Source organism: Pantoea vagans, from assembly GCF_001506165.1.
In the GTDB taxonomy this organism is placed as follows: Bacteria; Pseudomonadota; Gammaproteobacteria; order Enterobacterales; family Enterobacteriaceae; genus Pantoea; species Pantoea vagans_C.
In genome coordinates, this window is sequence record NZ_CP011427.1 from 3,103,552 (window position 1) to 3,160,055 (window position 56,504).

Consider the following 56,504-nt stretch of genomic DNA (forward strand, 5'->3'; position numbering starts at 1 on the left):
TGCTCGGCAAAATAGCGTGCGCTGGCATAACCAATTCCCTACCCGGCCGCGGTGATTAACACGCGTTTTCCGTGTAAATTCATTGCATCCTCTCTGGTATAAAGATCTAATGGTCAGGCCATTAAGGGCGAAGTTTTTAGCGTTTATGCCTAACAAAAGCGCTGGTCACTTCCTCGCTGGCGTATTACTTTTTATTGACAAACACGTAACATTGACAAGTTTGTTGAGGTTTTTTTGTGCATCGGGTCACTTAATTTATTTCACAGGTAGCAGTAGCATGCCGATAAAAAAAATGGAAAACCCAAGGCTTTACAGACAGATAGCCGACCAGCTTATTAAGCTAATTGATAACAATGAATTTCCGCCTGGCAGCCGCCTGCCCGCTGAACGTGATTTAGCTGAACAATTACAGGTGAGCCGGGCGTCAGTGCGTGAGGCACTGATTGCGCTTGAAGTGATTGGCTTAGTGGATGTGAAAGTCGGTAATGGCGTGATCGTAAAGGCGCGATCGGGTTCGCAGGAGCCGGTGATGATGCAAGCCGGACGCGACCAATGGAACGAACCGGATGATGAGCTAGGCATCAAGCTGGATTTTTCTACAGAACTGCCGCCCTTTTCATTGCTACAGGCGCGGCGGCTGATTGAACCTGAGGCGGCTGCACTGGCTGCACGCCATGCCAGCCAGCAAGAGTTGGAACAAATACGCGAGGCTTATTTGCAGAATTGCAAAGATAACCAGGTGCAATCACGCACCCACCCCGGCGATCGTCTGTTTCATATCCGCATTGCTCAGGCCAGCGGCAACCCCGCTTATGGTTTTATCATCGGCCACCTGTTGGGGCATCGCTATGGCAGCATGTTTAAAATGCTGCAGGCCCATTACACCCCAAGTGATATGCCCCACGTTTCGGAAAATGAGCACCTGACCATTTTGATTGCCCTCGAAAAACGCGATGCTAAAGCAGCACGATCGGCGATGAAGGCGCATATTGACCGCGTTATCGCTACTTTTGAACAGGCGCAGGAGTAGTGGGCGAGCAGGTGATGACAAACAAAAAAGGCGAGGCCGAAGCCTCGCCTGAACGTGTTTGACCTCAATCATAATAGGGAAGTTTACGATCGACACCGTTGATATTAACCAGCACAAAGCCTGTTGGCGTAGCAGCATTGGTGGGTGTACCAGCAGCGGAAGCCAGCGTCAGCACGCCCTTCTCGTTGGCACCAATGCCTGCCAGTCCGTTGTGCATACCGAAGCGCGCAGCGGGTTTATACGGCCCCAGCGTGGTGGTATCGGTGACCACGGACAGGTCCGACTGGAACAGTGAGCAAGAGCCGGTATCAAAGCGCGTCGGGCCGGTGTTTTTCAGGTTCAGCATGGTGTCACCACTGTTGGCTTTCAGCTTGACCCACACCACGGCATAGGTGGTGCCCACACGGTTATAACGGATATCCAGGATCGCGGGCTGCCCCATATGAAAGGCATCCGCCCATACGGTTTCCAGCCGTTGCAGGTTAATCCAGGTTTTCCCGCTACTCGCTACGTTAACTGGCGTCCCGGCGGTTCCTGTCGGCTGGGTAGCATCGGCTTTGCCAATAAACTCCATGACCCACTGCTGATTCGCGTTCGGGAAGAACAACTGCCCAAGGCGATACCAGTTATCGGTAGCGGTGTTGTTGGTGATCTTGTAGCCGCTGTAGTAACCCGCGCGTAGCGATCCGGTCAGGAAACTGCCATAGCTTTCGTCACGACGGTAGCCATACTCGAAGGTTGATAACCATTTCCCGGTGACCAGATCGTTCGACACTTTACTGCCAGACTGCACGTTGATTTGGCGCATGGTGACGCGGGCATTGTTGAGGTTGAACGGGTTCAGGCAATCCTCCACGTTCAGCGTATCAATGGTCCAGCCACCGTCCGAGAGATCGCCAGGATTGCGCGTGTGTTCAATCCACACGTTGCGCAGAATCCCCTGCGTACAACGGGGTATGTACAGCGTGGCATCACCATAACCGGTCTGGAAGTTACAGTTGCAGATCTCAATCGCGGTAGAGTGATCCCATGCGCCGTTGGGGGAATTTGACCAGCCGACATCAAATACCCGTGCATAGGTGTACATGGTGTAGATCTGATCAAATTTGGTATCCAGCGTATCCAGCACCTTAATCACCGTACCGCCGTTATTCTGCGCGCGGAAACAGTAGATATTGACCGTGGTGCCTTCGATGCAGGTATTTTCGAAGAACGGCTGCACGTTGCTGCACATATCGGAGGTAATGGTGCCTTTGTTGGTGGTGATATCGGCGGACGCCTGGCCGTTCCAGGCGATGCCGCGAATCGAGGTGCGGCGCGCCTTTACCTTAAACACCGGGCTGGTACTTTTATCGGAAATGATGGTGGTACGTGGCAACGAACCCAGTTCCACATCATCGCCTTGCAGGCCAAAGAACGCGCTGTCCGTGCCGCTGATATCGATCGGGCTGATCAAAAATTTACCGCCAGGAAAACGAATCGGCAGGTCAACAATATTCGTGCTGTAGGCCTTGGTCCATGCCAGCATACGATTGACCGCATCGGTGTCATTGACATAGCCATCCCCTTTCGCGCCAAAGTGATAGACGTTGATATCAGAGGGATTGTTAATCACGCGCTTCCAATAGAATCCGTTACCCACTGCCAGCGTACCGCCATCATCTGTGGCGGTGGTGGTGCCAATAAAACCGGTGAAGTCGCCGCCCCCACGGAAGGTTGAGTCCGCGTTATAGCGACGCAGAAAAGCCAGATCGCCGTTTTTGGTGGGCGTGGTGGTACGCAGTTCAGCATAAGAGTTAACTTCGATCATCATAGCCTCCTCGGCCTTTTCAGGTTTGCAATACAACAGCGGAATCAGCTTCAGTGCGCCTGTTGGCCGCAGTGCTGATCCCAGAGATCGTTGTGATTGTTAATGGCACGAACGGTCCGCACGTCCATACGTTGGGCGTCATTACCGTGGGTATAAATCGGGGAAAACAGGGTACAAGCGGAGTCGATAACGACGGGGGATTCAGGGCTGGTTGTATTTCGAGTGCTGCAGCTTGTCACGAGCAGCAGCGTCATCAAGATTAAAGTTGCTGGTTTCCACACGTTTGGCCTCCTCGCGCAGCTGTTGCTGCTGCTGACTGACCGCCACCGCCTGAGCGGCGGTTTTTTCCGCGCTTTCGGTTGCGGCTTTGGATTGCTGCTGCACCTTGCCAATTTTCTTGCCACCGAAGTAGCTGGCAGCCAGTGCCGCGATGACGCCCACCAACGCAGCAAGCCAGTGCCAGCTGCCCCCGAGCATTGCCGTAAGAAAAGTCATGGTTTCTCCTCCAGGGTTTTGCGCTGCTCAATCAGGTTCTTCTGCCGCACAAACTGCGCCAGCACCCCCATCGCCACCATGAAGGCGCCAATCAATCCCAGGTAGTTGTGAGGCAAAATATCTTTGATGTCCTGCGGCAGCGCGTTCCAGGCATCCAGAGCCGACGAGGGAAAAGATTGCGCCCAGGCGCTGAGCATCGAGCCTAACGATGCCAGCCACACGGACCAGGTTTTGAACAACAACCTTGCATGTTTCACAAACTCCAGCGTGGTGAAGCGCTGAAGCAGCAGCAGTACGATCACCGCCGTCAGTACGGCGATGACAAACACCATCCATTTCAGATTCATAACAGCCCCCGATAGATGTCATAGGTGCCGCTGCGCATCATTTCGGCATGACGACGGGCGCGCCCCGGCGTTTGTCGTGCCCACAGGCTGTCGAGCATGGCGTTGGCGGCACCGTTGAAATCACCTTGCGTTATTGAGGTCAGCATGCCGCGAAACAGTGCCAGTCCATCGACGCCCAGTTGGTACGCCATGCTGATCAGCACATCACAGCGCGCATCACTGCATTTGCTGATCGCCTGCTGTACCAGCACCCGCTGGTTCATCTCTTGCACTTTGTTTTCGACGATGCACTGTTTCCATACATCGCCCACCCGTCGCGGTACCTGGAAGATATAGTTGCTGAGTGACGCACCTTTCGGCCCGATGCGGATACCGCCAGCTACGGTGGGAAATCCTTGGGTATCGAGATAAGGCGCCTCACGATAGCCCTCTTCAAAATTCAAAATGGCAATAATCTGGCTCATAGCGTTTCCTCTTTGACGGGCGCAACTGTCTGAAAATCACTGCGCAAAAAATCCAAAAACATAAAGTTTGCTGATCGGTTAGCCACTACAGCGCAACGCTAACCCGGCGTGACGCTCAAGCAGGGCTAAAGAGTGAGCAACACCAAAGTGTTCCGTTTAAAACTGGGAAGGGTTAACGCACGGCATAAAGATGAACATGGGGCAAACAGCAGTTATCGAAGCTGGCGCTTTCGGGTTGAGTGCGGGTGGGGGCCATCACGGCATTGTCAGCACGCGAGTGCGTCTGGCGCTGACAGATTCGTTCGGCACTGCGCAAGGTGACGTTATCAGGTTCAAGACCTAAAGCGCTGTCGATACTGCGTTTGAGACGGCTGAGGGACTGGCGGCGTCGGTGACGGCGAGTGCGCGCGTTCCCGGTGAAGACTGACTTGCCATACTGGATAATCGCCATAACTCCTCCTGTGAATGAGTCTTTGGCGATGGGGTGACTGGCACGGCATGTCGGCATAGGCCGATGCGTCCGTTGAACCGCTGCAAGCATTCGCCATCAGCCAGCCCGGCTGCATTCGCGGCCAGGTATAATCAGAGGAGAGTGAAGTCAGAGGAGAGCTGACGACGCTACAAAGTGCGTATCCACCCCATCCCAAAATCCACTGACTTTGGGTGGTCGGTATCGCGCTTGTGCAGCGCCTCAATTGTTTAAGAGCGGGCTCATCCGGGAGCAGTGATCTCGTCTTTCCATGGTCAAATTATTAACAGGTTCTAATGCATTGGCAAATACCAACAGTTAATTTTTTATTTACCATCAGTTAAATTTATGATTTCAGCCAGAATATTTTTTTGGCTGATTTCGCGCTATTGGCTCTAACCTAAAATCTGGTAATCACGCGCCTGGCTCATGATGACACGCGCAATCACCTGCAGGGTTGCCGCTTCATCCAGCGTGAGATACCAGGTTTCATAACGCTTGTTATCCGAGATCACCGCGACCTTTTTGTGCTGCAGTTGCAGTCGTTTGAGATAGAGTTGATTGTCCAGCGTGAACAGGTAGATGCCATCACCATCAAAGCGCTGCACGCTGATGTCCACAAATAGCTGGTCACGCGGTGCGAAGGTTCCTGCCATCGAATCATTGTTCAGGGCGATCAGCCGGATGTACTCCGCAGCCTGACCGTTAAACAGCACGCGCGCTTCATCCAGACCATACTCAATCGCTTGAATGGTTTCGACCAGTTCATCACGCGCAGCGATGCCTTGGGCGCTACGCTGCCCAATATCCAGACTCTCAACACGAAATATCGGTTTTGTATCCCGTCGCGCGGGCGGGTCAATCAACGCGGAGGGTTTCTCCATGCCAAATTGCAACCACTCTACGCGCACGCCTAACAGCTGGCTAAGTGCCAGCAAATTACTGTCATCTGGAATCGATTGGGCGTTAAACCATTTCCAGACCCCCGGTGTTGAGATCCTGCATCCCCTTTGCTGCAGTGCTTGCGCAACCTGTTTGTTTCGTCCATGTCCGACAATTCCCGCGCTGTCACACGCGGCAATCAGCCTGGCAGTAAAAGCTTGTCTCGTACTCTCTTTTTTAACCATCAGTTAATAATCTGCCATCAGTAAAAGACTGAATGTTATTTTCGTTTTTGCTACCAGTTCATTTTATATTACCGCTGGTTTACTACCCAATTGCTTTTATCAATGAAGCTGGATGATCATTATCCCCTTCGGCTCGATGGAAACCAGTAATGAATGCCCGACAGCTTGTTCTGACAGGGGTTTTCAGGAATGTTCTGTGGCGCTAAGACCAGCGCTTACAGGAAAAAATGGGCGAAAAGACGCTGACGCGCCATAAATGACAGAATTAAATCAAAAAGCTCTGGAAATAACTGGATCGAAAGCCAAAAAAAAGGCACCCATCAAGGGTGCCCATTGTGATGCAGGAGCGAAAATTAGCCGCGCAACGTATCGTCGCCCCAGCCAATCCACTTATAGGTTGTCAGCGCTTCCAGCCCCATCGGACCGCGCGCATGCAGTTTTTGGGTGCTGACCGCCACTTCCGCGCCCAGGCCAAACTGACCGCCGTCGGTGAAACGGGTGCTGGCGTTAACGTAGACCGCAGAGGAATCGACCTGGTTAACAAAGCGGTTAGCATTGCCAATGCTGCGCGTCAGGATGCCGTCAGAGTGCTGTGTACCGTGCTCGCGAATATGCGCCACTGCCTCGTCAAGATCGGCGACCAGCTTGACGTTGAGGTCGTTGGACAACCACTCATCGTCGTAATCTTCCGCTTTCACGGCAACCACGCTGGCAGGGCCGCTTTGCAGCAGCGCCAATACGTTTTCATCACCGTGTAGCGGAATATTTTCCTGCGCCATACGCTGTAGGAACGCAGGAATAAAACGCTCGGCCTGATCGCGATGGATCAGTAGCGTCTCCAACGAGTTACAGGCACTTGGGCGCTGTTTCTTGGCGTTAACGATCACGTCCAGTGCCGGTTCTGTCTCCATGGTTTCATCGAGATAGAGATGGCACACGCCAATACCGCCGGTGATCACCGGGATGGTGGAGTTTTCACGGCACAGCTTGTGCAGGCCCGCGCCGCCACGTGGGATCAGCATATCGACGTAGCGATCGAGCTTAAGTAGCTGATTGACCAGCTCACGATCCGGGTTCTCAATCGCCTGCACGGCGCCAGCCGGTAAACCATGCTGGGTCAATGCGTTTTGGATCACACGCACCGTGGCTGCGTTAGTGCGGTAAGTCTCTTTGCCGCCGCGCAGAATCGCTGCGTTGCCGGTTTTCAGGCACAGGGAAGCCACATCAACAGTAACATTAGGACGCGCTTCGTAAATCACGCCAATCACGCCCAGCGGCACACGGCGGCGTTCAATACGTAGACCGCTGTCCAGCATGCCGCCATCGATCAACTGGCCAACCGGATCGGCAAGACGGCACACCTGGCGCACGTCATCCGCGATGCCTTTCAAACGCTGAGGATTCAGCGTCAGGCGATCCAGCAAGGCGGCACTCATGCCGTTTTGGCGTGCATCGGCCAGGTCCTGCTCGTTCGCCGCCAGAATGTCAGCGCTTTCCGCTTCCAGACGATCGGCAATGGTCAGCAGCACCTGATTTTTTTGTTCGGTAGAGAGTTCCGCCAGTTTGTACGACGCTGCACGCGCCGCTTTACCCATTTCTTCTAACATCATCCGCTCCTTAACTGACGATCATGTCGTCGCGGTGTACCGCAACCGGGCCGTATTCGTAACCCAGAATATCGCCAATTTCCTGGCTATGATGACCTGCAATCATGCGCATCGCATCGCTGTTGTAGCGGGTGACGCCGTGTGCAATATCGCGGCCCTGCAAGCTACGAATGCGGATCACTTCACCACGAGAGAAGTTACCCTGCACTTCACGGATGCCTTTCGGCAGCAGCGAACTGCCACGCTCCAGCACCGCTGCCAGCGCGCCATCATCAATGGTGATTTCACCGGCTGGCGGTGCACCGAAGATCCAGCGCTTGCGGTTTTCCAGCGGCGACTGCTGCGCGTGAAAACGGGTGCCCACCGGCTTGCCGTACAGCACATCGCTGATTACATCCGGGCGGCTGCCTGCGGCGATGATCACGTCAATACCTGCGCGACAGGCGACATCGGCGGCCTGCAATTTCGTGGCCATGCCACCGGTGCCCAGACCCGAAACGCTGCCTCCAGCGAGCGTACGCAGCGCGTCATCAATCTGATGCACATCGCTGATCAGCTCGGCTTCCGGATTGGTGCGAGGATCGGCGGTGAACAAGCCCTGCTGATCGGTCAGCAACAGCAGTTTATCTGCGCCACCGAGCATCGCCGCTAGTGCCGACAGGTTGTCGTTATCGCCCACTTTGATTTCAGCGGTGGCAACGGCATCGTTCTCGTTGATCACCGGAACAATATGGTTGTCGAGCAGCGCACGCAGCATGTCACGCGCGTAAAGGAAGCGTTCACGGTCTTCCATATCGGCGCGCGTCAGCAGCATCTGCCCGATATGAATGCCGTAAATGGAGAACAGCTGTTCCCACAGTTGAATCAAACGGCTCTGCCCCACCGCAGCCAGCAGCTGCTTTGAGGCGATGGTAGGCGGCAGTTCGGGGTAACCCAGGTGTTCGCGTCCAGCGGCAATCGCGCCAGAGGTGACGATAACGATACGATGACCCGCCGCGTGCAGTTGCGCACACTGACGAACCAGCTCCACCATGTGCGCCCGATTCAGCCGACGTGAACCGCCGGTGAGGACGCTGGTACCCAACTTGACCACAAGGGTCTGACTGCCACTCATGTTTTTCCTGCCATGTAAGAAAAAATTCTGCGAAGGGACGTTTTATCAGGAGTCAGCGAGGAAGCCAACAGCAGCAAGGGGAAAAGCACAAAAATCCCCTGACAATGCGGTAGACCAAAAGTTCGCAATTAACAAGAAATCAGAAAAACTGTCATAAAACTTTCATCGCTAAACGGTAAAACGTCCCGTGTTTTACAAACCCTTTCAAGGGTACAACAAATTTTACTCATTGGGATTGATAGCAAATGAAGAAGAGCACACTGGCATTAGTCGTTTCTGCGTTGGCACTGACCTCCGCTGCACACGCCGCAGAAGTTTATAACAAAGACGGTAACAAACTGGACTTCTACGGCCGCGTTAAAGCTGAGCACTACTTCAGCGATGCGGATTCCAACAACGGTGACAAATCTTACGTTCGTATCGGCTTCAAAGGTCAGACTCAGATCAACGATCTGATGACCGGCTACGGCCAGTGGGAATATCAGTACAACGTCAACAACTCTGAAGGTTCTGACGCGAACGCAGGCAACAAAACCCGTCTGGGCTTTGCGGGTCTGAAATTCGGTCAGTACGGTTCATTCGACTATGGTCGTAACTACGGCGTGCTGTACGACGTAGAAGCATGGACTGACGTATTCCCAGAGTTTGGTGGTGACGGTACTGCGCGTTCTGATAACTTCATGACGCAGCGTACTACCGGTGTGGCGACTTACCGCAACAGCAACTTCTTTGGTCTGGTTGATGGCCTGCGCTTCGCGCTGCAATACCAGGGCAAAAACGATGACAAAACCGCTAACGCCCGTGGTACTGCCACTGACGGTACTCGCCAGAACGGCGACGGTTACGGCGCATCTCTGGGTTACACCATCGGTGATACCGGTGTGAGCCTGATGACGGCAATTACCTCTTCTAACACCACTCTGGCGCAGAAAAACCGCGTTTATGGCGGCGGTGATAAAGCGGATTCATGGGGTGCAGGTCTGAAGTATGACGCCAACAGCGTTTACCTGGCCGCTATCTACACTGAAACCCGCAACATGACCCCGTTCAGCGGAACCTATCAGGGTGCTTCAATTTCTGGTGCAGCTAACAAAGCACAGAACATTGAATTGGTTGCACAGTATCAGTTCGACTTCGGCCTGCGTCCGTCTATCGGCTACGTGCAGACCAAAGGCAAAGATATGGAAAACGGTATCGGCGACGCGGATCTGGTTAAATACATCGACGTTGGCGCGACTTACTACTTCAACAAAAACATGTCTACCTTCGTTGATTACAAAATCAACCAGCTGGACGACAACAACAAACTGGGTCTGAACAACGACGACATCGTTGCTGTTGGTCTGACTTACCAGTTCTAAGTTGTTAGCGTTACCCTCAATGTGTCCATAAAAAAAGAGCCGGCTCATCACCGGCTCTTTCTTCGTTTGTGTTTCGGGCGGCCTTCAGGTCCTGCAAAATCAGGCACTCAACTTAACGGGCTCTTCTTTAAATCCTGCCGCGGGTTTGAGATCCAGTTTTTGATCTTTTAACACAGCTTTCAGGCGCTCGTGGAAGTTACGCAGCGTGCTTTCCACTTTCTCGTTGTTCTCTTTGCCCTTAATCGCCGCCACACTCCAGTCTCCGTCTTTATCAAACAGACCAAAGTGATATTCGTACGTGAAGTGATCCTCTTGCGCTTCCAGATTCATCCACCAGCCCCAGAATTCCCGACTTTCTGGTGCAGGCTTCACGTTGACACAGGCTGCCAGACAATCAAAAAAGAAGCGGGTCTCTTCACATTTTCCTTCACGGATATACGGCCCCAATTCGGTGAAGCGCTTAAGCAGGCGACTACGGGGGTGACCACTCGGTAACGTCATGCTAATTCTCCCTCAAATAACCGTAAATTGGCTCTCGTTGCCCTCATTTCGCGCGCAACGCAAACTTTCCCGGATATAAGTTGTAGCAGAGAACGCGTTTTTTGCCAGTCAGACACCCAATTGTTTTGCCAGCCAGTCACAAATTTGATTTAGCGCCTTCTCGAAACTGGAGAACACCGGCTTGGTCGGGATCGCCAACACCTTGCCCTGCGCGGAGGAGTTAGCAATCAACTGAGCCTCTTCCTCAGGGCTAAACAGATCATCCGGCCAGTAGGCGGCCAGCATCGGCGTCGGCGTGCGACGCCCTAGCAGCCCCTGCACTTTCAGCGAATAGCGATTGAGCTCAATGCGCAAATTGCTGTCAGAAGCGGAGGACATACCCAGACGACTGGCCAGCATATCCATATACATATCCGGCAACTGCTGTTGACGTTGTGTATCGACAAACACGTTGTGCACCATGGCGCCGAGCGTTGCCACTGCGCGCAGACGCGGTACTTCCAGATAGGCGAGTCGTGTGGCCACATTGGCACCAAAACGATAACCAAACAGCGCGACACGGGTGTGATCGATCCACGGGACGTTGCTTAGCTCTCGCAGCACATGTTGATGGACTTGGCTGGTGTCCTGATTCAGCGTCCATTTACTGCTGAACCCAACCGAAGGCATATCCAGTGTCAGCATGGCAATGCCGCGCGGGGCGAGGTAGTCATGGAACAGGCGATAATGGTCGCTTTGCAGTGAATCCAGGCCACCACACAGCAGCACGGTAGGATACGGCGCTTCGGCCTGAGCCGGCATATGCAGGAACCCCGTCACCGGACTGCCGCCAGCAATCTGAAAGGTGAGCGCTTTAAGCTCGCCTGGCAAACGTTTTGTGGCTTCTTCGTAGGCTCTGTTCGCCAGCACCTGCGCCTGGTCTGCCAGTTCATCGCCCTTTATATAAGGATAAGCGGCGATGCTGTAGAGGTTTGAGGCGTGAAGCCACTGCTGGCCTGCTTCGTCATGATTTTCATTCTGCATGGCAAGCTGCTGCCACAGGGCGGCCTGCTTCGACCATTCGTAATTCCAGTTGCCGCTGCGATAGCCAATCACCGTGTCCAACTGTGTATCATCCGTGTGTTCAAGATCGCAGATGGCAATACGAGCCAGCACTTCACTGATCTCTTGTGGAGTCAGGCCACGCCACGTCCACAACAGTTTGTTGAGCATACGATACCAGCAGCGCTGAGTATCGCCTTCAAGGGCACTGTGCACCTGCATCGTGTGATGATGTTGGCGATGCACCAGTGAGGAGGTTTCAGGGTGTTTAAAGCGGGGCTTAAAAAGCTCTTCGCTGAGGTTTTTATCCGACATCTTAGCCATTCTCCCGCGATAGTCGCATCAATGCCTAAGAGTGTACTGCACCCGCAAGATGGGTGCGAGGCGTAGAAAGCACAACGCCCGGCATAACCGGGCGTTGTTTGCGATGCATCAATTAGCTTTTGACGATTGGCGGAATGTACACCACGCCCATGTCCCAAGGCTGCTCGATCCAGGTGTTCTGGGGAATATCGACAATGTAGTCGTCCACCAGTGCACGACCCGCAGGTTTCGCGAAAATGGTACAGAAACGCGCTTTTGGATACATATCGCGGATGGCTTGTGCAGTACCGCCGGTATCGACCAAATCATCGATCACGATGAAGCCTTCACCATCGCCTTCCGCACGCTTCAGCACTTTCATTTCGCGCTGATGATCGTGGTCATAGCTTGAGATGCACACGGTATCGACGTAGCGAATACCCAGTTCACGTGCCAGCAGCGATGCCGGAACCAGACCACCACGGCTCACCGCGATGATACCTTTCCACTGTTCCACAGGAAGCAGGCGCTGGGCCAGTTTACGGGCATGGATCTGCAACATGTCCCAGGTGACGACGTATTTTTCGCTCATAAAAGAAATCCCGACCAACAATGTTGGTTTAAAAATAGGCAAGGGGGAAAAGGTTGCGCGAGATTATAAGGATCTGACGCGTTAAAAACCAGCATCTGTCGCATTGGATGCAGGATTTTAGCGCAGGCAAGTACGCACCCGGTGAAAAACAGTGATATTCTCAGCCACATCACGTCAGATGTGCTGACGGCGATCTTTCACTGGAACCCCGCGTGCGAGCGGTATGTCCGCCACGCTGACACAGGAGACGCGTTGTGTCTGAATTGTCGCAACTTTCCCCCCAACCGCTGTGGGATATTTTCGCTAAAATTTGCTCCATCCCGCATCCTTCTTATCATGAAGAAGCACTGGCTGAACACGTTGTTAGCTGGGCAAAAGAGCAAGGTTTTTGGGTTGAGCGCGATCAGGTCGGCAATATCCTGATTCGTAAACCCGCCACCGCCGGTATGGAAAAGCGTACCCCGGTCGCGCTACAGGCACACCTTGATATGGTGCCGCAGAAGAACAACGACACGGTGCACGACTTCACGAAAGATCCGATTCAACCTTATGTTGATGGCGAGTGGGTGAAAGCGCGTGGCACCACCTTGGGTGCCGACAACGGCATTGGTATGGCTTCAGCGCTGGCGGTACTGGCTGATAGCAGCCTGACGCACGGTCCACTGGAAGTGCTGCTGACCATGACCGAAGAGTCCGGCATGGACGGGGCTTTTGGTCTCCAGCCAAACTGGTTGCAGGCAGATATCCTGATCAACACCGATTCGGAAGAAGAGGGTGAGATCTACATGGGTTGTGCCGGGGGTATCGACTTCATCACCACCCTGCCACTGAGCCGTGAGGCCGTTCCTGCTGGCTTTGAAACCCTGAAATTAACCCTGAAGGGTTTGAAAGGCGGCCATTCCGGCGCAGACATTCATCACGGTCTGGGCAACGCCAACAAACTGTTAGCGCGCTTCTTTGCGGTTCATGCGCAAGAACTGGACGTACGTCTGATTGAATTCACCGGCGGTACGCTGCGCAATGCTATCCCGCGTGAAGCCTTTGCGACCCTGGCAATCGACAGCCACAAAGTGGATGCGCTGAAATCGGCTGCGGCCCATTTCCAGGCCACGCTACTGAATGAACTGGGTATTAAAGAGAAGAACATTGCGCTCGTTACCGAGCCATTGGCGCATCAGGCCCAGGCGCTGACCACTGACAGCCGCGATCGCTTCATTAACCTGCTGAACAGCACTCCGAACGGCGTGATCCGCAACTCTGACGTGGCTAAAGGTGTGGTGGAAACCTCACTGAACGTCGGTGTGGTGACCATGGATCAGGACAACGCCGAAATCATTTGCCTGATTCGTTCACTGATCGATACCGGCAAAGACTGGGTGGTTGAAACCCTGACCTCGTTGGGCCAGTTGGCTGGCGCGAAAACCGCACCGAAAGGCGGCTATCCGGGCTGGCAGCCTGATGCCGATTCGCCAGTGATGGCGCTGACGCGTAAAACCTATGAAGCGCTGTTTGGCAAAACGCCAAACATTCAGGTGATTCACGCCGGTCTGGAGTGTGGTCTGTTCAAGAAGCCTTATCCAAACATGGATATGGTATCGATTGGGCCGACCATCACCGGGCCGCACTCGCCTGATGAGCAAGTGCACATTGAGAGCGTGGGTCTGTACTGGAAACTGCTGACCGCGTTGCTGAATGTAGTGCCAGAAAAGGCGTAAGTTTGCGCTTTCGGGCGGCCTGAAGGCCGCCGCGACGATTCAGAACCAGGCTAAGGCCTGGTTTTTTTATGCTGATAGCCAGGGACTCCCCTACAAATTGCAGCAAACTATCTGTAGCGGCGGCATACAGGCCACCCGGAGATCACAGCACATTCCTCTACAAATCACCTTTACAACCACCCTATTTCACCACCTCTTACCTTATCGCCAGTTTTAGACGCCGTTATGTCCAGATGTCTGGATGGCTAATAAGATTTCGTGCTAGCTTATGCGCTTTCGTTTGTTGCCCCGCGTTATGGCTTCAGAAAAAATGCGACCCACTACCTCTATTAAAGGCCTGACTCAATGAGTGCGATTAACCGCCTGGAGATGCGTAATATCTCCATCGCGTTTGGCGGATTTGCCGCGTTGACCCAGGTCGATTTTCTTACTGAAGGCGGCTCGGTGCATGCGCTAACCGGCGCCAACGGCGCGGGTAAATCCACGCTGATGGCAGTATTGGCAGGTGCGCACAATCATTACACTGGCGAGATATTGCTTGATGACGTGCCGGTTTCAATTCGCTCGCCGCGTGATGCCAAAAAGCTCGGCATTCACCTCGTACAGCAGGAAGTGGATGTGGCACTGGTGCCGCAGCTCAGCGTAGCGGAAAACATCCTGCTCGATCAGTTGGCAGAACCGGGCCACGCTTACAGCTGGCGCGAGATTCGCCGCCAGGCGCGTGCGCTACTTGAACAGCTTGAAGTCAATATTGACGTTAACCGTTTGGTCGAGCGTTGCTCACTGGCGGAGAAGCAGCAAATCTTGCTGGCGCGCGCCCTCTCCCACCACTGCCGCTTCCTTATTCTGGATGAACCTACTGCGCCGCTGGATCAGCATGAGAGCGAGCGCCTGTTTAAAGTGGTGCGCCGCCTGCAAAACAACGGCATTGGCGTGGTGTTTATTTCCCACCGCATCCACGAGCTGAAAGCGATTTGCGATCGTTTAACCGTATTGCGTGATGGCCGACTGATTGAAAGCAGCCCAATGGCAGCGCTCAGCGGTGAACAGATCGTCGAGAAAATGCTGGGGCATCAGCTCACCGATGTTTACCCACCGCGCCGGGAACGCAGCCAGCAACCTGTGCTGCTGTCGGTGGAAGGTTTGCATGACGATCAGCTGCTGGCCGATATCTCACTGCATCTACGCAAAGGAGAAATTCTTGGTATTGCCGGTCTGGCGGGTGCTGGAAAAACCGAACTCTGCAAAGCGCTGTTTGGTGCCAGCAAAAGCCGGGTGGAGAAAGGCGAGCTGCACGGCAAACCGTGGCGACCACGCTCACCACATGACTCCGTGGAAAACCGCATGGCGCTGGTGCCAGAAGAGCGCCGCAAAGAGGGCATCTTTATTGACGAGCCGGTGGCGATGAACCTGAGCGTGACCGCCGATAACAGTTTCTCACGCTGGAGCCTGTTCGGCCATCGCAAGGCATGGCGTTGGGCCGAAGAGGTGATTCAGCGCCTCAACGTGCGCACCACCGGCCCCGCACAGACGCTGCGTCGCCTGTCAGGCGGTAACCAGCAGAAAGTGGCGATCGGCAAATGGTTGCGCAATAACGCTGACGTGCTGATTTTTGATGAGCCAACCAAAGGCGTGGATATCAAGGCCAAAACCGATCTGTTCACCCTGATTGATGGCTTAGCGCGCGAAGGCAAAGGCATCATTTATGCTTCGGGCGAGTTTTCCGAACTGGTTGGGCTATGTGACCGTATTTGTGTGCTCTGGGATGGGCGCATTGTGGCAGAGATGGAGGGCAGTCAGGCCACAGAAGAGACGCTATTGCTTTATTCCACCGGAGGAACCCCTGCGTGAGCAGCAAAGAACTATCCCTGAACCCGCAGCTTTCTCTGCGTCATAAATTATTCGATTTTCTCTACAAGTGGGGCATGTTGCTCACGGTGGTGCTGCTGATCGCCGGCTTTGGCCTTGCGTCAGACAGCTTCCTTGAGCCCACCAACATCATCAACATCCTGCGTTCAATTGCCATCGTCACGGTTATCGCGATTGGCGTCTCGATTTCGTTGACCATTGGCGGCTTCGACTTGTCCGTTGGATCCACGGCGTCACTGGCGAATGCGCTGGTGATTTCCCTGTTTGTCTGGCACGGCTTTGGCACCACGGAAGCGATTATCATCACGCTGCTGTTGTGTACCCTGGTGGGGCTGTTCAACAGCTTCCTGATCGTGATTCTGCGCATTCCCGACATGCTGGCCACACTGGCCACGCTGTTTGTGATTCAAGGCGTGGCGATGACCTACAGCTTTGGTGGCTCGATTACCGAAAATATGGTGATGCCGAGCGGTGACATGGCTGAAGGCACTATCCCAGCGGCATTTGGTTTGCTCGGTCAGGTGCCGACCATCGTGATCATTATGCTGGTGGTGACGCTGGTTGCGCAGTTGGCGCTTTCGCTGACCAAACACGGACGCCGCATGTACGCGCTGGGCGGCAATCCTGAAGCGGCACGCCTGTCAGGGATTCGCACCACACGCTATCGCGTGCTGGCCTATGTGATTTCGTCTTTGCTGGCGGGTGTCGGCGGCATTTTGCTGGCATCGCGTATTGGTTCCTCACAGGTGAATGCAGGAAGCGGCTACCTGATGGATGCCGTTGCCGCGGCATGGATCGGCTTCTCGCTGGCCGGTTCCGGCAAACCTAACGCGCTGGGTACCTTGGTCGGCGCGGTGATCCTTGGCGTGTTGCAGAACGGGCTGGTGATGCTGTCCGTGCCTTACTACGCCATGGACATTATCAAAGGGCTGGTGCTGGCTCTGGCCCTGGCCATTACCTACATTCAGCGCCGCTAAGGCGCATTTACTGAGAAAGAGATCATAATGAAAAAAATCACCCTTTCGCTGCTGGCGCTAAGCCTGCTGAACGCCAGCGTCGCCTTTGCTGACACCGTTGCACCTGTGCCTGCCGTGATCGCCAATCATGAAGGCCCGGTACGCATCGCTATCATCCGTAACCTGGGTTCTGACGATAACACCACGCAGTTTGTGGCCGGAGCCATTCAGCAAGGTCGCCAGTTGGGCTTTAAAGTCAGCACCTTCCTGAGCAACGGTGATGACGCGCGTTTCCAGGATTTTGTTGCCCAGGCGATCAGCCAGAAGTATGACGGCATTATTCTGTCGCACGGTAAAGAGCCCTACTCCACCGCGTTGGTAAAACGCATCGTCGATGCCGGTATTAAACTGTCAGTGTTTGATACTCCGGTTGATACGCCAGTAAACGGCGTCACCGTCACGGCGCAAGATGATGCTTCACTGGCACAGGCGTCTCTGGGTCAGTTGATCAGTGATTTCCATGGCAAAGCCAACATCATCAAACTGTGGGTTGCGGGCTTCCCGCCGCAGGAACGCCGCCAGGTGGTGTATGAGAAACTGCTGAAAGAGAATCCAGGTATTCATCAGCTGGAATCCATTGGCGCTGTTTCTACCGATGTGCAGGGTGATACTGCCAACAAGGTTGGCGCGATTCTGGCGAAATACCCGAAAGGCAAGATAGATGCGATTTGGGCATCCTGGGATGCTTTCAGCCAGGGCGCGTATAAAGCGCTGCAGGAGAATGGTCGTACGGAGATCAAGATTTACAGTATCGATGTCTCTAACCAGGACCTGCAGTTGATGCACGAGAAGAACAGCCCATGGGTGCAGACGGTGGCTGTCGATCCGAAAACCATCGGCGCAGTGAACATGCGTTTGGTCGCGAATAAGATTGCGGGCGAGGCCACACCGACCAGCTACGAATTTAAAGCCTCTTCCATTTCTCAGCAGTTGCTGAGCAGCCAGCAAGGTGCGGTCAACGTGGCATCGTTGAACAAGATCATACCAGGCTGGGGTGAGAACAACGATTTCGTCGCGCCATGGTTTGCCACGCTGGAAGCGAAATACGGTAAGAAATAGCGGCCTTCCCCCCCTCACCCCAGCCCTCTCCCGCAAACGGGAGAGGGTGCAGTCAGAGCGGTCTGGCAAAGTGAATACATTCCTCACCATCTCTTGATCGGTACCCTCTCCCATTTTGGGAGAGGGTTAGGGTGAGGGTGAGGGAAAACATCAGCACGATTACCACCCCAGCACTAACTGCCGTTCCAGCTGGGGATCCACCAGCGTCACATGCAATCCCACCAGCCGTACACCACGCCCTGCGCGCCGCTCATCCCACGCCTGGCGAGCGACGGCGATCATGTCATCCTTGTTTAACACCTGCCAGACGTGCTCTTGCGTGGTCTGCTGGAAATCATTGAACTTAAGCTTCACACCCTGTCGCGCGATCTGCTTATCGGGACGAATGTTGGTTAGCCGACGATCCAACTCCTCATAGAGGAAATCGATAATCGCCAGACACTGCTCCCAGCTGTGAATGTCTTCCATCAACGTCCGTTCGACCCCCAGTGATTTGCGCTCACGCTCCACCACCACATCGCGGTCATCAATGCCGTTGCTGCGTTCCCACAACACACGCCCGAACTTGCCAAAGCGTTTCAGCAGCAGCGCCAGATCGCTGCGCTGTACATCCGCGCAGGTGTGCAATCCCATCTCTTCCAGCTTTTTGGTGGCCACTTTGCCAACGCCGGGAATTTTGCTCAGCGGCAGCGTCAGTAAAAAGTCAGGCATGACCTGCGGCGTAATCACATATTGCCCATTGGGCTTATTCAGATCCGAGGCGATCTTGGCGAGGAATTTAATCGGTGCGATACCCGCCGAGGCGGTTAAGCCGGTTTCACGCAGGATATCAGCACGGATCGCCTGCGCCATGAGCGTAGCTGAACCCTGGCAATGCCCGCTGTCGGTGACATCCAGATAGGCTTCATCCAGTGAGAGCGGTTCAACCAGTGCGGTATAGCGCGAGAAGATATCGCGGATCTGGCGTGACGCCTCTTTATAAGCATCAAAACGCCCAGGCAAGAGCCTGAGATGCGGACACAGCTTCAGCGCCGTTGCGGTTGGCATTGCGCTGCGCACGCCGTATTTACGCGCTGGATAGTTGGCGGTGCTGATCACCCCGCGCTGCACGCGGCTGCCGCCGATGGCGATGGGAATATCACGTAATGAGGGATCGTCGCGCATTTCCACCGCTGCGAAAAAGCAGTCCATATCAACATGAATGATTTTACGCATACGCCCTCCGAATACTGGATAAGTATACAGCAGCGAAAAATATCGGCAATAAATGTTGTGCGACGAATTAAAGTTTACAAAATTCTGGTCGTAATCCCTTTAGGAATGCACCATTTTCACCGACACTGACTTGATTAAACGTCAGACAATGTTAATGTTGCGCTGCGGTAGCGGATATTTCCGATAATGCAATACCAAGACGCTCAGCGTCATCGTCTCTCTTCACTTCAAGGTATACACAGAATGGGCAGAATCGCATTGTTGCTTGCGATGATTCTTATGCCAGTCCTTAGCTGGGCAATTTCGCCAGAGCCAACCCAACCGTCGGCTCCGGTGAGCAAAGAGTTAAAGAAACAGTTACTTGGCACCCCCGTTTTTATTCAGATTTTCAAGGAAGAGCGTACGCTGGAACTGTACGGCAAAATCGGTAATGAATATCGTCTGCTGGACAGCTATCGCATTTGTAATTTCTCTGGCGGTTTAGGGCCTAAACGTCGTCAGGGCGATTTTAAGAGTCCGGAAGGGTTTTATAACGTTAAGCTCAACCAGCTAAAACCGGACAGCCGTTTTTACCGCGCAATTAACACCGGATTCCCGAATCAATATGATCGCGATAAAGGTTATGACGGTAACTATTTGATGATCCATGGTGATTGCGTATCGATTGGCTGCTACGCCATGACCAATGCATCGATGGATGAGATCTTCACTTACGTTAACGCCGCGCTGCGTAACGGTCAGCAGGACGTGCAGATTAATATCTTCCCGTTCCATATGACCGACAGCAACATGCAGCGTCATCGTTACTCGACGTACATCAACTTCTGGCGTGAACTGCAGCCGGGCTATGCGTACTTTGAAAAGTACCATGTGCCGCCGACGGTGAATGTGACCACCACCGGGCAATATGCGGTCAACAGCACGCCGGTGATTTCAACACCGGATGCTGCCTCGAAGTCATTCCTGGCGCTCACCCAGGCAAAATAATGCCCACTCGCCTGGCACTATCCGGTGCCAGGTTTCATTCCCCGTCAGCGGCTGTGTCGCAATTACTGTCACCACATCTTTTGGCGTGGTTTGCTGCAAAAAATCAATCTCTACATCCTGATCGAGCAAGGTGGCTTTGCCAAACGGCGCACGGCGCGTAATCCAATACAGGTTGGTTGAGCAGAACGCCATCAGGTAACGCCCGTCAGACAGCAGCATGTTAAACACGCCCTTCTGCCGCAGTTCGCCTGCCAGCTCAGCAATATAGCGAAACACCGCTGGCCAGTTGCCCGGCGTACGCGGATAGCGCTCAGCCAGTTTATGCAGGATCCAGCAAAATGCCTTCTCGCTGTCCGTTTCACCCACGGGTCGAAAATGGCCGGTTTCCAGTTGGCGATAGCCTTTTAGCTGCCCATTGTGCGCGTAAGTCCAGTTGCGGCCCCACAGCTCACGGGTAAAGGGATGCGTATTTTCCAGCGACACTTCACCACGGTTCGCCTGGCGGATATGTGCCACAACCGAATGCGATTTGATCGGGTATTCCTGCACTAAGCGGGCAATCGGTGAGTTAAAGCTGGGTTGTGGATCTTTGAAGGTGCGGCAGCCTTTCCCTTCATAAAAGGTAATGCCCCAGCCATCTTTGTGCGGCCCGGTTCCACCGCCACGCTGCACCAGACCGGTAAAACTGAAACAGATGTCCGTAGGGACATTGGCGCTCATCCCGAGCAATTCGCACATAGCAACCGCCTTAAGTCAGAACCTCCCACGCGGGTGGGAGGGACACGTCATTACTTAACCATCTCTTTTTCGACCAGCAGCATCAAGATATGAATCACTTTAATGTGAATCTCCTGAATGCGGTCGGCATAGCCAAAGTGCGGTACACGAATTTCGATATCCGCCGTGCCAGCCATTTTGCCGCCATCTTTACCGGTCAGGGTAATCACTTTCATGCCTTTAGCACGTGCCGCTTCCACCGCTTTGATGATGTTTGCGGAGTTACCGGAGGTCGACAGACCGAGCAGTACATCGCCTTCACGGCCCACAGCTTCGATATAGCGTGAAAAGACGTAGTCATAGCCGAAATCATTACTCACGCAGGAGAGATGGCTGACATCAGAGATGGCAATTGCCGGGTAGCCAGGACGATTTTCACGGTAGCGCCCGGTCAGCTCTTCAGCGAAGTGCATCGCATCACAGTGTGAGCCACCGTTGCCGCAGGAGAGCACTTTGCCACCGGCCTTGAAGCTATCAGCCAGCAGCACCGCGGCGCGCTGAATTGCGTGAATGTTCGCTTCATCACTCAGAAACTTGTTGAGCGTATCGGCTGCTTCATTAAGTTCCGAGCGAATAATGTCCTGATACATAGGGATGTCCTTTAGAGGAAAGATTGACCCTGCAAGTTTAACGGAATGGGGCAAAGCCGCAAAGCGCCCGCATCGAGTAAAAACACCTTGTGAGCTAACCGTTTCGCGTGTTCTTGACGGCAAGCGGTGATTTTGTGAGTTCCGTTGTAATTGCGATGTAAACAGATTGCTAAATCTCGTCCGCTGCTCTAAACCTTAATGCATAACAGGTCAGACCTCTTACAACTTACGGAGCAGTTCATTATGTTGCTTGCCTCGATTGTCGCAACGCTGATTTTGATTAGCGCCCTCTTCTACCATCAAGTGTCGCTGCGCATCAGCAGCGTGGTTCTTCTGCTGTGGACGGCAGGACTCGCCGCTGCAGGCCTCTGGACGCCTTGGCTGCTTCTGCCTTTGGCGATTATCCTGCTGCCTTTCAATTTGCCAGCCATGCGCCGCAGCATGTTCTCAAAACCGGCGCTGCACAGCTTCCAGAAAGTGATGCCGCCGATGTCTCGTACGGAAAAAGAGGCCATCGATGCCGGTACCACATGGTGGGAAGGCGACCTGTTCCGCGGCAAACCAGACTGGCAGAAACTGCATAACTATCCTCAACCGCGTTTAACGGAAGAGGAACAAGCCTTTATTGATGGGCCGGTTGAAGAAGCCTGTCGCATGGCCAACGATTACCAGATCACCCACGAGTTGGCTGATTTGCCACCCGAGCTGTGGGCCTATCTGAAACAGCATCGTTTCTTCGCCATGATCATCAAGAAAGAGTATGGCGGCCTCGAATTTTCGGCGTATGCACAAGCGCGCGTCCTGCAAAAGCTGGCGGGCGTATCGGGCATTCTGGCGATTACCGTTGGTGTACCAAATTCACTCGGCCCAGGCGAATTGCTGCAACATTACGGCACTGATGAGCAGAAAGATCACTATCTGCCGCGTTTGGCGCGTGGTGATGAAATTCCTTGCTTCGCGTTAACCAGCCCGGAAGCGGGTTCGGATGCTGGTGCCATTCCCGATACCGGTGTGGTGTGCATGGGTGACTGGCAGGGTCAGCAGGTGCTGGGTATGCGCCTGACCTGGAACAAGCGTTATATCACTCTGGCACCGATTGCGACCGTGCTGGGCTTAGCCTTTAAACTGTCCGATCCCGATCACTTACTGGGCGATGTCGAAGAGTTAGGCATTACCTGTGCATTAATTCCGACTCAAACTCCCGGCGTGGAAATTGGTCAACGCCACTTCCCGCTCAACGTGCCGTTCCAGAATGGTCCAACGCGCGGCAAAGATATTTTCGTACCGATCGATTTCATCATCGGTGGTCCAGCCATGGCCGGTCAGGGCTGGCGCATGCTGGTTGAGTGCTTGTCTGTGGGTCGTGGCATCACCTTGCCATCCAACTCGACCGGCAGCCTGAAAAGCATTGCGTTGGCAACCGGGGCTTATGCGCACATTCGCCGCCAGTTCAAAGTTTCCATCGGCAAGATGGAAGGGATCGAAGAGCCACTGGCGCGCATTGCGGGCAACGCCTACGTGATGGATGCCGCTGCAACCTTGATCACCAGCGGCATTATGCTCGGTGAAAAACCGGCGGTGCTGTCCGCCATCGTGAAGTATCACTGCACCCATCGTGGTCAGCGCGCGATTATTGATGCGATGGATATCGCAGGCGGTAAAGGCATCATGCTCGGTGAGAACAACTTCCTGGCACGTGCTTACCAGGGCGCGCCGATTGCTATCACAGTGGAAGGGGCCAATATCCTGACCCGTAGCATGATCATCTTTGGTCAGGGGGCGATTCGCTGCCATCCTTGGGTGTTGGAAGAGATGAACGCGGCCGCCAAAAATGATCTGGTTGCTTTTGACCGCGCACTCTTCAGCCATATCGGCCATGTCGGTAGTAACAAAGTACGCAGCCTGTGGCTTGGCTTAACCGGCGGCCGCACCAGCGCTGCGCCAACCCGTGATGTGACGCGTCGCTACTACCAGCAACTCAACCGCCTCAGCGCCAACCTCGCGCTGCTGTCAGATGTTTCAATGGCGGTGTTAGGCGGCAGCCTGAAACGCCGTGAGCGTATCTCTGCGCGCTTAGGCGATGTGCTGAGTCAGATGTATCTGGCGTCCGCCACGCTGAAACGCTATGACGACGAAGGCCGCAACGAAGCGGATCTGCCGCTGGTGCATTGGGGCGTCCAGGATGCGCTGCATCAGGCGGAAGTGGCGATGGAGGATCTGCTGCGTAACTTCCCGAATCGCTGGGTCGCGGGCGCACTGCGCATGGTGATCTTCGCCGGAGGTAAACACTGCCCGGCGCCGTCAGACAAGCTGGACCATAAACTGGCGAAACTGCTGCAACTGCCATCCGCTACGCGCACCCGTCTGGGACGCGGTATGTATTTGACGCCAAGCGAGCATAACCCGGCAGGCCAACTGGAGCAGGCGCTGCAGGATGTCATGGCAGCAGAAGTGATTCATGAACGTCTCTGCCAGCAGCAGAAAAAACATCTGTCCTTTACCCGACTGGATGCACTGGCGCAGCGTGCGCTGAAAGAGGGCTGGATTGATGAGAGCGAGGCGAAAGTGTTAACCCGAGCCGAAGCCAGTCGTCTGAAAGCGATTAATGTGGATGATTTTGCACCTGAAGCGTTGGCGGCCCCGAAGCCACAAACATCCGCCAAAACACACGAGAATGAAGCCGCGTAAGCCTAACCGGCGGCCCTCGGGCCGCCCTCAATTTTATCCTGCCTGACGAATCCGCGCGATCAACGCATCAACATCCGCAATATGGTCTGCTGCCAAAATCAAAGTACGACCCAGCGTAATGCAGCTACGAATACATTCCGTGCGCATCGTGTCATCAGCAATCTGTTTGAAATCAGCCACGTGTGACATCCCGACCGTGCGGCGAATCAGCTCCGTGCCGCAATAGCCGATGGTGTCACTCCACACTTTGCGCAGGAAGGCTTCAGCATAGCCCGGATAGGCCAACGCAACGTCAGTGGTGTTCGCCTGTGCCAGTTCCAGGAAGCGGCGAGAGAATTGGCTCCACACTTCATGCACATCACTTAAGCGACGCTCACGCCCTTCCGCGGCTTCACGCGGTGCCAGCAAGCCCGGCAGGCAGCAGTAGTTAATCAGCAGATTGCCGATGGCGCTGCCAACATCAAAACCGATCGGGCCGAAATAGCCAAACTCAGCGTCAATCACCTTCAGGCTGCCGTCTGCCACAAAGATCGATCCGCTGTGCACATCGCCGTGTAATAAGGCTTCGGCATCCGCGAAGAAACGATGCTTCAGACCGGCAACGGCAATTTTCAGCGCATCGTCAGTGCGTAGGCTGACCACCAGCGACTCCAGCGCAGCGGGGTATTTATTGCGTTCGTGATCGATGAAGGGATCGTTGAAGAACAGGTCTTCGGTGATTTCGCACATTTCCGGGTTAATGAAGCGCGCCACCTCGGCTTTTTTCTTGTGCGGATGCAGGAAGAAATCAGACGTATGGAACAGCGTCTGCGCCAGATACTCTCCCAGCTGATGACCGGCTTGAGGATAGTAAGCCCCTTTCACCAGTTCGCCGCGCCAGATGCGATGGCTGGAGAGGTCTTCCATCACCATCACTGCCAGTTCGGCATCGTAATGGGTGACGTTGACGGTGTGCGCTGGGCAGTGTTTATAGTGCTCAACCAGCGTCTGCGCCTCCAGACGCGCGCGATCCAGCGTTAGCGGCCAGGACTCACCAACGCAGCGTACGTAGGGCAATGCCTGCTTAACCACCACACGGCTCTGACCTTGATTATCAAAAATTTTAAAGACCAGGTTGAGATTGCCATCGCCGATCTCCTCTGCGCTGACCAGCGCTGACGGATCGTCCACACCGCCAAATTTTTTAGCATATTCCACCGCATCAGCAGCGGTGAAGGTACGGTATTGCGACATTGCCTGTTCCTCGACATTCGATAGTAATAAGCCGTTTGGACGTCTATACATCCGTCACGCATGTTGGCACAATAGCCGCTATTAACGCAACAGGGATTTCACACCATGCAAACACTTCGTACCACCAGCCTTGAGGTCCGCGATAACCAACTGTGGATCCTCGATCAACAGGCGCTGCCACAACAACAGAACTGGCTGCCTGCGCACACCGTTGCCCAGTTGGTCGACCATATCCATGCGCTGCGCGTACGCGGTGCGCCGTTAATCGGTCTGTCTGCCAGCCTGCTGCTGGCGCTGCTGGGTGAACAAGGCGTGGCACGCGCAGAGTTAGCCGAAGCGCTTGAAGTGCTCAGGGCAGCACGCCCAACGGCGGTGAACCTGATGAACAATCTGGATCGCATGAAGAACGCGCTGTCGGAGAGCGATCACGTGACGGCGCTGAGTACCGAGGCGCTGCGTCTGGTGGCGGAAGATAAGCAACTGTGTGACAACATTGCCCGCGCGGGTACTGCCTTGGTTAAGCCTGGCAGCCAACTGCTGACGCACTGCAACACCGGCGGCCTCGCCACGGCGGGCGTCGGTACTGCGTTGGGGGTGATCGCCCATGCGCATCAGCAAGGCTTGGTGAGCAATGTCTGGGTGGATGAAACCCGTCCTCTGTTACAAGGCGGCCGCTTAACCGCATGGGAGCTGGGCGAACTGAATATCCCCTATCAACTGATCACCGATTCAATGGCGGCCAGCCTGATGGCGCGCGGCGTGGTCGATGCGATTTGGGTCGGTGCCGATCGCATCGCGGCTAACGGCGATGTGGCCAACAAGATCGGCACCTACAGCCTGGCCGTGCTGGCGCACTATCACGGTATTCCCTTCTATGTTGCAGCACCGCACACCACGCTGGATCGCCTTTGCCCGAACGGCGAAGCGATTCCAATTGAGCAGCGCGCCGCCAGTGAAGTCACCGGCGTGTCAGGCAGTTTTGGTAGCGTCCAGTGGGCACCAGAGAATGCCGCCGTGTATAACCCGGCATTTGATGTCACGCCTGCGGCGTTGATTAGCGGTTGGGTGTTGGATACTGGCGTGGTGACGCCTGCGCAGGTAAAGGAGGGGATTTTTCAGCCGTAATCTTTGCCGTTGAGGACAAGGTCGCCATAAATGGCGACCTTACAATGGCCTGTAGGGTGCGCATTCATGCGCACCGATAATTACGCCAGGCGCGGATAGGCGTCAGCAATCTTGTCGCCGGTGAAGTTGGCGATCCAACCTTCCTGGTTATCAAAAATACGGATTGCCGTGAAGTGCGGCTCAGAACCCATATCGAACCAGTGCGCGGTTCCCTCTGGCACCGAGATCAGGTCATTCTTCTCACACAAAATCTGATACACCTCATTGCCAATGTGCAGGCAGAACAGGCCAGATCCTTCAACGAAGAAACGCACTTCATCTTCGCTGTGGGTGTGTTCATTGAGGAACTTCTCGCGCAGTACCTGTTTGTTGGGATTGTCCGCACGCATGCTCAGCACATCCCAGCTCTGATAGCCCTTCTCAGCCACCAGACGATCAATCGCATGTTGATACGCTTTGATCACCGTTTCCGCGTCAGGATCGTTACCCAGATCGCGATCCGCTTCCCAGCGTTCAAATCTAACGTTTTTGGCATTCAGTCGCTCGCGAATGGCTTCAGCATCGGTGCTGTGCCACACCGGCTGGCTGGCTTCGGTATCGCTAAAAATGGTCAGTGCACTCATGTTAAATCGACTCCGGTTTAATCTGGGAAAAATCATTCACCTGATGATGACGGCTGGCGTTATCCGCCTCGCCACGAATTAACTGCAATGTGTGCCAACCCGCCTCTGCTGCCGCATCGAGTTCCTGATGAATATCCGACAGGAACAACAAGGAAGAGGGGGCAAGGCCAATCTGTTCGGCAATATTGCGATACGATTGCACTTCACGTTTGGCACCGACAGCCGTATCAAAATAGCCGCTAAACAACGAGGTTAAATCACCTTCGTCGCTGTAGCCAAATAACAGTTTCTGCGCGGGGACCGATCCCGAGGAATAAACGTACAAAGCAATCCCCTGCTGCTGCCAGCGCTCAAATGCGGGCAGCACATCCGGATAGAGATGACCGGTGAACTGACCTTCAACATAGCCTGCGCGCCAGATCATGCCCTGTAGCGCTTTCAGGCCGGGGGATTTGCGGTCCTGATCGATGTAACCCAGCAGCGTAGTGATCACCTCTTCCAGCGTCGCCTGTGGCGCGTCGGACTCGGTGCGTACCGCATTCAGTGCCGCAATCACCTGTTCATCCGCCTGATTCTCGCGGACAAATGTTGCCAGATGCTGGCGCGCATAGGGGAACAGAACGTTGTGCACAAACTGAATATCGCTGGTGGTGCCTTCAATATCCGTAACAATCGCGCGAATCATTTGGCCTCCAGCAGGCGACGGTGTAGTTCACATTCGAACAGAAATTCCAGACCTTCCAGATGACGACGCGCTTCATTGACGTCTTTCCCCCAGCAGGTTAAACCATGGCCACGCAAAAGAAATCCGTATTGCAGCGGCGTATCCGCGGCAAAGGCTTCAATGCGCTGTGCCAACGCATCGATATCCTGGTCATTATCAAACAAGGGAATCGAGACGGTATTGAGGTGTGTGTCTTGACCGGCGAGGGTTTTCTGCATCTCGTAGCCACTCAGCAACAGCGCACTGCCCTTCTCGACCCGTGACAGCACGGTGGAATTAACGGTGTGCGTATGCAGCACGGCCCCCGCTTGCGGGAACAGACGATAGATTAAAGTGTGCAGCCCGGTCTCTGCTGAAGGTTTACGTCCCGAAGGCACAAGATTGCTGGCAATTTCTACCTGAATAAAGTCTTCACGCGTCAGGTTACCTTTGTCTTTGCCTGATGCGCTCAATAAGCAGTATTCCGCATCCTGGCGTACCGACATATTACCGCCGGTGGCAGGCGCCCAGCCTTTGGCGCCAATCCAGTGGCAGGCGGCCACTAAATGTTCCAGTGGGAGAAAATCCGTCATAGCGATGTACAGGCTCCGCAGGTTAGATTTAGACGTCTAAGCGTCTCGATTGCCAAATATTACCATCCTGTTTATAGTGGCAGCAACACAGGGTTTCTCCGCATCGACATTCGCGCTTAAGGCCACTAAATAATGACGCAGCTCAACCTGATCCCCGAGAGCAAATTACCGGCGCTCGGCACCACGATTTTTACCCAAATGAGCGCCCTTGCCGCGCAGCACAACGCCATCAATCTGTCACAAGGTTTCCCGGACTTTGATGGCCCACACTATTTGCAGGAGCGCCTGGCCTATCATGTCAGCCAGGGCGCAAACCAATATGCACCGATGACCGGTGCGTTACCACTGCGCGAAGCGATTGCCGATAAAACCGTTGAGCTTTACGGCCATAAACCCGATGTTAACAGCGATATCACCGTCACTGCCGGTGCAACGGAAGCGCTGTATGCCGCGATTACGGCGTTGGTGCGTCCGGGCGATGAAGTGATCTGTTTTGATCCCAGCTATGACAGCTACGCGCCTGCGGTGCAATTGGCTGGCGGCGTATTAAAACGTATTGCATTGCAGCCGCCAGGGTTTCGCGTTGACTGGCCTGCCTTCCGCAGCCTGTTAAGCGCTAAAACCCGCTTGGTGATCCTGAACACGCCACACAATCCTTCTGCCACGGTGTGGCGTAAGAGTGATTATGCCGAGCTGTGGCAGGCCATCGCCGAGCAGGAAATCTATGTGCTGAGCGATGAAGTTTACGAACATATCTGCTTCGATGAAGAGGGCCATGCCAGCGTATTAGCCCATGCTGAACTGCGTCAGCGCGCCATTGCCGTCTCCTCTTTCGGCAAAACCTTCCACATGACCGGCTGGAAAGTGGGCTACTGTATCGCGCCTGCGGCTATCAGCGCGGAAATCCGTAAAGTGCATCAGTATCTGACGTTTTCGGTCAACACCCCGGCACAGTTAGCAATTGCCGACATGCTGCGTCAGGAGCCGGAACACTATCGCGATTTACCGACGTTTTATCGTGCACGCCGCGATTGTCTGGTGGATGCCTTGTCCTCCAGCCGCTTCAAAGTGCTGCCGTGCGAGGGCACCTACTTTGTATTGCTGGACTACAGCGCGATTTCCGATCTGGATGACGTCAGTTTCTGCCAGTGGCTGACTAAAGAAGTCGGCGTGGCAGCCATCCCGCTGTCGGTATTCTGTGCCGATGCTTTCCCGCACAAGCTGATTCGCCTGTGTTTTGCTAAACAAGAAGCGACGCTTATCGCCGCTGCGGAGCGTTTATGTCAGCTTTAAAAATTACCGTTCTGCAGGAAACCCTGAGCTGGATGGATGGCACGGCTAACTTGCGCCATTTTGACGGCGTGCTGAAAGGCATTGAAGGCCGCGATCTGATTCTGCTGCCGGAAATGTTCACCACCGGCTTTGCTATGGAAGCCGCTGAAAGTTCGCTGCCACAAGAGCAAGTGGTCGAGTGGCTGCACAATCATGCCAAAGCCAGCAATGCGCTTGTCGGCGGGAGTGCAGCCATTCAAACGGAAAAAGGGGCAGTTAACCGTTTCCTGTTGGTGGAACCGAATGGCACGCTGCATCAATACGATAAGCGCCATCTGTTCCGCATGGCGAATGAGCATCAGCACTATGTACCGGGTGAGACGCGTGAAGTGTTTACCTGGCGCGGCTGGCGTATTCTGCCGCAGATTTGCTACGACCTGCGTTTCCCGGTGTTCTCACGCAATCACAACGATTACGATCTGGCACTCTATGTCGCCAACTGGCCTGCACCGCGTGCCCTGCACTGGCAGTCTCTACTGTTAGCCCGTGCCATTGAAAATCAGGCTTACGTGGCCGGTTGTAACCGCGTTGGTAGCGACGGCAACAGCCATCAATACAGTGGCGATAGCCGGATTATTTCGCCATTGGGTGAGATTCTGGCCGCAGGCGAACCTTTCGCCCGCACCCGCCTGGACGCTGAGTTGTCACTGGATGATCTGCAAGCCTACCGCGAACGCTTCCCGGCGTGGCGCGATGCCGATGCATATACGTTGAAGTAATAAAAAACCCCGGCTAGCCGGGGTTTTTTATTTGTCGAAACAGCATTACAAATCGAAGCGGTCCAGGTTCATCACTTTGGTCCAGGCGCCGACGAAGTCATTCACAAACTTCTGTTTGGCATCGCTGCTGGCGTACACTTCGGCTAGCGCACGCAGGATGGCGTTGGAACCGAATACCAGGTCTGCACGTGTTGCGCTGTACTTCACTTCACCACTGGCACGATCGCGGCCTTCAAACAGCTCGCTGCTTTCATCCGTGGCGCGCCACGCGGTGCGCATATCCAGCAAATTAACGAAGAAGTCATTGCTCAATACGCCGACACGATCGGTGAACACGCCATGCTGGCTGCCATCAAAGTTGGTACCCAGCACGCGTAAACCACCGATCAGCACCGTTAATTCCGGTGCACTCAGCGTCAGTTGCTGTGCTTTATCCAACAGCAGGGTTTCGGTAGAAGAACCACCAGCGATACGACGATAGTTGCGGAAACCATCGGCCATTGGCTGCAGCACATCAAACGACTCGACATCGGTTTGATCCTGACGCGCATCCACACGCCCCGCCGTGAACGGTACCTGCACCGCCACGCCAGCGGCGGCAGCCGCCATTTCAATGCCGACACTTCCCGCCAGCACAATCACATCTGCCAGTGAGGCTTTGCCAGACGTTTGCTGAATGTTTTGCAGCGTTGGCAGCACATCGTTGATCACGCTGGCATTGACCGCCCAGCTGTTTTGTGGTGCCAGTGCCAGACGTGCACCGTTAGCACCACCGCGCTTATCACCGCCACGGAAGGTTGAGGCTGAAGCCCAGGCCACAGAGACTAACTGGCTGGCGCTTAAGCCGGATGCGGCAATTTTTGCTTTCAGATCGGTGATATCGTCCGCTGTTGGCTGATGCGTGGCCGCCGGTAACGGATCCTGCCACAGCAGATCTTCCTTCGGCACTTCTGGACCGATGTAACGCGCTTTTGGCCCCATATCACGGTGGGTCAGTTTGAACCAGGCGCGGGCAAAGGCTTCATTGAACGATTGTGGGTCGTTAAGGAAACCGCGTGAAATTTTCTCAAATTCAGGATCAAAGCGCAGCGTGAGGTCGGTCACCAACATGGTGGGTTTGCGCTTCTTCTCCGGATCAAAGGGATCGGGGATAATCGCTTCAGCATTCACCGCTTCAAACTGGATCGCACCCGCCGGGCTGTGAGTCTGTACCCATTCGTATTTGAACAGGTTCTCGAAGAAGTAGTTGCTCCACTGGGTTGGCGTCTGCGTCCAGACCACTTCAAGACCAGAAGTGATGGCGTCAGCACCGGCACCACTGCCGTAACTGCTGTTCCAGCCTAAGCCCTGCGCTTCCAGCGGTGATGCTTCAGGATCGGCACCGACGTGGCTGGCAGCCGCCGCACCGTGCGTTTTCCCCAAGGTATGACCACCGGCAATCAGCGCGACGATCTCTTCATCGTTCATGCCCATATTACCGAAAGTGGCACGAATCGCCGGTGCCGCTGACTTTGGATCGCCGCTGGCTTCAGGTCCTTCCGGGTTAACGTAGATCAGGCCCATTTCGGTAGCACCGACCGGTGCGTTCGCCAGGCTCTCTGGATGACGATGCGCCAGCCACTCTGTCTCATTACCCCAATCCACATCCAGATCCGGTTCCCATACATCTTCACGACCTGCACCGAAACCAAAGGTGCGGAAGCCCGCATTTTCCAGCGAGACGTTACCCGCCAGGATGTAAAGGTCGGCCCAAGAGATTTTCTGGCCATACTTTTGCTTCACCGGCCACAGCAGGCGACGCGCTTTATCGAGGCTGACGTTATCCGGCCATGAGTTAAGCGGTGCAAAGCGCTGCTGACCACGGCCCGAACCGCCGCGACCATCTACGGTACGGTAGGTACCGGCACTGTGCCACGCCATGCGAATGAACAGCCCAATATAGCTGCCCCAGTCGGCTGGCCACCAGGATTGAGAGTCGGTGAGGATGGCACGAATGTCGGCTTTCAGCGCTGAATAGTCCAGCTTGCTGAACTCGTCGCGATAGTTGAAGTTTTCATTTAGGGGATTGGAACGGTTGGAGTGTTGATTCAGCAGATCGACACGCAACATATTTGGCCACCAGTCACGGTTGGATGTCCCGTTTCCTGCGCCGCGTGCCAGTACGCTTTTTTCTTCGGATGCCCCATGATGGAAGGGACATTTACCTGAGGCTGCTACATTATCGTTATCATTTGACATGCTCATTTTCGGCTCCGTTAGCTTCTCGTTGTGCAATTAAGATAACCGCACATAATGATAGCTTAAACTTGGAATAACCGAAGATTTTGATAGTTTTAGTCTTTCAAAAGAAGAGTGTGAAGTGCCACACATAACATCGGCTTGTTGATGGCGAGGTGCGCATAAAGGTGCTCCCTACAGTCCCGCACCAGCGGTCGCCATTTTTGGCGACCGCTGGTGATACAGAGACCGATCAACTCCCGCGATACGTCGACCACGACCACGGCGAAATCAGGAACGGCAGATGAAAATGGCTACCCGCTGTACTAATCACGAAATCAATTTGCGCGCTGACATACAGGGCATCGCGGCCATCCGCGGCAAAGTAGTCACCAATTTCGGCGGTGAGTCGGTAATGGCCCGGTGCCAAGGGTTCTGGCGTGAGATCTTTCAGGCGACCATCACTGTCGGTTTCCCCTTCCGCTAGCGGCAACCAGCCTTCTGGACTGTTCTGCTCCAGTGAAATGGCCACACCAATCGCGGGTTTGCCCAACGCGGTATCCAGAATGTGCGTAGTAATTGTGCTCATACGATGCTCTCCTTTAAGCGTAACAGGGTGATTTCCCGCAACTGCGTCAGCGCTTCTTGCTGCTCGGTTTCATCATCATTGTTGAGCCTGCGCTGCAACTCCGCCAGCATCTCTTCGCCACTGCGTCCTTTGGCACGGATCAAAAACACTCGACCAAAACGCTGCTCATAGGATTGATTGCCCGCCAGCATGGCAAATTGTAATGCGCCATTAGCCTGCTGCATCGCTGACTGCTCATTGCGCGACAACGACGCCTCTTTACCCGCACCTTGCGCTTTTTCACCAATGCGTGGATGAGCATTCAGCGCTTGCTCCAGTTCTGCACGTTGCCAATTCTGCGCCAGGCGATCGGCGGCGCTGTGCAGCGCGGCCAGATCGTCAAAAGGACGTGCAGCAACCACCGCCCGTTGCCAGCTGGGAATCGCCACGCAGTGCGCGATGGCTGCCAGCGCATCGGCGTCAGCGGCCTGATTAAAACTTGCCAGATCCATGCCATCACTCCCTCAACTACGCGCCAGATCGCACACCGCTTGCAGATACGCCTGCACACCATAGGCCACGTCAACCGTTTGTACGGACTCCGCCGGATGATGGCTGATGCCGCGATGATTACGCACAAATAACATCCCAACCGGCCAGCGTTCTGCAATCGCTATCGCATCGTGACCGGCACCGCTCGGCAACGACACACTGCGGCCCTGTACGGTTTCGACGGCGTGGCTCAAGGCCTGCTGTAAGCGCGCATCACAGGTGGTGGCAGCAATGCGATAAAACTCGTTCGAGGTAAACGTCAGGCCACGGCGCAAGGCAATCGCTTGTGCCTGGGTTAACAGCATCGACTGCAAACGCTCCAGCGGCTCATCCACTGGACCACGGACATCCAGCGACAGCTGAACCTCGCCAGGGATAACGTTCACGGCGCCCGGTAAACAGTTTAAGGTGCCGACGGTGGCGACCAGCTGTGGATCTTGCTCACGTGTGGTCTGCTCAACAAACACCATCCATTCCGCCGCAGCGGCCAGCGCATCTTTACGATGTGCCATCGGCACGGTGCCTGCGTGACCCGCTTCACCGATAAAGCTGCAGTTCAGGCGGCGTGCGCCGTTGATGGCGGTGACCACACCCAGCGCCAGATCTTCCTGCTCAAGACAAGGCCCTTGTTCGATATGCAGTTCAAGGTAAGCAGCAATATCGTTCACGTCACGTGCCGCCTGCATAATCTTTGCCGCATCCAGCCCAACATCCTGCATCGCTTCTGCAACCGTAATGCCGTTTCCATCTGGGTGCGTCACCCAGCTTTCTGGCCAGGTGCCGGTAATACCGCGACTGCCCAGCAGCGTGATACCAAAACGCGTGCCCTCTTCATCGCCGAAGCCGACGATCTCAATCGCCAGCGGCAGCCGCTGTTGATGGTCGTGTAACCACTGTACCGTTTCGATGGCACTCAGCACGCCCAGCATGCCGTCATAACGCCCCGCGTTGCGTACGGTGTCGAGATGGGAGCCCAGCAATAGCGCTTTCGCCCCCGGTTCTGCCGCTTCATATCGGCCGCAGATGTTGCCGACCGCATCCTGCCAGGTGGTCATGCCAGCCGCCTGCATCCACTCTGCAACACGGGCGTTGGCGCGAACCTGCTCAGGGGACAAATAGACGCGCGTCAGGCCCTCTTCACTTTCGCTGATCTCAGCCAGTGCATCGCAGCGCGTCATGACACGAGCGGCGGCGGCTTGCGCCTCGCTGGCGGTCATCAGGCTGTTGCTCATGCGTGGCTCCCATAATGAGCCCACGCGGCCTGCAATGCTGCGCCCTGAGTGGAACGGAAACCAACGTGATTGAGCACGGCTTCCAGCGCGCTCAGCGTTTGCATCACGCAATCTTTACGCGCGTTGTAACCCATGGTGCCGATACGCCACACTTTGCCGTGCAGAGGACCAAATGAGGTACCGATCTCAATGCCGAAATCTTCCAGCACCAGCTTGCGCACCTGATCGCCATTCACACCCTGCGGGATCACCACGCCGAGCACATTATTCATCTTGTGTTTCAGATCGCCAAAAGTCTCAAGACCCATGCCCTGAATGCCTTTCAGCAACGCCTCACCGTGCAGTTTATGACGCGCGATACCGTTATCCAGACCTTCCTGCATCATCAGACGTGCGCATTCACGTGCACCGAACAGGGCAGTGGTGGCTTCAGTGTGGTGGTTGAGACGTTCTGGTCCCCAGTAATCCATGATCATGCCGAGATCGAAATAGTTGGAGTAGATCATCTCGTCGTCGCCATCCTGATGATCCGCCGTACGAATGCCTTCTTCGACACACTTACGTTTGCGGATCACCGCTTCCATTTGCGGGCTGAGGGTGATCGGCGAGGTGCCAGAGGGGCCACCCAGGCATTTCTGCATACCTGCGGAAACCGCATCCAGTCCCCACGCATCGGTCTCCAGTGCGTTGCCGCCCAGTGACGCGGTAGCATCGGTATAGAACAGCACACCATATTTCTGGCAGATCGCACCCAGTTGCTCCAGCGGTTGCAGCATGGTGGTGGAGGTATCGCCTTGCACTGTCAACAGCAGACGCGGCTGTACCTTTTTGATCGCATCTTCGATCTGATCCGGCGTGAAGACTTCGCCCCACGGTACCTCAATGGTGTGCACTTCAGCACGGCAACGGCGGGCAATCTCACACAGCAGATGACCAAAGCGGCCAAATACCGGCACCAGCACTTTGTCACCCGGTCGGATGGCGGAGAGCAAAATCGCTTCAATGCCTGCGCGTGACGTGCCATTAATCAGCATGGTCCAGCGGTTTTCGGTACGGAATACGCCACGGTAGAGCGCCATCACTTCATTCATGTAGTGCGTCATCGCCGGATCGTACTGCCCCAGCAACTGGCTCGACATGGCGCGCAGCACGCGCGGATCGGCATTAATCGGGCCAGGCCCCATCAACAGGCGCTGCGGCGGATTGATTTGCGAAAACTGACTGATATCCATGGTGTATTCCTTATTGAAAACTTAGAGGCGCACGGTCGAAATAAACTGCTTCAGCTCAGCGGTTTGCGGGTTAGCGAACAACGTTTTGCTGTCGCCCTGCTCCCAAACGCGCCCCTGATGCATAAAGACCACGCGATCGCCCACATCACGGGCGAAGTTCATTTCGTGGGTAACGAGGATCAGCGTCATGCCTTCGGCAGCGAGTTGCTCCAGCACTTTCAGCACTTCCCCCACCAGCTCGGGATCGAGCGCCGAGGTGATTTCGTCACACAATAAAACTTTCGGCTGCATCGCCAGCGCACGGGCGATCGCCACGCGCTGCTGTTGGCCGCCCGATAAATTGGCCGGGTAATAATTCAGACGCTCGCCGAGGCCGACTTTTTCCAGCATCTGTGCCGCCAGTTCACGGCATTCGGCCTCACTCTTTTTCAACACGCGACGCGGGGCAAGCATCACGTTTTCCAGTGCGGTCATGTGCGGGAACAGGTTAAAGTTCTGGAACACCATCCCTACCGAGCGGCTAATTTCGCGCGCTTGTGATTCACGGTCAGTGATGGTCATCCCGCCGAGTTTGATGCTGCCTTCCTGATAGCCTTCCAGCCCGTTCATGCAGCGCAGCAAGGTGCTTTTGCCTGACCCGCTGCGGCCGATGATCGAGATCACTTCACCGTGATCGACGTCGAGATCGACGCCTTTCAACACATGGTTGTCGCCGTAGTACTTCTGTACCTGATTAATGGTGATGAGCGGCATTGAATTTTTTCTCCAGGTACTGGCTGTAACGCGACAGCGGATAACACATCAGGAAGTAACCCAGCGCCACCAGGCCAAACACCTTGAAGGGCTGATACGTCACATTGTTCAAAATGGTGCCGGCTTTGGTCAGCTCAACGAAGCCGATGATCGACGCCAGTGCGGTGCCTTTAATCACCTGCACCGCAAACCCCACGGTGGGCGCGATGGCGATACGAATCGCTTGCGGCGCCACAACGCGGTACAACGTCTGTCCAAAATTCAGGCCGAGGCAGCGTGAAGCTTCCCACTGGCCTTTCGGCAAGGCACGAATACTGCCGTGCCAGATATCCACCAAAAATGCGCTGGTGTAGAGGGTTAACGCCAGTGAGGCTGCGGTCCAGGGTGCCACGTCAATGCCGAACAAGCCCACGCCAAAGAAGGCAAGAAACAGCTGCATTAACAGCGGGGTGCCCTGAAACAGCTCGGTGTAGCAGCGAATCACGCGCGTCAGCCAGTGGCGCTTCAACAGGCGTAAAAACAGCAGCGGTAAGGTCACCAGCGTGCCGCCAAAGAAGGCCACCAGCGACAGTAAAATCGTCCAGCGCGCCGCCAGCAGCAGGTTGCGCAGGATGTCCCAGTCGGTAAACGTTGTCATGCGGGCTGCGCTCCAAACCATTTACGTCCCAGCGCCAGCAGCAGCTGTCGCATGGCAATCGACAACGCCAGATAGATCAACGTGGTCACCAGATAGACTTCAAAACTCAAAAAGGTACGCGACTGAATCAGGTTGGCGGCGAAGGTCAACTCTTCATAAGACACCTGAGACACCACCGAAGAGCCGAGCATCACAATGATGCACTGGCTCACCAACGCTGGATAAATACGCTGCAGCGAGGGCGGCAACACCACGCGAATAAAGGTCTGGGTACGACTTAAACCCAATACCCGGCCCGCTTCCCACTGCCCGCGCGGCGTCACCTGAATTCCGGCACGAATAATTTCGGTGCTGTAGGCGCCGAGGTTAATCAACATCGCCAGCAAAGCAGCTTCGCCCGCCGTCAGTTTCAGACCAAGATTGGGCAAACCAAAGACGATAAAGAACAGCTGCACCACGAATGGCGTGTTACGAATCAGCTCGACATAGACGCTCCAGATACGGCTTGCCCAACTCGGTTTGCCACTGCGCAACGCCGCACCGAGAATGCCCAGGCTAACGCCGCCTACCGTGGCTAATACTGTTATCTGAATCGTGACCCACAGCCCGGCCAGCAACTCTGGCCAGTGCGGCCAGAGATCTGCAAAATTGAGTTGCCCAATCATCGTGTTATGCGCCGAGGTTGGCTGGCAGTGGTGCTTTCAGCCACTCTTCCGACAGCTTGTTCAGGGTGCCGTCTTTGATCCCCTGCTCAATCAACGCATTCACTTTGTCTTTCAGCGCCGGCTCGTCCTTCTTCAGGCCGATAAAGCACGGTGAATCTTTCAGCATGAACTGTGGCACTGGCGCTTTTTCCGCGTTCTGGCGGGCAATCGCAGCAACCACCAGGTTGCCAGTGGCAACATATTGCACCTGTCCAGACAGGTAAGCCGAGAGCGTGGTGTTGTTATCTTCATAACGTTTCACCTGCGCATCTTTCGGAGCAATATCGCTTAACACCATGTCTTCTACCGCACCGCGGGTGACGCCGATGGATTTGCCGCTCAATGCTGCGGCATCCTTCAGTGGCTCACCTTTCGGACCGAATACGCCGAGGAAGAACGGTGCGTAAGCACGGCTGAAATCGATCACTTTCTCGCGCTCGGCGTTTTTACCCATGCTCGAAATCACCAGATCGACTTTATCGGTTTGCAGATAAGGCACACGGTTGGCACTGGATACGGGAACCAGCTGCAACTTCAGTTTCATCTGCTTCGCGAGGTATTTGGCCATATCGATGTCGTAGCCTTGTGGCTGCAAATCGGTACCCACTGAACCAAACGGCGGGAAGTCCTGAGGCACCGCAACGCGGATCACGCCACGCTTTTGGATATCCTGCAGCTGATCCGCCATGGCGCTGCCAACCTGAGCCATCAACAATGCTGCGCCTGCCACTGCCAGTAAAACTTTCTTCATTATGCACCCCGGTGAGTTTTCGTGAAACAAAAGATTCTTGATAAATCGATTTGCAACTAATGTGCCAACCGAACGCAAGAGGAGTAAATGTCCGAAAAATCGAATAACCGCTGAGTTTTGGGTAAAAAAAACGGGCTTATAGCCCGCAAACTTTTACGATCAAAAAAGGTGCAAGGCACCAATATGGTGCCCCTTATCGGTGTTCTAATTCATCAAGGTGTTGATAAAGGTCGGCTATCTGATGGATACGCTGGCGACCCTGAGACAACATTTCATGCAGTAACGCATTGGCCAGCAGATTGATCAGACTCATCGCTGAGGCATAACTATCAAAGGCGGAGACACTATCCAGTGGCGCGCATAATTGCCAGGACGCCAGCGTGATGATGCCCTGCGCCTGCGGCTCACACAGCGCCAGCACGGGAATATTGCTCTGCTGCAGTTGCTGCATCAGCGGGCGAATAATGCGTGGTCGCCGGCGAAACGCCATCACCACCACCATGTCCTCTGGGGTGATATCCACCAGCTCTTCGCCCAGCGTCTGACCAGGCTGCGGCAACACGTGCACCTGCGGGCGCGCCTGCATCAGCTGCTGACGCAGGTGCAAGGCCACCGGATAGGCGTTACGCATACCGATGATAAACACCCGTTTTGCCGCCCCCAGCGCCTGAATCACCTCGCCAAATTGCTGGGGATCGATGCTGTTGACCCACTGCGTCAGGTTAGCCATCTCCTGCTTATAGTGACGTGACAACAGCGTGTTACCTTGCACCGCATCACGGTTATCGGTCAGTGGCATGCCGCTTTGGCGCAACACGCGTAACTCGTCGCGCATGTCCTTGTATTTCTCATAGCCCAAACGTTTGAACAGGCGGCTGACTGTGGCCTTAGATACCCCGCTAAGCCTTGCCAGCTCTGCGCTGTTGTAGCTAATCAGGTCATCAAAATGGTCAAACACAAAATCAGCAATGCGCTGCTCTTGCGGCGACAGTTGCGGATAGTGACTGCGAAGGCGTTCATCAAGCTGTTTCATCATTGGTCCTGTAACTTTCGTTTCACCACAAGCTAGCATAAATCGATCCAGATTAGGTGTTCGTCTAAAACTGGAACAGCTCTTGCTTGAATCTTTTCACCAACGGGCTAAGTCGGCTGGTGCGCATAAATGCGTACTCTACAAAAAAGACTGTGCAACCGTAGGGTCGCCATTAATGGCGATCGCTAACAATGCGCGCGCAAATACGCACCCTACAAAGCAATATTTGAGAAGAGTTGATTATGATACAGAGCAACATGGCCCCGCTTGGAATGGCCGTCACCCCACATCATCTCGCCAGTGAAAGCGCTCTCGCGGTGCTGCGCGAAGGCGGGAGCGCCATTGAAGCGATGGTCGCTGCCGCTGCGACTATCGCGGTGGTTTATCCGCACATGAACGGCTTAGGCGGCGATGGCTTTTGGCTGGTCGTTCCGCCAAATGGCGACCCGATTGCCATTGATGCCAGTGGTGCAGCTGGTGCGCTGGCGCATCTCGACTTCTATCATGGTGAAAGTCACATCCCACATCGTGGCCCGAAAGCGGCGTTAACCGTCGCGGGCACGGTGAGTGGCTGGCAGGAAGCGTTAACGCTGGCGGCTGAACTGGGTGCTACTCCACTGCCGCTTTCGCGTTTACTGCGCGACGCTATCCGTTATGCCGCCGACGGTATTCCCGTCACCACCTCACAAGCTGCCGCCACCGCTGCCAAGCAACATGAGTTGCTGCACCAGCCTGGTTTTGCTGCCACCTTCTTACCCGACGGCACCGTGCCCGCGGCAGGCAGTCGCTTCACCCAGCCTGCGCTGGCCAATACGCTCAGCCTCCTCAGTGAGCAGGGTTTAGAGAGTTTCTATCGCGGCGAACTGGCACATCATCTGGCGCGTGAAATGACCGCGCTTGGTATGCCCATCACGCTGGAAGATTTGCAAAAGCAGCAGGCGCGTCGCTGTACGCCACTGCATCTGGCACACAGCGAGGGTGATGTCTGGAATATGACGCCGCCCACGCAAGGACTGGTATCGCTGGCGATCCTGGGCATCACCGATCGCCTGAATATGGCAGAGGCGGATGAAGCCCAAACTGTGCATCGCATCGTTGAAGCCACCAAAAAAGCCTTTGCGCTGCGTGACAAACACATCACCGATCCCCGCCACATCGACTTCAATGTGCAGGATCTGCTGGATGCTGAACACCTCGCCTCACTGGCGGCACAGGTTGATGATCAACAAGCGGCACCCTGGGGCACCGGAAAAGGGCCTGGCGATACCGTGTGGATGGGCGTGATGGACAGCAGCGGTCTGGCGGTCTCCTTTATCCAGAGTATCTACCATGAATTTGGCAGCGGCGTGGTGCTACCCGGCACCGGCATCACCTGGCAGAACCGCGGTGCCGCATTCAGCCTGCAGCCAGGCCACATGCTGGCGCTGGCACCCGGCAAACAACCGTTCCACACCCTCAATCCCGCAGCCGCTCGTCTCAAAGATGGCCGCACCATGGTGTACGGATCGATGGGCGGCGATGGGCAGCCACAGACGCAGGCCGCCATCTTTACCCGTCATGTGATCCAGGGCCAGCCATTGCAGCAGGCCGTGAGTGCGCCGCGCTGGTTGCTGGGACGTACCTGGGGCCAGTCCTCTGACTCACTCAAACTGGAATCGCGCATCGCACCTGAAACGGTAGAGCAACTGCGTCAGCTCGGTCACGAAGTGGAGTTATTGCCCGACTTCAGCGAAGTGGTCGGCCATGCAGGGGCGATAGTCAGACACAATAACGGCATGCTGGAAGGTGCGTTCGATCCACGCAGCAACGGCAGCGCCGCCGGTTTCTAAGGAGATAACGATGAGTACACAACCGGACTGGGCCACCTATATCGCCCAAATGGAACAGATCCTGGCACTGGAGTTAGATGACGCACGCCGTGCCGAACTGCTCATCCAGTTTAACCGTATCGCGGCCATGGCCGAGCCATTGATGGCCTTCCCGCTTGATGATCGACTGGAAGTGGCAGGAGTATTCCATCCATGAAACTGGCCTCGCTATCGATCAAAGCCTTAAACCAGGCCCTGAATCAGGGTGAGATCTCCGCCCGTGAGGTGGCTGAACAAACGCTGAATGCCATTGAGCAGCATAATCCGGCGATCAACGCCTGGACCGAAGTCACCGGGCAGCGCATGCTGCGTGAAGCCGAACAGGTTGATGGGCAACGCCAACGCGGTGAAGTGTTACCGGCTCTGGCTGGCATTCCTTATGCGGTGAAAAACCTGTTTGATGTTGCCGGGCACAGCACCCTGGCCGGTGCCAGCCTGTTCAGTGAGCGCGCAGCGGCACGCGAAGATGCCTGGGCCGTCAGCAAGTTGCGTCAGTCTGGCGCCCTGCTCTCCGGCATGCTCAACATGGATGCCTACGCATACGGTTTTACCACTGAAAATACCCACTACGGTGCCACCCATAATCCCCGCGATCTGACTCGGATCGCTGGCGGATCTTCAGGTGGTTCTGCTGCAGCGGTGGCGGCGGGCTTAGTGCACTTCTCGCTGGGCACCGATACCAACGGTTCGATCCGTGTGCCTGCCTCGCTGTGTGGTATCTATGGCCTGAAGCCGACCTTTGGTCGTTTGTCACGAAGCGGCAGCCATCCGTTTGTTGCCAGTCTCGATCATATCGGTCCCTTTGCCCGCTCAGTCGAGGATCTGACACTGGTGTATGACGCGCTGCAAGGTCGTGACCCTGCTGATGCCTTCCAGTCTGAACAGCCTTTGGCTCCGGCCAGTGATGGTTTAAGCAAAGGCGCTGAAGGCATACGCAGTGCGGTGCTGGGCGGTTTCTTCTCTACCTGGTGCAGCGATGAAGCACGTGCTGCCGTCACGGCGGTGGCGCAAGCGCTCAATGCCAGTGAAGAGGTGACCATGCCGAATGCGGAAATCGCCCGCTCAGCGGCCTTTATCATGACCGGTGTGGAAGGCGGAAATCACTATCTGCCGGCGCTGCGGAGGATGCCAGAGCAATTTGAACCTAACTCGCGCGAGCGCCTGCTGGCAGGTGCCATGTTGCCTTCCGCCTGGTATGTGCAGGCTCAGCGTTTCCGTCGCCACTTCCAGCAGCAAGTCTTACCGCTGTTTGAGCAGTTTGATGTGCTGATCGCACCTGCCACGCCCTGCACGGCCACCACTATCGGACAAGAAACCATCCATATAAACGGTCACGATTTGCCAACGCGCGCCAGCATGGGCATGTTAACCCAGCCAATTTCATTCCTCGGTCTGCCGGTGTGTACCGTTCCGTTGCAAACCGCCAGTGGATTGCCGATTGGCCTGCAGCTGATTGCGGCTCCGTTTAAAGAACACCTGGCGCTGCGCGCAGCCTGGGCACTCCAGCAGCAGGGGCTGACCCTGCCACAAACCACCTTAATGGACGCTTAACCATGAAAGCTGAACATATTGACCGTCCGGCCGTGCTCGCCGAAGTGACCGCCGCGTTTTACCGCTACGAAGAGGCGCTGGTGAGTAACAATGTTGAGGTGCTGGATGAGTTGTTCTGGCACGATGAGCGTACCGTACGCTTAGGTGCCGGTGAGAATCTTTATGGTATTGATGAGATTCGTGCGTTTCGCGCCGCACGCCCCTCTAAAGGTTTGGATCGCACCTTGCGTAACACCGTGATCACCACCTTTGGCGATGACTACGCGGTGTGCAGTACCGAATTCACCCGCGAGGGCGTGGAGAAGATTGGCCGCCAGCAGCAGACGTGGATCCGCATGCCTTATGGCTGGCGTATTGTGGCTGCGCAGGTGAGTTTGATGAGTTGATTGCAGGGTCAGCATGAATGCTGACCTGAAAGTCCTGGTGCGCGTTAGTGCGCACCCTACAAACCTATCTGATTACACGTTCGGGGCAGGATGCGTTTTCATCCAGTGCTCCGCAATCTGCTGGCGCGTACACACCCACACATTTTCATGCTGCTGGATGTGGTCGAGGAAGCGTTGCAGGGCACGGAATTTGCCCGGACGCCCCAACAAACGACAGTGCATGCCAATCGACATCATTTTCGGCGAAGTGTCACCCTCTTCATACAGCACATCAAAAGTGTCGCGCAGATAGACAAAGAATTGCTCCGCGGTATTGAAACCCTGCGGCGAGGCAAAGCGCATGTCATTACATTCCAGCGTGTAGGGAATGATCAGGTGCGGTTTGACGGTGCCATCCTGGCAGGTCACTTGCGTCCAGAACGGTAAATCGTCACCGTAGTAGTCGCTGTCATAACTAAAGCCGCCCTGCTCCACCACCAGACGGCGAGTGTTTGGACTGTCGCGCCCGGTATACCAGCCCGTAGGCGCTTTACCGAACAGATCGCGCAACACATCCACCGCCTGCTGCATGTGCTGGCGCTCAGTTTTGGCATCCATCCCCTGATAATGAATCCAGCGCCAGCCATGACTGACCACATCGTACTCGGCGGTTTTGATCGCCTCGACGATCTCGGGATGACGCGCCAGCGCCATCGCAACGCCAAATACCGTTAACGGCAGACCACGCTTTTGAAACTCATTATGAATGCGCCAGAAACCGGCACGTGAACCGTACTCGTACAGTGAATCCATTGACATGTGGCGATCGGCATAGCTGGCTGCACCGATAATGTCCGAAAGGAACTGCTCCGAACCGGCATCGCCGTGCAGCACGTTATTTTCCGCACCCTCTTCGTAATTGAGGACAAACTGCACCGCCACCTTTGCCTTACCTGGCCATTGTGCATGCGGGGGGTGACCCGCATAACCAATCAGGTCACGCGGATAGTTTTTGTTGAAGCTGTACTCTTTCTTTTCAGATACATCACTCATTCTGCAAATTCCTTAGTCAGTCCTCAACCAGCCCTTAGTTTAGGTGCTGAAATGCACCGCTGAGCGGTTTTTCAATCGGGTAATCCAAATCACCGTGTTTGCTGGTGCCGAAGCCCAGTGCCACCAGCGACTCCACCATTTTTACCGCGGCACTGACGCCATCAATGACCGGCATACCTAACTCTTTAGTGAGTTCCTGAGCCAGTGACGCCATGCCCCCGCAGCCCAATACAATCGCGCCACTGCCGTCTTCGCGTTTCGCCTGAATACAGCGCTGGCGTACCTTCTCTTGCGCCACACCGCTGCCATCTTCCAGGGCCAGTACCGGTAAATCGATCGCGTGTAATGCTGCACAGTGATGGGTAAAACCATACTGCTGTAATAAATGACGCGCGATCACCAAAGTGCGTGGCAGCGTGGTGACAATGGAAAAACGCGTTGCCACCAGGGTAGCGGTATGCATTGCGGCTTCCGCAATCCCGATCACCGGACCGCTGGCAAGTTCACGCGCCGCCAGCAATCCCGGATCGCCAAAACAAGCAATCACATGGCCGCTCACACCCTGTGCTTTTCCGAGCCTGACCTGTTCCAGTACGCCCACCGCGGCAATCGCTTCATCAAAGTGGCCTTCAATGGACGGTACGCCTTGGCTTGGACACACCGCCAAAATTTCCGTGCCCGGTGCGGCCACCGCACGCGCCGCGGCGCCGATGGTTTCTGTCATTGCCTGGCTGGTATTGGGGTTGATCACCTGAATCACTGTCATGATGCGGCTCCTTTGTGACCGGAAAATAACCGGGTGAAATCAGGCAGCGTTTCGCCACTGCGTTCAAAGTGCAGGCTGGAAACAATGTGTTCAAAATGATGCTGTAAGGCCTCAGTAAGCGCCTGCAGATCTTTCTTTCGCAACAATTCCACCAGTCGATCGTGGTGATCGCAGCGACAACCTCGCTGCCAGGGCGCACCATAGGCGGCAATCACCAATGAAGAACGCTGCGTCAGGCGCGTCACCATGTCAGTGAGTACCTGATTGCCGGAAATCGCCTGCAGCTGAATATGAAAAGCGGCAGATAAACGAATGGCAGCAGCACCATCGTGCTGTTCATGCGCCTGCTGCTCTTCCTCAATCAAGCTGTTGAGCGCAGCAAGGTGCGGAGGCTGCACATGCGCCAGTACCGCCGGTAAATTTGCACACTCCAGCAAACTGCGCGTAGCGAAGATGTCGCGCGCCTCCTCCACACCAGGCGTGGCGACCTGTGCACCACGCCTGGGCGAAAGCGTGATCATTTGCACCGCCGCGAGGCGTTGTAACACTTTACGGATACCGGTGCGGCTCACACCAAATACTTCAGAAAGTGCCTCTTCTGGCAATTTACTGCCCGGCGGCAGTTGATGTTCCACAATGGCGTTCAGCAACGCCTGATAGATGGGTTCGTCGCGATCATTCAGATCGGCAGCCGTTTTCTGGCCTGTTTCGCTCTTCATTACCTGCTCCGGCAAGTGACTGTGCATAGCACATCGTATACGTGAAATTAATTTTTTGTATACAAGAAATCAATTCTGGCCTGGATCCTGCAATACCGTTTCACGCAGTGATTATTCTTCCCATGTTGTTAGAGGAGCAGGTTTCATGCCAAATCAGTCTGAAGTGACCTCTGGGGTCAACGCCCATTACAGTCCACGTCTGTGCAATGAGGATCTGGCGCCCACCCGCGACCAGAACTGGTCGTGGTACAACATCTTTTCTTTCTGGATGTCCGATGTGCATAGCATGGGCGGTTACGTGGTGGCTGCCAGCTTCTTTACTCTGGGCCTGGCCAGTTGGCAGGTGCTGTTGTGCCTGCTGGTCGGCATTTGTATTGTGCAGTTGTGCGCGAATCTGGTGGCAAAACCCAGCCAGATGGCAGGTGTGCCTTACGCGGTGATTTCGCGTCAGGCGTTTGGTGTGTTTGGAGCCAATATCCCGGCGGTGATTCGCGGCTTGATCGCCTTCGCCTGGTACGGGATTCAGACCTATCTGGCGGCCAATGCGCTGATGCTGGTGCTGCTGAAGTTCTTCCCTTCCCTGAGCGGCATGACGCAAAGCAGCTGGCTCGGTTTGTCACAACTCGGCTGGTGCTGTTTCGGTGTGATGTGGTTCCTGCAGGCTATGGTGTTCTGGCATGGCATGAGCGCGATTAAACGCTTTATTGATGTGGCGGGTCCGGCCGTGTACGTGGTGATGGTGGCATTAGCCGGTTGGATTGTATACAAAACCGGTTTTGACGGTATCTCCTTCACGTTGGCCAGCAAGCAACTGAGTACCGGTGAGCAAACCTGGCAGATGATCACCGCCACCGCGCTGGTGGTCTCGTACTTCTCGGGTCCGTTGCTCAACTTTGGTGACTTCTCCCGCTACGGTAAAAGCATGGGCGAGATCCGCCGGGGTAACCGCTGGGGCCTGCCGTTCAACTTCCTGCTGTTCTCGATTGTGACGGTGGTGATCGTCTCGGGTACGCAGTCCCTGTTTGGCCGCATGATTACCGATCCGATTGAGACGGTAAGTATGGTCGGTAACGATGTTGCGGTGGCGATTGGTTTGCTGACGATGATTATTGCGACCATCGGCATCAATATCGTGGCGAACTTTGTGTCACCGGCATTTGACTTCTCGAACTGTTCACCACAGAAGATTAGCTTCCGCACCGGTGGCATGATTGCTGCGGTGGGCTCTGTGCTGTTGACCCCGTGGAACCTGTTCCAGTCACCTGAATTGATTCACTACACGCTGGATGTACTGGGCTCATTCATCGGCCCATTGTTTGGCATCCTGATTGCGGATTTTTACCTGATTAAACGCAGCAAGGTGTATGTAGATGATCTGTTCGATGACACGCCTAAAGGTCGTTACTGGTATCGCGGTGGCTTTAACCCGAAAGCGATTGCAGCTTTGTTGCCGTCAGTGGGTATCTGTCTGGTGATCAGCTTTATCCCTTCGCTGCATGCAGTGGCGAATTTTAGCTGGTTTATCGGCGTGGCACTGGGTGCGGGCTGTTATCGTTATCTGGCGCGTGCCGATCGTGAAGTCTCAGTGGCGGCCTATCGTCAGGAAGTGGCGGTGCAGAAAGATTGATAAGGTGGTCGCCATGAATGGCGACCCTACGTCCCCAAGAGACGTCAGGTGTTTCGAACGGGTTGAGAAAAGCAAAAAGCCGATGCATTTCTGCATCGGCTTCTTTAATGATTGGCGGAACGGACGGGGCTCGAACCCGCGACCCCCTGCGTGACAGGCAGGTATTCTAACCAACTGAACTACCGCTCCGCGCTTTGTTCCCCGTCGAGAACGAGGCGGATATTAATGGTCGCCTCATCACCCGTCAACGATTTTTCTGCCAGAAAAGTTCGTTTGTTGTTTTTTTCATCTTAACGCCGCTTTTCCACGCAAAATCATCTGCTTCAGGCACGCCACAGGCAGCTTCCGCCCTTTTTCAGTACTAAGTCGAGGCGACTCTCGTGTGCGACAATTTCTTCATCGCTCGCACTCACCACACGTAAGCCCGAACTGGGGCGCGCAATCCGTTGAATATTGTCACCTGAGCTTTGACTGCTTTGCTCCCCTTCGACGGAAAATGCCAGCGACGTTTGCCCACCGGTCATCATCAGGAACACTTCAGCCAAAATCTCGGCATCGAGTAATGCGCCGTGCAGCGTACGCTTGCTGTTGTCGATTTCGTAGCGATTACACAACGCATCAAGACTGTTACGCTTGCCCGGGTACATCTTACGTGCCATCGCCAGACTATCGGTGACCTGACAGAAGGTATCCGTTTTACCGATACCCCGGTTCAGCATGCCAAATTCGTAATCCATAAAGCCGATATCGAACGAGGCGTTGTGGATCACCAGTTCCGCCCCCTGGATATACGCCAGGAACTCATCGGCAATGTCGGCGAACATCGGTTTATCCGCGAGAAATTCATCCGCAATACCATGTACACCAAACGCTTCCGGATCCACCAGCCGATCGGGCTTGAGATACATGTGGAAGTTGTTACCGGTCAGGCGGCGGTTGATCACTTCAACAGCACCGATTTCGATGATGCGATGCCCCTCATAGTGCACACCGATCATGTTCATGCCGGTGGTTTCAGTATCGAGGACGATCTGGCGGTTATTTGCAGTGCTCATAGGACTCGTTTTATGTCAGACTTGGCGTTTTGTCAGAAGGAAGTCTACCAGAGATGCGCAAACAGGTAGAAATATTCACCGATGGATCCTGCCTCGGCAATCCGGGCCCTGGCGGCTTCGGCGCGATTTTACGCTATGGTGCCCATGAAAAAGAGTTCAGCACCGGCTATCGCCTCACCACCAACAACCGTATGGAAATGATGGCAGCGATTGTGGCTCTGGAAGCGCTGACGCAATCCTGTGAAGTGGTGCTCAGCACCGATAGTCAGTATGTGCGTCAGGGCATCACCAGTTGGATCCATAACTGGAAAAAACGTGGCTGGAAAACTGCCGATAAAAAACCGGTTAAAAATGTCGATCTCTGGAAGCGGCTGGATTTGGCACTCAGTAACCATGAAATCAAATGGGAGTGGGTCAAAGGCCACGCGGGCCATCCTGAAAACGAACGCTGTGACGAATTAGCCCGCAAAGCAGCCGGTAACCCAACGCTGGATGACATCGGCTATCAGGTTGAATCCTGATCCTTCACTTCACGAAACTGGCGCGTGGCGTTGACCGTTTGTCGCAGTTGCGCTTTGTTCAGGCTTTTCTTCATTTTGGTGGGCGTTAACGGGAAAGTCCTTTTACGCGCCACCACAATATTCAAACAGCCGAGCGCTGGCAGGTGCGCACTGATCACCTTACCCCCCTGATGATGCCATGGCACCACCTGAAAACGGGTGCGATACACCACTTCGTAGTTGAGTAAGCTCAGCCAGTCGAGCAGCCGCGTCTGGCTGAACATGCGTCCGCTCCAGGGCGCGCGCGAATGCAGGCCGGGTATGGCTTTGCTGACGCCCAGCAGACTGAACGGGTTGAAGCCGCTGATAATCATCCAACCATCATCAATCAACACGCGATCCACCTCACGCAAGACACGGTGGGGATCCTGGCTCCAGGCTAGCGTATGCGCCATTAAACAGGCATCAATCGATTTCGCTTCAAAGGGTAACTGTGTGGTATTAGCAATAACCTGCAGGTCATCGCCCTCAATGCCCACATTCACCTGATGTGATATGGCACACTGGCTGGTATTGATTTCGGCGCTGAGGCTGCCAAGCTTAAGCATATGAAAGCCATACACCTTTCCAAGATATGGCTGTAATTGCTGGCTGAGCGCATCGCGGAAGTAGTCTCCCCAAGGCATATCGCGCCAGGAGCGTGGTGCAGTCAGAACTTGGCGTGTTTTAGCTGGCTTCATGCTCTACCATCATCCTTTTTCTACGACCTGAGAGGTGTTTATGAATCTTACCAGTATTCCCGCATTGCAGGATAACTACATCTGGACACTGACGGACGATGACAAAAATTGTCTGATTGTCGATCCTGGCGAGGCCCAACCGGTACTGGACAAACTCAGGGTAAACCACTGGAATCCGGTGGCCGTTTTGCTCACCCACCACCATCACGACCATGTTGGCGGTGTCGCAGATTTATTGCAGCACTATCCCGATTTGGCGGTTTTCGGGCCAGAAGAAACCGCAGATAAAGAGGCAAAACAGATTGTCGCCGAAGGTGATGAATTTACGCTGCTGGGGCTAAATTTCCGTGTCATCGCAACACCCGGACACACTTTAGGACATATCTCATATTTCAGTTCACCTTATCTTTTTTGTGGTGACACGATGTTTTCAGGCGGCTGCGGGCGACTCTTTGAAGGCAGCGCTGAGCAAATGTTTGAGTCATTTCAGAAGCTTAATCAGCTCCCCGCTGATACCCTGGTTTGCTGTGCACATGAGTACACTTTATCCAATATGAAGTTTGCTGCGGCTATTCTGCCTCATGACCCGAAAATTTTGGCAAGGTATCAGCAAATTAAGGACTTACGTGCAGAAAATCGCATTACTTTACCCACAAAACTGGCACTTGAGCGGGAAATAAATTTATTTTTGCGCACGCAAGATGCTGATTTGCAAAAGGCTTTAGGGACTAATGTGACATCCGCTCCCTTATGGCAAACATTTGCCGATCTACGCGAGAAGAAAGACCGTTTTTGATATTTCTGGTTGTGTTGTGTGGACCCCTAACGTATAGTTGCTCGTCTTTTAAGCGAACTATTGACACACACATGAAGGCTAAAGCGATATTACTCGCCTCGGTCTTGCTGGTAGGATGTCAGGCATCAAGGAATGACGCCAATATCCCCGTACAGCATGCACAGAGCCTGTCTTCAGCTGGTCAAGGTGAAAATGGAAAGTACGGAGATCGATTGTTGTCGCCGCGATGGCAGGATGATGGAACAAGCCTCGCAGAAGATACTGATCTCTGGAATCACATTAGTGACGAGTTGAAGATGGGGATTCCGGAAAACCCCCGGATCCGCGAACAAAAAACAAAGTTTTTAAGAAATAAGAGCTATCTCCACGATGTAACATTACGGGCAGAGCCGTACATGTACTGGATTGTCGAGCAGATACAGAAACGTAAAATGCCGATGGAACTGGTACTGCTACCCATAGTGGAGAGCGCTTTTGACCCACATGCAACATCTTCTGCGAATGCCGCTGGCATCTGGCAGATTGTTGCACAAACGGGCAAAAACTATGGTTTGAAACAGAACCAATGGTACGACGGACGCCGCGATGTGGTGGCCTCGACCAAGGTTGCGCTGGATATGATGCAGCGTCTGAACGGCATGTTTGACGGTGACTGGTTGTTAACAGTTGCTGCTTATAACAGCGGTGAAGGACGTGTGCTGAAAGCGATTAAACAGAATAAGGCGCGCGGCAAGCCGACTGACTTCTGGCACTTATCGCTCCCCCGCGAGACCACGGTCTACGTACCTAAGATGTTGGCCTTGAGTGATATCCTCAAGAACAACAAGCGTTACGGTATCAAATTGCCGACCCCGAACGAGAGCCGAGCATTGGCGCGCGTGGAAGTGGGACAGCAAATTGAACTGACGCAGGCCGCCGATATGGCCGGATTGTCGCTCAGCAAGTTGAAGAGCTTCAACGCCGGATATAAAAACGGCACCACTGCGCCAAATGGACCGCACTACATTATGGTGCCGAAGTCCAACGTTGCTCAGCTTCGCAATTCACTGGCATCCGGTGATATTGCTTCCGTGCAGCCTACCGAGATGGCGAAAGTCAGCGCGGCAGGAAACAGCTATACGGTACGTAAAGGCGACACCTTGTCGGCAATTGCTAACAAGCTCGGCGTAAGCGTCAGTGCACTGAAACAGCAGAACAATCTGCGCAGCGCTTCAGTTCGTATCGGTCAGACTCTGACCGTAGGCGGCAAAGCAACGCAGTTGGCAGATAACGGCAACAGCATCACCTACCGTGTACGTAAGGGTGATTCTTTTGCCAGTATTGCAAAACGTCATGGCGTGAATACCCAAGACGTGATGCGCTGGAACAGTGACGCTAAAGACATTCAGCCGGGCGACAAGCTCACGCTGTTTGTTAAGAATAGCGCAACACCTGATACTTAATGCGCCGAAAAGGCTGACTTTTGTCAGCCTTTTTCATTTTCTGCGTCAGGATTATCCCATCAAACTTGTTCTTCACCGCCAGGTGCGGCATCAGCGCCCGATATGATGAGTGGAGTTAAATTCCACAAGAAGCGGATTGTGGTCCGAGGCCCGTGTCACCAGTACCGAGGCTTCACTGACTTTCATATCTCGGTAGAAGACAAAGTCTAACGGACGGCCAAACGCTTTACGGCGGTGGTCGTCCGTGAAGTTCACTTCATGCAATGTCATCTCTTCAGCGAAGCGATAAAGCGCATTCATACGCTGGCGGCTCCACGCGTTGAAATCACCAGCCATGATGACCGGCCCACGATGATGCTGGATCTGTTCGCCGATGGGTCCGAGCTGTTTGCTGTAAACATCCACGCCAAGGCTAAAATTCACCGCATGAATGTTCACCACCATCAGCATTTCCCCGGTCGGTAATGGATATGCGGTGACTAACGCCGATTTTGCCAAACGCAGTAAAGGTTCGCGCTCTCGCAGTGGACAGCAATACACAGGGTGCGCAGAAGCCAGCGTCATGACGCCAGAAGGATGTTGAGGTAAGACGAAGGCGGGGACCTGATCGGCCGCCAGATAGTTACTGGTGGCGAATTTGACCAACTCAGGCGTCGTCTGCGCTTCTTGCAGTAAGACCAGGTGTGCATCTTTACCAAAACCTTGCAGCACTGACATCCAGTCTGCCCGCTGCTGCTTAAAGATGTTCCACACTAAAACTCGCAACGCCGGATCCGCAGGTAATGGCGCACCGGGCGGCAGTGCCTGCCCCAGATGCAACATCGCCCCTGGCGGAAATATCCGCTCAGCAGGCTGACCCGCCACGTAACGCATTGCATAAGTTTTCTTTCGCACTTTCCCGCCTGGCTGATTGACGACTACGACTTCACCTGACAGTTATAGGGACTTTGACGCGGGGTTTCAATTGGTGTTGTTGATTGTCGCTATGCGTTTCACAGCATGGAGAGACCACAACCCGCCAGATAGCGGGTTGTGGTGCGTGTTATTGCGTTGCTAATTCCATCCGAGGTTTATCGAGTTGACCACTCAGTCGAACCAGTAGGAGCGCTGCAAACACGATGACCGCGCCAACCCAGGGCGTCTGTGCCAAACCATAATGCTCAACGATATGACCTCCCACTAAAGACCCCAGCGCGATACCGATGTTAAAGGCCGCGATATTCAGCCCTGAAGCCACATCCACCGCGCCAGGTGCATAGTGCTCCGCCTTTTGCACCACATACACTTGCAGACCTGGCACGTTGGCAAAGGCAAAAATTCCCATCACCAAAACCGTCGCCAGCGCCAGATAGTGCATGCTCGCCGTGAACTGGAACACCAGTAGCAACGCCGCAAGTGCAGTAAAAATCAGCGTCAAGGCATGTACTGCCCCACGGCGATCGGCCAGTTTACCGCCCCAGATATTGCCGATAGCCACTGAAATCCCATACCCCAACAAAATCATACTTACCGCTGAAGGAGAGAATCCAGCCAATGACTGCATCATGGGTGCCAGGAAAGTAAAAGCGGTAAACACACCGCCATAGCCCAGTGCCGTAATCGCGTAAATCAACAGCAGGCGAGGGTTCAGCATCACGCGTGCTTGTTGCGACAATGTGGTTACCGGAGGCTGGGCAATGTTACGCGGTATGAGCACCATGCTGCTGACCAAGGCGATCACGCCCAGTAGCGAAACCGCGAGGAAGCTTTCACGCCAGCCAAAATGCTGTCCAATTAACGTGCCTAATGGCACACCTGTCACCAGCGCCACGGTAAGACCACCAAACATAATCGCGATGGCGCTGGCCGCTTTCTCTTTGCTGACCAGGCTGGTCGCAATCGTCGAGCCTACAGAGAAGAAGACACCGTGGGCTAAACCCGTTAACAACCGAGCAATGATCAACGTCTCATAGTTTGGTGCCAGCCATGCGACCAGATTGCCTATCGTAAAGAGCGCCATCAGGCCCATCAGTAGTTGTTTACGCGGCAGTTTACCCGTTAAGGCCGTTAGCACCGGTGCCCCCACTGCCACACCGAGTGCATAGATAGAGACCAGCATTCCCGCTGAGGGCAGCGTAATGCTAAGTTGTTCAGCAATCGTCGGAATCAGTCCGACGATGACAAATTCAGTGGTTCCGATAGCGAAGGCGCTGATGGTCAGCGCCCAGAGTGCAAGTGGCATGATTGACTCCCAATAATGTTTTGATGGGCGCCATTATCGACTCGTGCTTTAATGACAAAAAGGTGCAAAGTAACAATAGACTTTTGCTGTGGAGAGCATAATGAAGGCATCGTCGGATGAACTTAAGGTGTTTATTGCCGTTGTCGAAAGTGGCAGTTTCAGCCGTGCTGCAGAGCAATTACAGATGGCGAATTCGGCAGTCAGTCGTACGGTAAAAAAGCTGGAGAGTAAACTGGGGGTTGCCTTGCTGACGCGCACAACACGTCAGCTGGCACTCACGCATGAAGGAGAACATTACTTCCGACGCGTACAAAAACTGATGCAGGAGATGTCGACAGCAGAAAATGAGTTAGTGGAACGCCAGCTGGCACCGCAAGGCGTCTTACGCATTGATGCTGCTACGCCGGTCATCCTGCATTTGATCCTTCCGATGATTAAGCCGTTTCGCGAACGCTATCCAGACGTCACGCTATCGCTTATCTCCTCGGAGAGTTTTATCAATCTGATTGAGCGCAAAGTGGACGTGGCGATCCGCGCCGGTAATCTGACAGATTCAACGTTACGCGCGCGCTTGCTGTTTATCAGCTATCGCAAACTGGTCGCTACCCCGGCTTACTTAGCAAAATACGGGATCCCCCACTCCACCGCCGATCTGGCTCATCATGAATGTCTCGGGTTTGTCGAACCATTACGTTTGAACCGTTGGCCACTCTCAGACAACGGCCGTGATCTTTATGATATTGAGCCGGGAATGTCATCGAACAGCGGTGAAACAATCAAACAACTGTGTCTGGATGATCAGGGTATCGCTTGCCTGTCGGATTATATGGTAGACAGTGAAATTGCTGACGGGACATTTATAGAAGTGTTAGCGGAACGGCGAGTGCCAGTCGAGATGCCTTTTAATGCGGTCTACTACAGCGACCTGGGCGTCAGTCAGCGCGTGCGTGCATTTATCGACTTTCTTAGCGAGTGGGTCAAGCAACAGCCCTGGCGAATCCAGGGCTGAATGTTGAGGGAATCAATCCCAGTCTGGAGCCAGTCCCTCTGGGCTAACCAAACGCTGCTGGCGATCCAGTGCCGAAATGCGCGCCATATCATCAGCATCCAGAGACAAGTCAGACGATTTCATATTGCTGGCCAAATTTTCTCGCTTTGTTGAAGAAGGAATGACCGCATAGCCTGATTGCATCGCCCAGGCGAGCACAATCTGTGCCGATGTAGCCTGATGCTTATTGGCAATGTCCTGGATAGTGGCATCCTTCAACGCTTCCCCGTATGCCAGCGTCATATAAGACGTGATATGCAATCCTTGCTGCTTCGCGAACGCAACCACTTCTCTGTTCTGTAAGAATGGATGCAGTTCAATCTGGTTGGTAGCGATGTTCTCAATACCTACCGTTGCAATGGCTTCTTTCATCAGCGCAATCGGGAAGTTTGAAATGCCAATCTGGCGTGTCAAACCCGCTTCTTTAGCCGCCATCAATGCCTGCATGCTCTCTTTGACCGAGACTGCAGCGCCAGGCGAAGGCCAGTGAATCAGCGTAAGATCAACATAATCGGTTTGTAGATTAGCCAGGCTCTGCTGAAGACTGGGTATGAGTTTGTCTGCTGACA

Annotated in this window: 56 protein-coding genes, 1 tRNA gene and 1 pseudogene (2 of these 58 only partly in view); 20 read left to right on the top strand and 38 right to left on the bottom strand. The window is 54.5% G+C overall.

The features are described from left to right. Window positions 1-35: the 5' portion of an SDR family oxidoreductase gene (locus LK04_RS14520; RefSeq protein ID WP_231568874.1), read on the bottom strand. It extends 658 nt beyond the left edge of the window; 35 of the gene's 693 nt are visible here — the first part of the coding sequence; its start codon is at window positions 33-35; its stop codon lies off the left edge, out of view. A 242-nt stretch (window positions 36-277) separates the two neighbouring features. Between LK04_RS14520 and LK04_RS14525 the strand changes: the two genes are divergently transcribed. After that, entirely contained in the window at window positions 278-1,030 is a 753-nt protein-coding gene (locus tag LK04_RS14525) for a FadR/GntR family transcriptional regulator (protein WP_039333125.1), read from the top strand. Window positions 1,031-1,094: 64 nt separating this feature from the next. Here the strand turns inward: LK04_RS14525 and LK04_RS14530 are convergent, their stop codons facing one another. The 8 genes from LK04_RS14530 to proB all read right to left on the bottom strand — a co-directional run bounded on the left by LK04_RS14530 (window position 1,095) and on the right by proB (window position 8,463). Next, the gene (locus tag LK04_RS14530) at window positions 1,095-2,840 is read right to left on the bottom strand and encodes an amylovoran biosynthesis protein AmsF (protein ID WP_039333128.1); all 1,746 of its coding nucleotides are present in this window, start codon (window positions 2,838-2,840) and stop codon (window positions 1,095-1,097) included. Between the two features lie 201 nt (window positions 2,841-3,041). Continuing rightward, window positions 3,042-3,335, bottom strand: coding sequence for a hypothetical protein (locus LK04_RS14535; protein WP_039333130.1), 294 nt, complete (start codon window positions 3,333-3,335; stop codon window positions 3,042-3,044). Next, window positions 3,332-3,682: a hypothetical protein gene (locus LK04_RS14540; RefSeq protein ID WP_039333132.1), complete on the bottom strand. Its 351-nt coding sequence runs from the start codon at window positions 3,680-3,682 to the stop codon at window positions 3,332-3,334. The genes LK04_RS14535 and LK04_RS14540 overlap by 4 nt, the downstream gene beginning before the upstream one ends. Next, entirely contained in the window at window positions 3,679-4,146 is a 468-nt protein-coding gene (locus LK04_RS14545; protein WP_039333135.1) for a glycoside hydrolase family protein, read from the bottom strand. The genes LK04_RS14540 and LK04_RS14545 overlap by 4 nt, the downstream gene beginning before the upstream one ends. A gap of 172 nt (window positions 4,147-4,318) precedes the next feature. Further along, window positions 4,319-4,597, bottom strand: coding sequence for a hypothetical protein (locus tag LK04_RS14550; RefSeq protein WP_039333138.1), 279 nt, complete (start codon window positions 4,595-4,597; stop codon window positions 4,319-4,321). Between the two features lie 413 nt (window positions 4,598-5,010). Continuing rightward, entirely contained in the window at window positions 5,011-5,742 is a 732-nt protein-coding gene (locus LK04_RS14555) for a S24 family peptidase (protein WP_039333142.1), read from the bottom strand. A 353-nt stretch (window positions 5,743-6,095) separates the two neighbouring features. Beyond that, entirely contained in the window at window positions 6,096-7,349 is a 1,254-nt protein-coding gene (proA, locus tag LK04_RS14560; protein WP_039333145.1) for a glutamate-5-semialdehyde dehydrogenase, read from the bottom strand. 10 nt (window positions 7,350-7,359) lie between these two features. Then, on the bottom strand, window positions 7,360-8,463 hold the full coding sequence (gene proB / locus LK04_RS14565) for a glutamate 5-kinase (protein ID WP_039333147.1): 1,104 nt from the start codon (window positions 8,461-8,463) through the stop codon (window positions 7,360-7,362). A gap of 245 nt (window positions 8,464-8,708) precedes the next feature. Between proB and ompC the strand changes: the two genes are divergently transcribed. Then, window positions 8,709-9,824, top strand: a complete 1,116-nt coding sequence (gene ompC, locus LK04_RS14570) for a porin OmpC (RefSeq protein WP_039333149.1) — start codon at window positions 8,709-8,711, stop codon at window positions 9,822-9,824. 99 nt (window positions 9,825-9,923) lie between these two features. On the opposite strand, the gene crl is transcribed toward ompC, so the two are convergent. The 3 genes from crl to gpt all read right to left on the bottom strand — a co-directional run bounded on the left by crl (window position 9,924) and on the right by gpt (window position 12,261). After that, window positions 9,924-10,325 carry a sigma factor-binding protein Crl gene (gene crl / locus LK04_RS14575; protein ID WP_039333151.1) on the bottom strand — a complete coding sequence of 134 codons (402 nt, stop codon included), beginning with the start codon at window positions 10,323-10,325 and terminating at the stop codon, window positions 9,924-9,926. A gap of 108 nt (window positions 10,326-10,433) precedes the next feature. Then, the gene (frsA, locus tag LK04_RS14580) at window positions 10,434-11,681 is read right to left on the bottom strand and encodes an esterase FrsA (RefSeq protein WP_039333153.1); all 1,248 of its coding nucleotides are present in this window, start codon (window positions 11,679-11,681) and stop codon (window positions 10,434-10,436) included. A 121-nt stretch (window positions 11,682-11,802) separates the two neighbouring features. Further along, complete coding sequence (gpt, locus tag LK04_RS14585) at window positions 11,803-12,261, bottom strand: xanthine phosphoribosyltransferase (protein WP_007887137.1); 459 nt, start codon at window positions 12,259-12,261, stop codon at window positions 11,803-11,805. Window positions 12,262-12,515: 254 nt separating this feature from the next. Here gpt and pepD point away from each other — a divergent pair, with 254 nt between their 5' ends. The 4 genes from pepD (at window position 12,516) to LK04_RS14605 (ending at window position 17,920) form a co-directional block, all read left to right on the top strand. Continuing rightward, a complete protein-coding gene (gene pepD / locus LK04_RS14590; RefSeq protein WP_039333156.1) occupies window positions 12,516-13,976 on the top strand; it encodes a beta-Ala-His dipeptidase in 1,461 nt (486 codons plus the stop codon). A gap of 345 nt (window positions 13,977-14,321) precedes the next feature. Further along, a complete protein-coding gene (locus LK04_RS14595) occupies window positions 14,322-15,827 on the top strand; it encodes a sugar ABC transporter ATP-binding protein (protein ID WP_039333158.1) in 1,506 nt (501 codons plus the stop codon). After that, window positions 15,824-16,822 (top strand): ABC transporter permease, encoded by a 999-nt coding sequence (locus LK04_RS14600; RefSeq protein WP_039333160.1) that lies wholly within the window; start codon window positions 15,824-15,826, stop codon window positions 16,820-16,822. Before LK04_RS14595 ends, LK04_RS14600 begins: the two co-directional genes overlap by 4 nt. A 27-nt stretch (window positions 16,823-16,849) precedes the next feature. Further along, on the top strand, window positions 16,850-17,920 hold the full coding sequence (locus tag LK04_RS14605) for a sugar ABC transporter substrate-binding protein (RefSeq protein ID WP_039333162.1): 1,071 nt from the start codon (window positions 16,850-16,852) through the stop codon (window positions 17,918-17,920). Window positions 17,921-18,079: 159 nt separating this feature from the next. Here LK04_RS14605 and dinB read toward each other — a convergent pair whose 3' ends face one another. After that, window positions 18,080-19,135, bottom strand: a complete 1,056-nt coding sequence (gene dinB, locus LK04_RS14610) for a DNA polymerase IV (RefSeq protein ID WP_039333164.1) — start codon at window positions 19,133-19,135, stop codon at window positions 18,080-18,082. A gap of 243 nt (window positions 19,136-19,378) precedes the next feature. Between dinB and dpaA the strand changes: the two genes are divergently transcribed. Further along, window positions 19,379-20,122, top strand: coding sequence for a peptidoglycan meso-diaminopimelic acid protein amidase (gene dpaA / locus LK04_RS14615; protein WP_039333166.1), 744 nt, complete (start codon window positions 19,379-19,381; stop codon window positions 20,120-20,122). Here the strand turns inward: dpaA and LK04_RS14620 are convergent. Both LK04_RS14620 and lpcA read right to left on the bottom strand, forming a co-directional pair. Beyond that, the gene (locus tag LK04_RS14620; RefSeq protein WP_039333168.1) at window positions 20,093-20,860 is read right to left on the bottom strand and encodes a class II glutamine amidotransferase; all 768 of its coding nucleotides are present in this window, start codon (window positions 20,858-20,860) and stop codon (window positions 20,093-20,095) included. The two genes, dpaA and LK04_RS14620, sit on opposite strands and share 30 nt — an antisense overlap. Before the next feature lie 50 nt (window positions 20,861-20,910). Then, window positions 20,911-21,489: a D-sedoheptulose 7-phosphate isomerase gene (lpcA, locus tag LK04_RS14625; RefSeq protein WP_039333170.1), complete on the bottom strand. Its 579-nt coding sequence runs from the start codon at window positions 21,487-21,489 to the stop codon at window positions 20,911-20,913. 243 nt (window positions 21,490-21,732) lie between these two features. Between lpcA and fadE the strand changes: the two genes are divergently transcribed. Beyond that, window positions 21,733-24,177 carry an acyl-CoA dehydrogenase FadE gene (fadE, locus tag LK04_RS14630; protein WP_039333171.1) on the top strand — a complete coding sequence of 815 codons (2,445 nt, stop codon included), beginning with the start codon at window positions 21,733-21,735 and terminating at the stop codon, window positions 24,175-24,177. 33 nt (window positions 24,178-24,210) lie between these two features. On the opposite strand, the gene mtnK is transcribed toward fadE, so the two are convergent. Further along, on the bottom strand, window positions 24,211-25,410 hold the full coding sequence (mtnK, locus tag LK04_RS14635; RefSeq protein WP_039333173.1) for an S-methyl-5-thioribose kinase: 1,200 nt from the start codon (window positions 25,408-25,410) through the stop codon (window positions 24,211-24,213). A gap of 105 nt (window positions 25,411-25,515) precedes the next feature. Here mtnK and mtnA point away from each other — a divergent pair, with 105 nt between their 5' ends. Then, complete coding sequence (gene mtnA, locus LK04_RS14640; RefSeq protein ID WP_039333175.1) at window positions 25,516-26,535, top strand: S-methyl-5-thioribose-1-phosphate isomerase; 1,020 nt, start codon at window positions 25,516-25,518, stop codon at window positions 26,533-26,535. An 80-nt stretch (window positions 26,536-26,615) separates the two neighbouring features. Here mtnA and LK04_RS14645 read toward each other — a convergent pair whose 3' ends face one another. Genes LK04_RS14645 through LK04_RS14655 form a run of 3 tightly spaced genes read right to left on the bottom strand, consistent with a single transcriptional unit; the run spans window position 26,616 to window position 28,454 of the window. Continuing rightward, window positions 26,616-27,158, bottom strand: a complete 543-nt coding sequence (locus LK04_RS14645; RefSeq protein ID WP_039333177.1) for a 1,2-dihydroxy-3-keto-5-methylthiopentene dioxygenase — start codon at window positions 27,156-27,158, stop codon at window positions 26,616-26,618. Window position 27,159: 1 nt separating this feature from the next. Then, a complete protein-coding gene (gene mtnC, locus LK04_RS14650; protein WP_039333180.1) occupies window positions 27,160-27,843 on the bottom strand; it encodes an acireductone synthase in 684 nt (227 codons plus the stop codon). After that, entirely contained in the window at window positions 27,840-28,454 is a 615-nt protein-coding gene (locus LK04_RS14655; RefSeq protein ID WP_039333182.1) for a methylthioribulose 1-phosphate dehydratase, read from the bottom strand. The genes mtnC and LK04_RS14655 overlap by 4 nt, the downstream gene beginning before the upstream one ends. Before the next feature lie 132 nt (window positions 28,455-28,586). Here LK04_RS14655 and LK04_RS14660 point away from each other — a divergent pair, with 132 nt between their 5' ends. Further along, window positions 28,587-29,747, top strand: a complete 1,161-nt coding sequence (locus LK04_RS14660) for a pyridoxal phosphate-dependent aminotransferase (protein ID WP_039333184.1) — start codon at window positions 28,587-28,589, stop codon at window positions 29,745-29,747. Further along, window positions 29,735-30,505: an amidohydrolase gene (locus LK04_RS14665; protein ID WP_039333186.1), complete on the top strand. Its 771-nt coding sequence runs from the start codon at window positions 29,735-29,737 to the stop codon at window positions 30,503-30,505. Before LK04_RS14660 ends, LK04_RS14665 begins: the two co-directional genes overlap by 13 nt. Before the next feature lie 45 nt (window positions 30,506-30,550). Here LK04_RS14665 and katG read toward each other — a convergent pair whose 3' ends face one another. From katG to hpxU, 10 genes are all read right to left on the bottom strand, one after another. Then, the gene (gene katG, locus LK04_RS14670; RefSeq protein ID WP_039333188.1) at window positions 30,551-32,749 is read right to left on the bottom strand and encodes a catalase/peroxidase HPI; all 2,199 of its coding nucleotides are present in this window, start codon (window positions 32,747-32,749) and stop codon (window positions 30,551-30,553) included. A 226-nt stretch (window positions 32,750-32,975) separates the two neighbouring features. Then, window positions 32,976-33,311: a hydroxyisourate hydrolase gene (uraH, locus tag LK04_RS14675; RefSeq protein WP_039333190.1), complete on the bottom strand. Its 336-nt coding sequence runs from the start codon at window positions 33,309-33,311 to the stop codon at window positions 32,976-32,978. After that, on the bottom strand, window positions 33,308-33,802 hold the full coding sequence (gene uraD / locus LK04_RS14680; protein WP_039333193.1) for a 2-oxo-4-hydroxy-4-carboxy-5-ureidoimidazoline decarboxylase: 495 nt from the start codon (window positions 33,800-33,802) through the stop codon (window positions 33,308-33,310). The genes uraH and uraD overlap by 4 nt, the downstream gene beginning before the upstream one ends. Window positions 33,803-33,814: 12 nt before the next feature. After that, on the bottom strand, window positions 33,815-35,074 hold the full coding sequence (gene hpxK, locus LK04_RS14685) for an allantoate amidohydrolase (protein WP_039333196.1): 1,260 nt from the start codon (window positions 35,072-35,074) through the stop codon (window positions 33,815-33,817). Continuing rightward, window positions 35,071-36,306 (bottom strand): pyridoxal-phosphate-dependent aminotransferase family protein, encoded by a 1,236-nt coding sequence (locus tag LK04_RS14690; RefSeq protein ID WP_039333199.1) that lies wholly within the window; start codon window positions 36,304-36,306, stop codon window positions 35,071-35,073. The genes hpxK and LK04_RS14690 overlap by 4 nt, the downstream gene beginning before the upstream one ends. 21 nt (window positions 36,307-36,327) lie before the next feature. Further along, window positions 36,328-37,059: an amino acid ABC transporter ATP-binding protein gene (locus LK04_RS14695; RefSeq protein ID WP_039333202.1), complete on the bottom strand. Its 732-nt coding sequence runs from the start codon at window positions 37,057-37,059 to the stop codon at window positions 36,328-36,330. Next, complete coding sequence (locus tag LK04_RS14700; RefSeq protein ID WP_039333203.1) at window positions 37,040-37,696, bottom strand: amino acid ABC transporter permease; 657 nt, start codon at window positions 37,694-37,696, stop codon at window positions 37,040-37,042. The genes LK04_RS14695 and LK04_RS14700 overlap by 20 nt, the downstream gene beginning before the upstream one ends. Further along, window positions 37,693-38,361, bottom strand: a complete 669-nt coding sequence (locus tag LK04_RS14705) for an amino acid ABC transporter permease (RefSeq protein WP_039333204.1) — start codon at window positions 38,359-38,361, stop codon at window positions 37,693-37,695. Before LK04_RS14705 ends, LK04_RS14700 begins: the two co-directional genes overlap by 4 nt. A gap of 4 nt (window positions 38,362-38,365) precedes the next feature. Then, window positions 38,366-39,151, bottom strand: coding sequence for a transporter substrate-binding domain-containing protein (locus LK04_RS14710; protein ID WP_039333205.1), 786 nt, complete (start codon window positions 39,149-39,151; stop codon window positions 38,366-38,368). Between the two features lie 193 nt (window positions 39,152-39,344). Next, window positions 39,345-40,184, bottom strand: coding sequence for a MurR/RpiR family transcriptional regulator HpxU (hpxU, locus tag LK04_RS14715; protein WP_039333206.1), 840 nt, complete (start codon window positions 40,182-40,184; stop codon window positions 39,345-39,347). 242 nt (window positions 40,185-40,426) lie between these two features. Between hpxU and LK04_RS14720 the strand changes: the two genes are divergently transcribed. The 4 genes from LK04_RS14720 to hpxZ are packed head-to-tail and all read left to right on the top strand — an operon-like array spanning window position 40,427 to window position 43,989. After that, entirely contained in the window at window positions 40,427-42,013 is a 1,587-nt protein-coding gene (locus LK04_RS14720; RefSeq protein WP_039333208.1) for a gamma-glutamyltransferase family protein, read from the top strand. Between the two features lie 10 nt (window positions 42,014-42,023). After that, complete coding sequence (gene hpxX, locus LK04_RS14725; protein ID WP_039333209.1) at window positions 42,024-42,209, top strand: oxalurate catabolism protein HpxX; 186 nt, start codon at window positions 42,024-42,026, stop codon at window positions 42,207-42,209. After that, on the top strand, window positions 42,206-43,603 hold the full coding sequence (locus tag LK04_RS14730) for an AtzE family amidohydrolase (protein WP_058972919.1): 1,398 nt from the start codon (window positions 42,206-42,208) through the stop codon (window positions 43,601-43,603). The genes hpxX and LK04_RS14730 overlap by 4 nt, the downstream gene beginning before the upstream one ends. Window positions 43,604-43,605: 2 nt before the next feature. Continuing rightward, window positions 43,606-43,989, top strand: a complete 384-nt coding sequence (gene hpxZ, locus LK04_RS14735) for an oxalurate catabolism protein HpxZ (RefSeq protein WP_039337061.1) — start codon at window positions 43,606-43,608, stop codon at window positions 43,987-43,989. 72 nt (window positions 43,990-44,061) lie between these two features. On the opposite strand, the gene puuE is transcribed toward hpxZ, so the two are convergent. Genes puuE through LK04_RS14750 form a run of 3 tightly spaced genes read right to left on the bottom strand, consistent with a single transcriptional unit; the run spans window position 44,062 to window position 46,506 of the window. Then, the gene (puuE, locus tag LK04_RS14740) at window positions 44,062-45,021 is read right to left on the bottom strand and encodes an allantoinase PuuE (RefSeq protein ID WP_039337059.1); all 960 of its coding nucleotides are present in this window, start codon (window positions 45,019-45,021) and stop codon (window positions 44,062-44,064) included. A 34-nt stretch (window positions 45,022-45,055) separates the two neighbouring features. Further along, complete coding sequence (gene hpxA / locus LK04_RS14745; RefSeq protein WP_039337057.1) at window positions 45,056-45,787, bottom strand: allantoin racemase; 732 nt, start codon at window positions 45,785-45,787, stop codon at window positions 45,056-45,058. Then, a complete protein-coding gene (locus tag LK04_RS14750) occupies window positions 45,784-46,506 on the bottom strand; it encodes a GntR family transcriptional regulator (protein WP_039337055.1) in 723 nt (240 codons plus the stop codon). Before LK04_RS14750 ends, hpxA begins: the two co-directional genes overlap by 4 nt. A gap of 145 nt (window positions 46,507-46,651) precedes the next feature. Between LK04_RS14750 and LK04_RS14755 the strand changes: the two genes are divergently transcribed. After that, a complete protein-coding gene (locus LK04_RS14755; RefSeq protein WP_039337054.1) occupies window positions 46,652-48,133 on the top strand; it encodes an NCS1 family nucleobase:cation symporter-1 in 1,482 nt (493 codons plus the stop codon). Window positions 48,134-48,245: 112 nt separating this feature from the next. Here LK04_RS14755 and LK04_RS14760 read toward each other — a convergent pair. Both LK04_RS14760 and dnaQ read right to left on the bottom strand, forming a co-directional pair. Then, window positions 48,246-48,322: transfer RNA gene (locus LK04_RS14760), tRNA-Asp, on the bottom strand. A gap of 134 nt (window positions 48,323-48,456) precedes the next feature. Then, a complete protein-coding gene (gene dnaQ / locus LK04_RS14765) occupies window positions 48,457-49,188 on the bottom strand; it encodes a DNA polymerase III subunit epsilon (protein ID WP_039337052.1) in 732 nt (243 codons plus the stop codon). Between dnaQ and rnhA the strand changes: the two are divergent. Then, window positions 49,142-49,709, top strand: a pseudogene (gene rnhA, locus LK04_RS14770) (ribonuclease HI). The gene dnaQ and the pseudogene rnhA overlap by 47 nt on opposite strands. Here the strand turns inward: rnhA and LK04_RS14775 are convergent. Further along, window positions 49,694-50,428: a class I SAM-dependent methyltransferase gene (locus LK04_RS14775; RefSeq protein WP_039337049.1), complete on the bottom strand. Its 735-nt coding sequence runs from the start codon at window positions 50,426-50,428 to the stop codon at window positions 49,694-49,696. The pseudogene rnhA and the gene LK04_RS14775 overlap by 16 nt on opposite strands. A gap of 40 nt (window positions 50,429-50,468) precedes the next feature. On the opposite strand from LK04_RS14775, the gene gloB reads away from it, so the two are divergent. Together gloB and mltD are read left to right on the top strand one after the other, a co-directional pair. Continuing rightward, window positions 50,469-51,224, top strand: coding sequence for a hydroxyacylglutathione hydrolase (gene gloB, locus LK04_RS14780; protein WP_039337047.1), 756 nt, complete (start codon window positions 50,469-50,471; stop codon window positions 51,222-51,224). Between the two features lie 71 nt (window positions 51,225-51,295). Continuing rightward, the gene (gene mltD / locus LK04_RS14785; RefSeq protein ID WP_039337045.1) at window positions 51,296-52,666 is read left to right on the top strand and encodes a murein transglycosylase D; all 1,371 of its coding nucleotides are present in this window, start codon (window positions 51,296-51,298) and stop codon (window positions 52,664-52,666) included. Between the two features lie 90 nt (window positions 52,667-52,756). Here mltD and LK04_RS14790 read toward each other — a convergent pair whose 3' ends face one another. Further along, a complete protein-coding gene (locus tag LK04_RS14790) occupies window positions 52,757-53,560 on the bottom strand; it encodes an endonuclease/exonuclease/phosphatase family protein (RefSeq protein ID WP_039337043.1) in 804 nt (267 codons plus the stop codon). Between the two features lie 148 nt (window positions 53,561-53,708). Next, window positions 53,709-54,887, bottom strand: coding sequence for an MFS transporter (locus LK04_RS14795; protein ID WP_039337041.1), 1,179 nt, complete (start codon window positions 54,885-54,887; stop codon window positions 53,709-53,711). Between the two features lie 100 nt (window positions 54,888-54,987). Between LK04_RS14795 and yafC the strand changes: the two genes are divergently transcribed. Next, complete coding sequence (gene yafC / locus LK04_RS14800) at window positions 54,988-55,896, top strand: DNA-binding transcriptional regulator YafC (protein WP_039337039.1); 909 nt, start codon at window positions 54,988-54,990, stop codon at window positions 55,894-55,896. Window positions 55,897-55,908: 12 nt separating this feature from the next. On the opposite strand, the gene dkgB is transcribed toward yafC, so the two are convergent. Further along, a protein-coding gene (dkgB, locus tag LK04_RS14805) for a 2,5-didehydrogluconate reductase DkgB (protein ID WP_039337036.1) crosses the window boundary here: on the bottom strand, window positions 55,909-56,504 show its 3' portion. Its footprint extends 208 nt past the window's final position; 596 of the gene's 804 nt are visible here — the last part of the coding sequence; the start codon falls outside the window, past its right edge; the stop codon is at window positions 55,909-55,911.

What these genes read in the sequence shown, in the direction of transcription:
- LK04_RS14525 (WP_039333125.1), top strand. Translation starts at nt 278, where the DNA reads ATGCCGATAAAAAAAATGGAAAACCCAAGGCTTTACAGACAGATAGCC.
- LK04_RS14530 (WP_039333128.1), bottom strand. Translation starts at nt 2,840, where the DNA reads ATGATCGAAGTTAACTCTTATGCTGAACTGCGTACCACCACGCCCACC.
- LK04_RS14535 (WP_039333130.1), bottom strand. Translation starts at nt 3,335, where the DNA reads ATGACTTTTCTTACGGCAATGCTCGGGGGCAGCTGGCACTGGCTTGCT.
- LK04_RS14540 (WP_039333132.1), bottom strand. Translation starts at nt 3,682, where the DNA reads ATGAATCTGAAATGGATGGTGTTTGTCATCGCCGTACTGACGGCGGTG.
- LK04_RS14545 (WP_039333135.1), bottom strand. Translation starts at nt 4,146, where the DNA reads ATGAGCCAGATTATTGCCATTTTGAATTTTGAAGAGGGCTATCGTGAG.
- LK04_RS14550 (WP_039333138.1), bottom strand. Translation starts at nt 4,597, where the DNA reads ATGGCGATTATCCAGTATGGCAAGTCAGTCTTCACCGGGAACGCGCGC.
- LK04_RS14555 (WP_039333142.1), bottom strand. Translation starts at nt 5,742, where the DNA reads ATGGTTAAAAAAGAGAGTACGAGACAAGCTTTTACTGCCAGGCTGATT.
- proA (WP_039333145.1), bottom strand. Translation starts at nt 7,349, where the DNA reads ATGTTAGAAGAAATGGGTAAAGCGGCGCGTGCAGCGTCGTACAAACTG.
- proB (WP_039333147.1), bottom strand. Translation starts at nt 8,463, where the DNA reads ATGAGTGGCAGTCAGACCCTTGTGGTCAAGTTGGGTACCAGCGTCCTC.
- ompC (WP_039333149.1), top strand. Translation starts at nt 8,709, where the DNA reads ATGAAGAAGAGCACACTGGCATTAGTCGTTTCTGCGTTGGCACTGACC.
- crl (WP_039333151.1), bottom strand. Translation starts at nt 10,325, where the DNA reads ATGACGTTACCGAGTGGTCACCCCCGTAGTCGCCTGCTTAAGCGCTTC.
- frsA (WP_039333153.1), bottom strand. Translation starts at nt 11,681, where the DNA reads ATGTCGGATAAAAACCTCAGCGAAGAGCTTTTTAAGCCCCGCTTTAAA.
- gpt (WP_007887137.1), bottom strand. Translation starts at nt 12,261, where the DNA reads ATGAGCGAAAAATACGTCGTCACCTGGGACATGTTGCAGATCCATGCC.
- LK04_RS14595 (WP_039333158.1), top strand. Translation starts at nt 14,322, where the DNA reads ATGAGTGCGATTAACCGCCTGGAGATGCGTAATATCTCCATCGCGTTT.
- LK04_RS14605 (WP_039333162.1), top strand. Translation starts at nt 16,850, where the DNA reads ATGAAAAAAATCACCCTTTCGCTGCTGGCGCTAAGCCTGCTGAACGCC.
- dinB (WP_039333164.1), bottom strand. Translation starts at nt 19,135, where the DNA reads ATGCGTAAAATCATTCATGTTGATATGGACTGCTTTTTCGCAGCGGTG.
- dpaA (WP_039333166.1), top strand. Translation starts at nt 19,379, where the DNA reads ATGGGCAGAATCGCATTGTTGCTTGCGATGATTCTTATGCCAGTCCTT.
- LK04_RS14620 (WP_039333168.1), bottom strand. Translation starts at nt 20,860, where the DNA reads ATGTGCGAATTGCTCGGGATGAGCGCCAATGTCCCTACGGACATCTGT.
- lpcA (WP_039333170.1), bottom strand. Translation starts at nt 21,489, where the DNA reads ATGTATCAGGACATTATTCGCTCGGAACTTAATGAAGCAGCCGATACG.
- fadE (WP_039333171.1), top strand. Translation starts at nt 21,733, where the DNA reads ATGTTGCTTGCCTCGATTGTCGCAACGCTGATTTTGATTAGCGCCCTC.
- mtnK (WP_039333173.1), bottom strand. Translation starts at nt 25,410, where the DNA reads ATGTCGCAATACCGTACCTTCACCGCTGCTGATGCGGTGGAATATGCT.
- mtnA (WP_039333175.1), top strand. Translation starts at nt 25,516, where the DNA reads ATGCAAACACTTCGTACCACCAGCCTTGAGGTCCGCGATAACCAACTG.
- LK04_RS14645 (WP_039333177.1), bottom strand. Translation starts at nt 27,158, where the DNA reads ATGAGTGCACTGACCATTTTTAGCGATACCGAAGCCAGCCAGCCGGTG.
- mtnC (WP_039333180.1), bottom strand. Translation starts at nt 27,843, where the DNA reads ATGATTCGCGCGATTGTTACGGATATTGAAGGCACCACCAGCGATATT.
- LK04_RS14655 (WP_039333182.1), bottom strand. Translation starts at nt 28,454, where the DNA reads ATGACGGATTTTCTCCCACTGGAACATTTAGTGGCCGCCTGCCACTGG.
- LK04_RS14660 (WP_039333184.1), top strand. Translation starts at nt 28,587, where the DNA reads ATGACGCAGCTCAACCTGATCCCCGAGAGCAAATTACCGGCGCTCGGC.
- LK04_RS14665 (WP_039333186.1), top strand. Translation starts at nt 29,735, where the DNA reads ATGTCAGCTTTAAAAATTACCGTTCTGCAGGAAACCCTGAGCTGGATG.
- katG (WP_039333188.1), bottom strand. Translation starts at nt 32,749, where the DNA reads ATGAGCATGTCAAATGATAACGATAATGTAGCAGCCTCAGGTAAATGT.
- uraH (WP_039333190.1), bottom strand. Translation starts at nt 33,311, where the DNA reads ATGAGCACAATTACTACGCACATTCTGGATACCGCGTTGGGCAAACCC.
- uraD (WP_039333193.1), bottom strand. Translation starts at nt 33,802, where the DNA reads ATGGATCTGGCAAGTTTTAATCAGGCCGCTGACGCCGATGCGCTGGCA.
- hpxK (WP_039333196.1), bottom strand. Translation starts at nt 35,074, where the DNA reads ATGAGCAACAGCCTGATGACCGCCAGCGAGGCGCAAGCCGCCGCCGCT.
- LK04_RS14690 (WP_039333199.1), bottom strand. Translation starts at nt 36,306, where the DNA reads ATGGATATCAGTCAGTTTTCGCAAATCAATCCGCCGCAGCGCCTGTTG.
- LK04_RS14695 (WP_039333202.1), bottom strand. Translation starts at nt 37,059, where the DNA reads ATGCCGCTCATCACCATTAATCAGGTACAGAAGTACTACGGCGACAAC.
- LK04_RS14700 (WP_039333203.1), bottom strand. Translation starts at nt 37,696, where the DNA reads ATGACAACGTTTACCGACTGGGACATCCTGCGCAACCTGCTGCTGGCG.
- LK04_RS14705 (WP_039333204.1), bottom strand. Translation starts at nt 38,361, where the DNA reads ATGATTGGGCAACTCAATTTTGCAGATCTCTGGCCGCACTGGCCAGAG.
- LK04_RS14710 (WP_039333205.1), bottom strand. Translation starts at nt 39,151, where the DNA reads ATGAAGAAAGTTTTACTGGCAGTGGCAGGCGCAGCATTGTTGATGGCT.
- hpxU (WP_039333206.1), bottom strand. Translation starts at nt 40,184, where the DNA reads ATGAAACAGCTTGATGAACGCCTTCGCAGTCACTATCCGCAACTGTCG.
- LK04_RS14720 (WP_039333208.1), top strand. Translation starts at nt 40,427, where the DNA reads ATGATACAGAGCAACATGGCCCCGCTTGGAATGGCCGTCACCCCACAT.
- hpxX (WP_039333209.1), top strand. Translation starts at nt 42,024, where the DNA reads ATGAGTACACAACCGGACTGGGCCACCTATATCGCCCAAATGGAACAG.
- LK04_RS14730 (WP_058972919.1), top strand. Translation starts at nt 42,206, where the DNA reads ATGAAACTGGCCTCGCTATCGATCAAAGCCTTAAACCAGGCCCTGAAT.
- hpxZ (WP_039337061.1), top strand. Translation starts at nt 43,606, where the DNA reads ATGAAAGCTGAACATATTGACCGTCCGGCCGTGCTCGCCGAAGTGACC.
- puuE (WP_039337059.1), bottom strand. Translation starts at nt 45,021, where the DNA reads ATGAGTGATGTATCTGAAAAGAAAGAGTACAGCTTCAACAAAAACTAT.
- hpxA (WP_039337057.1), bottom strand. Translation starts at nt 45,787, where the DNA reads ATGACAGTGATTCAGGTGATCAACCCCAATACCAGCCAGGCAATGACA.
- LK04_RS14750 (WP_039337055.1), bottom strand. Translation starts at nt 46,506, where the DNA reads ATGAAGAGCGAAACAGGCCAGAAAACGGCTGCCGATCTGAATGATCGC.
- LK04_RS14755 (WP_039337054.1), top strand. Translation starts at nt 46,652, where the DNA reads ATGCCAAATCAGTCTGAAGTGACCTCTGGGGTCAACGCCCATTACAGT.
- dnaQ (WP_039337052.1), bottom strand. Translation starts at nt 49,188, where the DNA reads ATGAGCACTGCAAATAACCGCCAGATCGTCCTCGATACTGAAACCACC.
- LK04_RS14775 (WP_039337049.1), bottom strand. Translation starts at nt 50,428, where the DNA reads ATGAAGCCAGCTAAAACACGCCAAGTTCTGACTGCACCACGCTCCTGG.
- gloB (WP_039337047.1), top strand. Translation starts at nt 50,469, where the DNA reads ATGAATCTTACCAGTATTCCCGCATTGCAGGATAACTACATCTGGACA.
- mltD (WP_039337045.1), top strand. Translation starts at nt 51,296, where the DNA reads ATGAAGGCTAAAGCGATATTACTCGCCTCGGTCTTGCTGGTAGGATGT.
- LK04_RS14795 (WP_039337041.1), bottom strand. Translation starts at nt 54,887, where the DNA reads ATGCCACTTGCACTCTGGGCGCTGACCATCAGCGCCTTCGCTATCGGA.
- yafC (WP_039337039.1), top strand. Translation starts at nt 54,988, where the DNA reads ATGAAGGCATCGTCGGATGAACTTAAGGTGTTTATTGCCGTTGTCGAA.